General features: G+C 38.5%; 41 protein-coding genes and 1 rRNA gene (3 of these 42 running past the window's edge). 26 read left to right on the forward strand and 16 right to left on the reverse strand.

Annotated features, from left to right (window positions below; all coding sequences use genetic code 11):
• Positions 1-1,373, reverse strand: a 16S ribosomal RNA gene (locus DCS32_RS01205); it reaches 151 nt to the left of the window's first position.
• Between the two features lie 761 nt (positions 1,374-2,134).
• On the opposite strand from DCS32_RS01205, the gene thrS reads away from it, so the two are divergent.
• The 8 genes from thrS to DCS32_RS01245 all read left to right on the forward strand — a co-directional run bounded on the left by thrS (position 2,135) and on the right by DCS32_RS01245 (position 16,986).
• Positions 2,135-4,081, forward strand: a complete 1,947-nt coding sequence (gene thrS / locus DCS32_RS01210) for a threonine--tRNA ligase (protein ID WP_108876629.1) — start codon at positions 2,135-2,137, stop codon at positions 4,079-4,081.
• Positions 4,082-4,161: 80 nt separating this feature from the next.
• Positions 4,162-4,653: a translation initiation factor IF-3 gene (gene infC / locus DCS32_RS01215; RefSeq protein WP_108876630.1), complete on the forward strand. Its 492-nt coding sequence runs from the start codon at positions 4,162-4,164 to the stop codon at positions 4,651-4,653.
• 118 nt (positions 4,654-4,771) lie between these two features.
• On the forward strand, positions 4,772-4,969 hold the full coding sequence (gene rpmI / locus DCS32_RS01220; protein WP_013751600.1) for a 50S ribosomal protein L35: 198 nt from the start codon (positions 4,772-4,774) through the stop codon (positions 4,967-4,969).
• A 119-nt stretch (positions 4,970-5,088) separates the two neighbouring features.
• The gene (gene rplT, locus DCS32_RS01225) at positions 5,089-5,433 is read left to right on the forward strand and encodes a 50S ribosomal protein L20 (protein ID WP_013751599.1); all 345 of its coding nucleotides are present in this window, start codon (positions 5,089-5,091) and stop codon (positions 5,431-5,433) included.
• A gap of 235 nt (positions 5,434-5,668) precedes the next feature.
• Positions 5,669-14,179, forward strand: a complete 8,511-nt coding sequence (locus DCS32_RS01230) for a T9SS type B sorting domain-containing protein (RefSeq protein WP_108876631.1) — start codon at positions 5,669-5,671, stop codon at positions 14,177-14,179.
• 161 nt (positions 14,180-14,340) lie between these two features.
• Positions 14,341-15,024, forward strand: a complete 684-nt coding sequence (locus DCS32_RS01235) for a cell division ATP-binding protein FtsE (RefSeq protein WP_108876632.1) — start codon at positions 14,341-14,343, stop codon at positions 15,022-15,024.
• A gap of 158 nt (positions 15,025-15,182) precedes the next feature.
• On the forward strand, positions 15,183-16,061 hold the full coding sequence (locus DCS32_RS01240; RefSeq protein ID WP_108876633.1) for a glycosyltransferase family 2 protein: 879 nt from the start codon (positions 15,183-15,185) through the stop codon (positions 16,059-16,061).
• Positions 16,054-16,986 carry a glycosyltransferase family 2 protein gene (locus DCS32_RS01245; protein WP_108876634.1) on the forward strand — a complete coding sequence of 311 codons (933 nt, stop codon included), beginning with the start codon at positions 16,054-16,056 and terminating at the stop codon, positions 16,984-16,986. Before DCS32_RS01240 ends, DCS32_RS01245 begins: the two co-directional genes overlap by 8 nt.
• Here DCS32_RS01245 and DCS32_RS01250 read toward each other — a convergent pair.
• Both DCS32_RS01250 and DCS32_RS01255 read right to left on the reverse strand, forming a co-directional pair.
• Complete coding sequence (locus DCS32_RS01250) at positions 16,983-17,363, reverse strand: sugar 3,4-ketoisomerase (protein ID WP_108876635.1); 381 nt, start codon at positions 17,361-17,363, stop codon at positions 16,983-16,985. The two genes, DCS32_RS01245 and DCS32_RS01250, sit on opposite strands and share 4 nt — an antisense overlap.
• The gene (locus DCS32_RS01255; RefSeq protein WP_162533568.1) at positions 17,360-18,439 is read right to left on the reverse strand and encodes a glycosyltransferase; all 1,080 of its coding nucleotides are present in this window, start codon (positions 18,437-18,439) and stop codon (positions 17,360-17,362) included. Before DCS32_RS01255 ends, DCS32_RS01250 begins: the two co-directional genes overlap by 4 nt.
• A gap of 31 nt (positions 18,440-18,470) precedes the next feature.
• Here DCS32_RS01255 and DCS32_RS01260 point away from each other — a divergent pair, with 31 nt between their 5' ends.
• Positions 18,471-19,604: a glycosyltransferase gene (locus DCS32_RS01260; RefSeq protein WP_108876637.1), complete on the forward strand. Its 1,134-nt coding sequence runs from the start codon at positions 18,471-18,473 to the stop codon at positions 19,602-19,604.
• A 4-nt stretch (positions 19,605-19,608) separates the two neighbouring features.
• Here the strand turns inward: DCS32_RS01260 and DCS32_RS01265 are convergent, their stop codons facing one another.
• From DCS32_RS01265 to DCS32_RS01280, 4 genes are read right to left on the reverse strand one after another with little or no spacing between them, the layout of a single operon-like run.
• Positions 19,609-20,148: a DapH/DapD/GlmU-related protein gene (locus tag DCS32_RS01265; RefSeq protein WP_108876638.1), complete on the reverse strand. Its 540-nt coding sequence runs from the start codon at positions 20,146-20,148 to the stop codon at positions 19,609-19,611.
• A complete protein-coding gene (locus DCS32_RS01270; protein WP_108876639.1) occupies positions 20,141-21,430 on the reverse strand; it encodes an O-antigen translocase in 1,290 nt (429 codons plus the stop codon). The genes DCS32_RS01265 and DCS32_RS01270 overlap by 8 nt, the downstream gene beginning before the upstream one ends.
• On the reverse strand, positions 21,424-22,530 hold the full coding sequence (locus DCS32_RS01275; RefSeq protein WP_108876640.1) for a DegT/DnrJ/EryC1/StrS family aminotransferase: 1,107 nt from the start codon (positions 22,528-22,530) through the stop codon (positions 21,424-21,426). The genes DCS32_RS01270 and DCS32_RS01275 overlap by 7 nt, the downstream gene beginning before the upstream one ends.
• A complete protein-coding gene (locus DCS32_RS01280; protein WP_108876641.1) occupies positions 22,527-23,507 on the reverse strand; it encodes a GNAT family N-acetyltransferase in 981 nt (326 codons plus the stop codon). The genes DCS32_RS01275 and DCS32_RS01280 overlap by 4 nt, the downstream gene beginning before the upstream one ends.
• Before the next feature lie 137 nt (positions 23,508-23,644).
• On the opposite strand from DCS32_RS01280, the gene DCS32_RS01285 reads away from it, so the two are divergent.
• Positions 23,645-24,946 carry a hypothetical protein gene (locus DCS32_RS01285; RefSeq protein ID WP_108876642.1) on the forward strand — a complete coding sequence of 434 codons (1,302 nt, stop codon included), beginning with the start codon at positions 23,645-23,647 and terminating at the stop codon, positions 24,944-24,946.
• Entirely contained in the window at positions 24,936-26,081 is a 1,146-nt protein-coding gene (locus tag DCS32_RS01290) for a glycosyltransferase family 2 protein (RefSeq protein ID WP_108876643.1), read from the forward strand. Before DCS32_RS01285 ends, DCS32_RS01290 begins: the two co-directional genes overlap by 11 nt.
• 91 nt (positions 26,082-26,172) lie before the next feature.
• Here the strand turns inward: DCS32_RS01290 and typA are convergent, their stop codons facing one another.
• Positions 26,173-27,969, reverse strand: a complete 1,797-nt coding sequence (typA, locus tag DCS32_RS01295; protein ID WP_239057544.1) for a translational GTPase TypA — start codon at positions 27,967-27,969, stop codon at positions 26,173-26,175.
• 439 nt (positions 27,970-28,408) lie between these two features.
• Complete coding sequence (locus DCS32_RS01300) at positions 28,409-28,828, reverse strand: nucleoside-diphosphate kinase (protein ID WP_041295684.1); 420 nt, start codon at positions 28,826-28,828, stop codon at positions 28,409-28,411.
• Positions 28,829-29,060: 232 nt separating this feature from the next.
• Between DCS32_RS01300 and DCS32_RS01305 the strand changes: the two genes are divergently transcribed.
• From DCS32_RS01305 to DCS32_RS01315, 3 genes are read left to right on the forward strand one after another with little or no spacing between them, the layout of a single operon-like run.
• Positions 29,061-30,077, forward strand: a complete 1,017-nt coding sequence (locus DCS32_RS01305; protein WP_108876645.1) for a DHH family phosphoesterase — start codon at positions 29,061-29,063, stop codon at positions 30,075-30,077.
• Positions 30,074-30,625, forward strand: coding sequence for a gliding motility-associated peptidyl-prolyl isomerase GldI (gene gldI / locus DCS32_RS01310; protein ID WP_108876646.1), 552 nt, complete (start codon positions 30,074-30,076; stop codon positions 30,623-30,625). The genes DCS32_RS01305 and gldI overlap by 4 nt, the downstream gene beginning before the upstream one ends.
• Positions 30,626-30,639: 14 nt before the next feature.
• A complete protein-coding gene (locus DCS32_RS01315) occupies positions 30,640-31,812 on the forward strand; it encodes a peptidylprolyl isomerase (RefSeq protein ID WP_108876647.1) in 1,173 nt (390 codons plus the stop codon).
• Between the two features lie 87 nt (positions 31,813-31,899).
• Here the strand turns inward: DCS32_RS01315 and DCS32_RS01320 are convergent, their stop codons facing one another.
• Positions 31,900-33,363, reverse strand: coding sequence for an aminoacyl-histidine dipeptidase (locus DCS32_RS01320; protein WP_108876648.1), 1,464 nt, complete (start codon positions 33,361-33,363; stop codon positions 31,900-31,902).
• Positions 33,364-33,406: 43 nt separating this feature from the next.
• Entirely contained in the window at positions 33,407-34,129 is a 723-nt protein-coding gene (locus tag DCS32_RS01325) for a CDP-alcohol phosphatidyltransferase family protein (RefSeq protein ID WP_204161793.1), read from the reverse strand.
• Positions 34,130-34,252: 123 nt separating this feature from the next.
• Between DCS32_RS01325 and DCS32_RS01330 the strand changes: the two genes are divergently transcribed.
• On the forward strand, positions 34,253-35,320 hold the full coding sequence (locus tag DCS32_RS01330) for a PorV/PorQ family protein (protein WP_108876649.1): 1,068 nt from the start codon (positions 34,253-34,255) through the stop codon (positions 35,318-35,320).
• Positions 35,321-35,625: 305 nt separating this feature from the next.
• On the opposite strand, the gene DCS32_RS01335 is transcribed toward DCS32_RS01330, so the two are convergent.
• The gene (locus tag DCS32_RS01335; protein ID WP_108876650.1) at positions 35,626-42,771 is read right to left on the reverse strand and encodes a T9SS type B sorting domain-containing protein; all 7,146 of its coding nucleotides are present in this window, start codon (positions 42,769-42,771) and stop codon (positions 35,626-35,628) included.
• Between the two features lie 135 nt (positions 42,772-42,906).
• On the reverse strand, positions 42,907-43,731 hold the full coding sequence (folP, locus tag DCS32_RS01340; RefSeq protein WP_108876651.1) for a dihydropteroate synthase: 825 nt from the start codon (positions 43,729-43,731) through the stop codon (positions 42,907-42,909).
• A gap of 292 nt (positions 43,732-44,023) precedes the next feature.
• On the opposite strand from folP, the gene DCS32_RS01345 reads away from it, so the two are divergent.
• The 11 genes from DCS32_RS01345 (at position 44,024) to DCS32_RS01395 (ending at position 55,247) form a co-directional block, all read left to right on the forward strand.
• Positions 44,024-44,563, forward strand: coding sequence for a DUF1599 domain-containing protein (locus tag DCS32_RS01345; protein ID WP_108876652.1), 540 nt, complete (start codon positions 44,024-44,026; stop codon positions 44,561-44,563).
• A gap of 76 nt (positions 44,564-44,639) precedes the next feature.
• Positions 44,640-46,388, forward strand: a complete 1,749-nt coding sequence (locus DCS32_RS01350) for a BT_3928 family protein (RefSeq protein WP_108876653.1) — start codon at positions 44,640-44,642, stop codon at positions 46,386-46,388.
• Positions 46,385-47,461, forward strand: coding sequence for an ABC transporter permease (locus DCS32_RS01355; protein ID WP_108876654.1), 1,077 nt, complete (start codon positions 46,385-46,387; stop codon positions 47,459-47,461). The genes DCS32_RS01350 and DCS32_RS01355 overlap by 4 nt, the downstream gene beginning before the upstream one ends.
• Positions 47,462-47,702: 241 nt before the next feature.
• Entirely contained in the window at positions 47,703-48,455 is a 753-nt protein-coding gene (tpiA, locus tag DCS32_RS01360; protein ID WP_108876655.1) for a triose-phosphate isomerase, read from the forward strand.
• 102 nt (positions 48,456-48,557) lie between these two features.
• A complete protein-coding gene (locus tag DCS32_RS01365; RefSeq protein WP_108876656.1) occupies positions 48,558-49,079 on the forward strand; it encodes a hypothetical protein in 522 nt (173 codons plus the stop codon).
• Complete coding sequence (locus tag DCS32_RS01370; RefSeq protein ID WP_108876657.1) at positions 49,072-50,679, forward strand: S8 family peptidase; 1,608 nt, start codon at positions 49,072-49,074, stop codon at positions 50,677-50,679. The genes DCS32_RS01365 and DCS32_RS01370 overlap by 8 nt, the downstream gene beginning before the upstream one ends.
• The gene (gene prmA / locus DCS32_RS01375) at positions 50,676-51,536 is read left to right on the forward strand and encodes a 50S ribosomal protein L11 methyltransferase (RefSeq protein WP_108876658.1); all 861 of its coding nucleotides are present in this window, start codon (positions 50,676-50,678) and stop codon (positions 51,534-51,536) included. Before DCS32_RS01370 ends, prmA begins: the two co-directional genes overlap by 4 nt.
• 95 nt (positions 51,537-51,631) lie before the next feature.
• Positions 51,632-51,907, forward strand: coding sequence for an ATP-dependent Clp protease adaptor ClpS (locus DCS32_RS01380; RefSeq protein ID WP_013751571.1), 276 nt, complete (start codon positions 51,632-51,634; stop codon positions 51,905-51,907).
• Positions 51,908-52,000: 93 nt separating this feature from the next.
• A complete protein-coding gene (gene sucC / locus DCS32_RS01385) occupies positions 52,001-53,191 on the forward strand; it encodes an ADP-forming succinate--CoA ligase subunit beta (protein WP_108876659.1) in 1,191 nt (396 codons plus the stop codon).
• 423 nt (positions 53,192-53,614) lie between these two features.
• The gene (locus DCS32_RS01390; protein WP_108876660.1) at positions 53,615-53,950 is read left to right on the forward strand and encodes a hypothetical protein; all 336 of its coding nucleotides are present in this window, start codon (positions 53,615-53,617) and stop codon (positions 53,948-53,950) included.
• Between the two features lie 97 nt (positions 53,951-54,047).
• Positions 54,048-55,247 (forward strand): DUF4105 domain-containing protein, encoded by a 1,200-nt coding sequence (locus DCS32_RS01395; RefSeq protein WP_162533569.1) that lies wholly within the window; start codon positions 54,048-54,050, stop codon positions 55,245-55,247.
• Between the two features lie 2 nt (positions 55,248-55,249).
• On the opposite strand, the gene DCS32_RS01400 is transcribed toward DCS32_RS01395, so the two are convergent.
• The gene (locus DCS32_RS01400; RefSeq protein ID WP_108876662.1) at positions 55,250-56,644 is read right to left on the reverse strand and encodes a sugar transferase; all 1,395 of its coding nucleotides are present in this window, start codon (positions 56,642-56,644) and stop codon (positions 55,250-55,252) included.
• A gap of 36 nt (positions 56,645-56,680) precedes the next feature.
• A protein-coding gene (locus DCS32_RS01405; protein ID WP_108876663.1) for a glycosyltransferase family 4 protein crosses the window boundary here: on the reverse strand, positions 56,681-57,671 show its 3' portion. The gene runs 26 nt beyond the window's last position; the window shows 991 of its 1,017 coding nt (coding positions 27-1,017); the start codon falls outside the window, past its right edge; its stop codon occupies positions 56,681-56,683.
• A protein-coding gene (locus DCS32_RS01410) for an O-antigen ligase family protein (RefSeq protein ID WP_239057545.1) crosses the window boundary here: on the reverse strand, positions 57,651-57,671 show its final stretch. 1,341 nt of this gene lie beyond the right edge of the window; only the last 21 of its 1,362 coding nucleotides appear in the window; its start codon lies beyond the right edge, outside the window; the stop codon is at positions 57,651-57,653. The genes DCS32_RS01405 and DCS32_RS01410 overlap by 47 nt, the downstream gene beginning before the upstream one ends.

Genomic DNA, 57,671 nt, shown 5'->3' on the forward strand with positions numbered 1-57,671 from the left:
GAACGTATTCACCGGATCATGGCTGATATCCGATTACTAGCGATTCCAGCTTCATGGAGTCGAGTTGCAGACTCCAATCCGAACTGAGATAGGGTTTATAGATTCGCTCCTTATCGCTAAGTGGCTGCTCTCTGTCCCTACCATTGTAGCACGTGTGTGGCCCAGGACGTAAGGGCCGTGATGATTTGACGTCATCCCCACCTTCCTCACGGTTTGCACCGGCAGTCTGGCTAGAGTTCCCGACATTACTCGCTGGCAACTAACCACAGGGGTTGCGCTCGTTATAGGACTTAACCTGACACCTCACGGCACGAGCTGACGACAACCATGCAGCACCTTGTAAATTGTCCGAAGAAAAAACTATCTCTAGTCCTGTCAATCTACATTTAAGCCCTGGTAAGGTTCCTCGCGTATCATCGAATTAAACCACATGCTCCACCGCTTGTGCGGGCCCCCGTCAATTCCTTTGAGTTTCATTCTTGCGAACGTACTCCCCAGGTGGGATACTTATCACTTTCGCTTAGTCACTCAGTCCGAAGACCAAACAACTAGTATCCATCGTTTACGGCGTAGACTACCAGGGTATCTAATCCTGTTCGCTACCTACGCTTTCGTCCATCAGCGTCAATATATTGTTAGTGATCTGCCTTCGCAATCGGTATTCTATGTAATCTCTAAGCATTTCACCGCTACACTACATATTCTAACCACTTCACAATAATTCAAGACATACAGTATCAATGGCAATTCTATGGTTGAGCCACAGACTTTCACCACTGACTTATATGCCCGCCTACGGACCCTTTAAACCCAATGATTCCGGATAACGCTTGCACCCTCCGTATTACCGCGGCTGCTGGCACGGAGTTAGCCGGTGCTTATTCTTATGGTACCGTCATCAGTCTACACGTAGACCTTATTCTTCCCATATAAAAGTAGTTTACAACCCATAGGGCAGTCTTCCTACACGCGGCATGGCTGGATCAGAGTTGCCTCCATTGTCCAATATTCCTCACTGCTGCCTCCCGTAGGAGTCTGGTCCGTGTCTCAGTACCAGTGTGGGGGATCTCCCTCTCAGGACCCCTATCTATCGTAGTCTTGGTAAGCCGTTACCTTACCAACAAACTAATAGAACGCATAGTCATCTTATACCGCCGAAACTTTAATGTAAAAATGATGCCATTCAAACATACTATGGGGTATTAATCTTCGTTTCCAAAGGCTATCCCCCAGTATAAGGTAGATTCTATACGCGTTACGCACCCGTGCGCCGGTCGTCAGCAAGTAGCAAGCTACCTCTGTTACCCCTCGACTTGCATGTGTTAAGCCTGCCGCTAGCGTTCATCCTGAGCCAGGATCAAACTCTTCATCGTGTATTGTAAATAAATTTAACTCCTCACGACTCGAAATATCTGGTCAATAATAAACTTCTAGTTTTCAAATTCTTTGTAATAATACCCGAAGGTATTAATACGCGCTGTCAATTCAATAAATCAATGAACTTTCTCTACTACTATTAATAGTAGAAAACTCTTGTAAATGCTAAGGATTCGAACCCTAAATTAGAATAACTAATCTTCCAAAACATCTCAATAAATTACTTCTGAACTTCGCTAGATATGTTACTGTTTCTCTAAGCGGGTGCAAATATACAACTGTTTTTTAAACTCACAACTTAATCTTAAAAATAATTGAAAATTTAATTTTCAACCTCTAAAACCAAGCAACAGTCGCAATGAACATAACTCCCAAATAACCCCCATTTGTTAGCGGCTGCAAAACTACAACCTTTTTCCTAATCACAAACTATCTTTTGAAAATAATTTGAAGATATAAAAACTAACTTTTTGAAGACATTTAAAAGAACAACCGCTTGCTGTTAAGCGGGTGGCAAAGATACACCGAAGTTCTAATCTGACAAGAATAAATATCAAAATATTTAAAATTATCTCAAAATAGCTCCTCTAAAAGCATCCAAAAAATCCTAATTAAATGAAAACAAAGTAGTTATTGTATTTAAAATTTTCGCGAAAGCGCTACAATCTTTCTCCTTATTATATAGTCAAACAGAATGTAATATATATTGTGAACCTTCATTGAAGATACTATCTTTGCACCTTTAAACAATCGAACTATGATCAATATCACTTTGCCAGATGGCAATGTAAAACAGATGGACAACGGAGCTACTCCCATGGACGTCGCAAAGAGCATCAGTGAAGGACTGGCGCGTAATGTAATTTCGGCAAAATTTAACGGGCAAACGGTTGAAACCTCTACCCCACTTACCGAAGATGGTTCGATCACACTTTTTACCTGGAATGATGATGAAGGAAAGACAGCTTTTCGCCACTCTTCTTCTCACGTACTAGCTCAAGCAATTTTACAATTATACCCTGGAGCAAAACTTACTATAGGACCAGCTATCGAAAATGGCTTCTATTATGATGTTGACCTGGGTGACCAAACCATATCTGACAAAGATTTTAAGTCTATAGAAGACAAAATGCTTGAAATCGCTAGAGGTAAGCATGACTTTAGCCTACGCTCTGTAACTAAGCAAGAGGCTTTAGATAAATACAAAGCAGAAGGAAACGAGTTTAAGGTAGAACTTATAGAGAATCTAGAAGATGGAACAATCACATTTTGTGATCATGATGACTTTACAGATTTATGCCGTGGTGGCCACATTCCGAATACAGGAATCATCAAGGCTGTAAAAATAATGAGTGTTGCCGGAGCTTACTGGAGAGGTGATGAGAACAAACCACAACTTACTCGTGTTTATGGAACATCGTTCCCAAAACAAAAAGACCTTAAGGAATACTTAGAATTAATAGAAGAAGCAAAAAAACGCGATCACAGAAAATTAGGTAAAGAGCTTGAACTTTTTACTTTTTCTCAACGCGTGGGTCAAGGTCTGCCATTATGGTTACCTAAAGGAGCTGCACTACGTGAGCGTCTTGAAAACTTTCTCAAAGCAGCACAGAAAAAGCAAGGCTATGAGATGGTGGTGTCTCCACATATAGGACAAAAGGAACTTTATGAAACATCTGGTCACTATGAAAAATACGGTGCAGATAGCTTCCAACCTATACTTACACCTAATGAAGGAGAAGAGTTCTTACTTAAACCTATGAACTGCCCTCATCACTGTGAGATTTATAATAGCCGCCCTTGGAGTTACAAGGAGCTACCTAAACGTTTTGCAGAATTTGGGACTGTATACCGCTATGAGCAATCTGGCGAACTTCACGGACTAACACGTGTACGTGGTTTTACTCAAGATGACGCGCATATATTCTGTACACCAGATCAACTGGATGAAGAGTTTATGAAAGTAATAGACTTAGTGCTTTATGTTTTTGGATCTCTAGGTTTTGAAAACTTTACAGCGCAAGTTTCTCTACGTGATCCAGAAAAGCCAGAAAAATATATAGGAGCAGATGAAAACTGGGTGAAAGCAGAAAACGCTATCCTTAATGCTGCCAAAGCTAAAGGACTCAACTACGTTGTTGAAACTGGTGAAGCAGCTTTTTACGGACCAAAACTTGACTTTATGGTTAAGGATGCTCTTGGTCGTAGCTGGCAACTAGGTACCATACAAGTGGATTACAACTTGCCAGAACGTTTTGAATTACAGTACAAAGGCAGTGATAATGAGATGCATCGCCCTGTGATGATACATCGTGCACCCTTTGGAAGTATGGAACGTTTTATCGCAATTTTACTAGAGCACACGGGAGGAAACTTCCCACTTTGGTTAATGCCACAGCAAGCTACTATTTTGACATTGAGTGAGAAATACGAGAAATATGCTCAGAATGTTTTAACTTTGCTTGAAAATCACGAAATTCGCGCTCTTATAGATAACCGCAGTGAGACTATGGGTAAGAAAATACGGGAAGCAGAGATGCAAAAACTTCCGTTTATGATTATCATAGGAGAGCAAGAAGAGAATGATGGCACAATATCTGTAAGAAGACATGGTGGTGAGGATTTAGGTAGTATGACTATGGACGCTTTCGCGAAAATGGTAAATGCCGAGATAGCATCCACAATAAAAACATTTGAAGTTTAATTTAAAATAGAAACGCCATAGCAATACGTAGAAAAAGATCGAGAGGTCCTGCTAGGATCATTAAGGAAGACCAACACAAAATCAACCAAAAGATTCGTGCCAAAGAAGTACGACTCGTGGGAGAGAACGTGGAAGTAGGGATTTACCCTATCCAAAAAGCACAAGCACTAGCCGCAGAATTAGAGCTAGATCTTGTAGAGATATCACCTAATGCCGCACCGCCAGTTTGTAAAATTATAGACTATAAAAAGTTTGTATATGAGCAAAAGAAGCGTGAGAAGGTAATGAAGGCAAAAGCCTCAAAAGTGATTATCAAAGAAATACGTTTTGGTCCGCAGACAGACGATCACGATTACGAATTTAAAAAGAAGCATGCTGAAAAGTTCCTTAAAGAAGGAGCTAAACTTAAAGCTTATGTATTCTTTAAAGGTCGTTCTATCATCTATAAGGATCAAGGAGAAATACTACTTCTAAGGCTAGCGCAAGAGCTAGAAGAACTAGGAAAAGTAGAACAACTCCCGAGACTAGAAGGAAAGCGTATGACAATGTTCATCGCTCCTAAGAAAAAATAAGCTTGCCCGCAAGCATAAGTTGTTAGTCTATAGCAGCTAGACATAAAACCCTCCTACTCTTTTGAGTCAGGAGGGTTTAGTAAGAAAATAAGTGAGATAATTTAAAAAATAGGAACAGATGCCTAAAATGAAAACAAAATCCAGTGCTAAGAAGCGTTTCAAGCTTACCGGAACTGGTAAAATCAAAAGAAAGCACGCTTTTAAGAGTCACATTTTGACTAAAAAATCTAAAAAGCGTAAGCTTGCGTTAACGCATGATGGCCTTGTGCACGATGCAGATACGAGTAATGTTAAATTGATGCTTAATCTTAAGTAATCCGTTTAACCGGTTAAAACAAATATTTTTAAACCCTGGAGTATGGCCTTCTCTCCGCTTAAGAGAGAGAACAAAAGAGTATACAGCGTGTACCGCCTGCTACAAAAACACATTAAATTATGCCTAGATCAGTAAATTCAGTTGCTAAAAGAGCCCGTAGAAAAAAGGTGATGAAGCAAGCCAAAGGTTACTTTGGAAGACGTAAAAACGTTTGGACAGTAGCAAAAAATGCAGTAGACAAAGCAATGTCTTATGCATATAGAGACCGTCGTCAGAATAAAAGAAACTTTCGTTCATTATGGATTACTCGTATTAATGCGGGTGCTCGTATGCACGGTATGTCTTATTCTCAGTTTATGGGGAAAGTAAAAGCAAATGGAATCGAGCTTAACCGTAAGGTGCTTGCAGATCTTGCTATGAACCACCCAGAAGCGTTTGAAGCAGTAATCAATAAAGTAAAGTAAGGCGCGAGCCTCATTTAATAATACATCTCACTTATTAAAAAGTCCTGCTCTTTGAGCAGGACTTTTTGTTTTAAAAAACTTCTATAAAATTCACTAATAATACTGAGTAATCCCGTTTTCGCGAAAGCGTACAATAAAACTATACATCATTAATCATAATTTAAAGTCTTGTAAAGAGTCACTTAGCAAATTATATCATTATTTTTAAAGGCTTCACAGCATCCAACTGAAGGCTATGCAGATTAAAAATTACGCGTTACTTGTATTATTTCTATTTTCTTTTATATCACTTAGTGCTCAACTAGGCAGTACTCATTATATACCACCTCTACATTCTCGGGTGGGTGTTTCTAATGCAACCATCTATTTATCTACTCCAAATGGTGATGCAACTACTCCAATTAACGTAACCATATCTAGTGGTGATGGGACACTTCTATCAACCCATCAAATATGGAGTGGAGCTACAGCTTTTTACGAAATAAATGTATTTAACAATTCTCCGATACTCGTTGATAATACCGAACTCAACACCGCTATACAAGGAAAGGGGATCATCATAGAAGCAGATGATCTGATATATTCGAGTCTTAGAACCTTTGTGACAAATCACGCTGGGTATTTGACAGCCAAAGGAGAAGATGCACTAGGGCAACGTTTTAGATTAGGAAGTGCACGTCTACTCGAAACAAATGGTTCTCATAGTTTTTTTACTAGTGTAATGGCTACTGAAGATAATACGACCATCTCCTTCTCAGATTATGATACTGCCAATATGATTTTTGAAAATGGTTTAAATCCTTCTACTGTTCTTAATGCAGGAGAGACTTTTGTAGTATCTGGCTATAGTGGAACGATAGCAAATAGTGAAGGTTTTATAGGTGCGCTATTAGAATCTGATAAGCCTATTATAGTAAACTCTGGAAACTTAAATGGAAATTTCTATCAAGGTCAATATGCAAATCTGTTTTCAGATATGTTAATTGATCAAATTGTGGATGAAAGTTCTACAGGTTTTGAATACATGCTTATACGAGGAGGTGGTAATGATAGTTCTGAAGTTCCATTAATAATAGCAAATCAAGACAATACTGATATTTATGTAAATGGGAATCTTGTAGGGACTATAGCTAATGCCGGAGACTTTATTTATTTAGATAACCCTAGTTATTACCTTCCTGATACAAATGTGCAGCATAGAAATATGTATGTTACAACAAATGATCCCAGTAAGACAATTTATGTTTACCAGATGCTAGCAGGGAGATCAGGTACTAATGATGATCCTCTTGCTGGAAACGGTAATAATTTTCCTAGTGCGACGCCAGGAATGAATTTCATCCCACCTTTAAGTTGTTTTTTTCAAAACACTGTTGATTTAATTCCAGCTGTGCGGGAAATATATCCTGGTAATTTTGAAAACTTTACAGGAGACATTTTAATTACTTCTAGAGTAGGAAATACAGTCACTGTAAATGGTAATACACTAGACATCTCTACCGCGCTAGCTAATCCCGGAACGCCAGACTGGGAAACATATTACGTAAGTGGTCTCAATGGAGATGCACAAATTATTGCAGATGGTCCTATTGCAGCAGGTTTGTTTGGCGGATTTCAATCTGCAGGATTTGCTGGATATTATTCAGGATTCTCAGTAACCCCAGAAGATACTACTACTGATATTTGTACTCAAGCAGGACCTATTGATTTACTTGAACGTTTCAATGGTAACCCACCACCTGGCGGAGTATGGACACCTCCATTAGATAGTAGTACAAATATTTTTGATCCAATAACAGATCCTGTTTCAAATCCTTCCCTTATTTATAATTACAGTGCTATTGGAGATTGCGACCCAATAGATATTGATATTACAATTACTCTTATTGATAATCCATCATTAGACCCTATAGATGATATTGATGCTTGCGAGTCATACATTCTTACTGACCCTTCTACCCTTTCGGGAAATTTTCTCAACGCACCTCAATACTTTAGCGGACTACAATCAGATATGACAACAACAGTTATAGATTGGACTGTACCTATAACAACTACTACGACCATTTTTGTTTATGATGAGAATTTTGGAGATCCAGATTTATGCCCAGAAGAATTTAGCTTTACAGTCACCATAAGTGACGAAGCTGTTGCAAATCTTGTACCTACAATAAGAATTTGTGATGATATTACAAATGATGGAATTGCAATATTTGATTTAGAGACTCTTACTGAAACAACTATTCTAGGCACACAAAACGAAACAAGCTTTAGCATCACTTGGCACACAACTGAACAGCAAGCTATAGATAACGTATTATCTTTTTCTAATCCTTCAGCTTTTGAGACTTCTAGTACAACAGTATATGCAAGAATTGAAAATAACTTTAGTAACTCGTGTTTTGACACAATCGCAATACCTCTATTTGTAGATGCTCAACCTACGGCTAATGCTGTTCCCACTCAAAATATTTGTGATGACCTATCTGATGATGGAGTTGAGATTATTGACTTAACAGATTTATCTTCTATAGTACTCGTTAGCCAAGATGCTTCAGTATTCAATATTGACTACTACCCTACTAATGCTGATGCTACTGCCGAAGTTAATATCATTGCTAATCCAACGGCTTTTAGTGTAAATGGAACAGATACTATAACGGCTAGAATCTATAATTCAGATAATAACTTATGCGCTCAGTTTACAGATATTACTGTGAATATCATCCCTCAAGCTACTGCTGTACATCCAGGAGATTACACTATCTGTGATAATTCGATTGATGGAAGTGACACCAATGGCTTTGTAAATTTTGATTTTCTTACTTTAAATTCAGTAATTCTGGACGGCCAAAACCCCTCCGTATTTAATGTAAGCTACCACGCTAACCTAAATGATGCAACATCAAATTCAAATCCCTTGCCGTCTACATTTTACAATACAGATGCTGGCGGACAAAGTATAACTGCACGGGTTTCAAATAATCAGAATGATTCTTGTTTTGCTATGACCACTTTTGATATTGTAGTAGCGCCACTTCCGGTAATCACGACACCAGTCTTACTTAGTCAATGTGATACTGACACAGACGGATTTGCTCTATTTAACTTGACCGAAGCTGAATCACTTCTAAGTCCTAATTGGCAAAATGAAACCTTTACTTACTTTGACTCTGGTAATAATCCAATATCATTCCCTACGAGCTATACAAATCAAACCGTAAATAATGAGTCTATATTTGTAACCGTTACTACTTCAAATGGCTGTATTCGTCAGGGACAAATTAATCTTGAGGTTGACACCTCTGAGATACCTGATACGTTTCTATTAGAATATTTTGAATGCGACACGGACAATGATGGTGAAGCAATTTTTGATTTTTCGGACGCGACGGCACAAATTCTAGCGCTTTTTCCTGTAGGGCAAATGCTTACTGTCAGTTATTATGAAACACAGCAAGAAGCAGAGACTGAAATTAATTCACTTAATAGTATCATAAATTCTTATACTAATAACCTAAATCTCACTGATAATAATGGTAACCAAAATATTTGGGTACGCGTAGATGGTGACACTGCAAATGACTGTCGCGGTCTAGGCATACATATACAACTCACAGTCACTCCCAACCCAACATTCCTACCTACAATCAGTAATATTGAAACCTGTTCTGCTGTAGCAAATGCAGCTTCTTTTGATTTAACGCAGAATACAGCAGAGATAACTGCTGGAGATACAGATCTAGAAGTTACATTTTATGAGAGCATAGCGGCTTACTCGGCAACACCTCCTGTGGCGATTGGAAATCCTACTTCTTTTTCAAATAGTAGTAACCCGCAGACTATTTTCTATAGTCTAAGAAGCATAAGCAGCACGTGTACGACCTTTGATACTGCAATGAATTTTGAGATTATTGTGAATCAAAATCCTGTGGCTATTACGCCATTAGAACTTCAAGTGTGTGATGATGACGGTGTAGCAGATGGATTTACCACGGTTGATCTTTCTCAAAAAGATGCCGAAATTACCAGTGGTTTTAATGCAAATCTCACGGTAACCTATCACTTGGACGCTGCTGGCGCTGCTACTGGTGATGCAAGTATTCCAGATAGCACGATGTTTACCACCACAAGCAATCCTCAGATTGTAGAAGTCCGCGTAACTGATAATACAACAGCTTGTTTTTCAACGACGAGTATGAGTATCCGTAGTTTCCCAGTGCCTGTGGCTGTCACTCCAGCCGACTATGAGGCTTGTGATGATGATAATGATGGTGTGTTTGACTTTTTTGTACTCTCTTCTAGAGATGCTGAAATCACTGGTGGAGACCCTAGTTTGAGTGTTGCTTATTACCTCACTCAGGCAGATGCAGATAATGCGCCTGTAGGTCAAGAACTGGACGCAGCAATGTATATCAATAACGATCCTTTTGAGCAAATAGTTTTTGCTCGTGTATTTAATGCGATAGGTTGTTATGACACGACACCACTTACCCTGAGAGTACTTAATACTCCGATGCCTAATGAAAATGCAACTCCTTTTACGCTTTGTGATGATAATAGCGACGGACTACAGATTTTTGATTTAAGTACCCAAGTAGTAAATATTTTAGGAAGTTTAGACCCTGCTACCCACAGTGTAGAGTGGTTTTCTTCTCTCGCTTCCGCGGAAAATGGAACGCCTGCCATCGCAGCTTCTACCGCTTACACCAGCAACACGGCGACTGTTTTTGCAGTAGTAACAGATACGGCGCAACCAACGACCACGGCTACTTTTTGTAGTAATATAGCGACCCTTTCCCTTATTGTGAATCCGCTTCCTACTCCAGTGCAACCTGCCGAGTATGAGCTTTGTGATGATCTAGAGAGCGGTAGTGATACCGATGAGTTTGCAAGTTTTGATTTGCGTAGCCGTGATGATGAGATTACTGGCGGTAATGATGACTGGGCAGTGAGCTATCACCTTACCCAAGGCGATGCTGATGCAGGTGTGCCAGCACTTCCTGATGTATATCAAAACACGGTAATGGCTAACCAAACCATCTTTGCTAGAGTTGAGAATATTGTAACTAGTTGTTTTGAAACTATCACGCTCACCCTAGTAGTAAACCCATTACCATCACCTACCACGATTACAGCGGTAGAAGAATGTGATACCATGGCAAATGATGGTGATACAGATAATGATGGAGATGCAGTATTTGATCTTACAGGCCAAGTAACTACAGATATTATTAATGGAGAGACTTTTATGTCACTCACTTTTCACGAAACACTCGCTTCCGCGGAACTGGGAAGTCCATCGATAGCAACACCGGCGGCTTATGAAACAGCATCTAGAACAATATATGTACGAGCAACCGATACGGACCCGGCAACAGCAACCCAGTGTTACCGTGTCATCGAACTAGTACTTACCGTACAACCAGCACCTGTACTTCCTACAGTAATCCCAGATTTAACTTCTTGCGATGATAATGTAGATGGACAAGCGCTTTTTGATCTTACTCAAAATGATCCAATTGTTCTAGGAACACAAACCACTGCTGATGTTACCCTCACATATCATGAAACGCTGGCTAGCGCAGAGGCGATGGTAGGAAGCGCAAGTGATATGCCAGTTGCAGATCCGCTGAACTATTTAGCAAGTGCACCAACCACGCCAATCTGGGTGCGTCTAGAAAATACAACTACAGGATGTACGGTCGTTGGTACTTTCAATTTAAACATAGCGATGATTCCAGCAATCACACCTCCTGGTGTTTTTGAAGAGTGTGATAGCGCAGGAGCACTGGTAGGCACCGATAGTGATGGGATTACAAGTTTTGATTTAACGAGCCTTGATAGCTTAATCACTGGAGGAGACACCACTTTAAGTGTTAGCTATTATGAATCACAAGCCGACTTAGATGCTGGAGCAACTAATGCGATAATGACCCCAACAGCCTATATAAATACAGGCATGAGTCCGCAGACTATTTTTATTTTAGTTACAAGTGATCAGGCAGGAATGTGTGGTGCTCAAACTACGGTAGACCTTCAGGTGAATCCGCTGCCAGTCATTGGAGAGCCATTACCAGCAGCAATTGCTTGTGATGAAGATAATGATGGCTTTGGAGCTTTTGACTTGCAGCAATATAATGACGACTTACTAGCAACAGTAACGGATATAGACTTACGTTTTTATGAAACACTAGATAATGCAACGGCAGATACAGGAGCAGGTCAGATAGATATTACGGTTCCTTATAATAACATTTCAGGGATGACTTCGCTGTATGTAGTTGCACAAGATACGGATGCTACCACAGCCACAAGTTGTACGAAGATTTATGAGTTTGAGCTTATTGTATTTCCTATTCCTGAGCTTCCAGCAACACTAGCAACTCTTGCAGCGTGTGATGATAATAATGATTTAATGGAGGTTATTGACCTTACTCAAAATGAGGCTGCGATTATAGGAACGCAAGATCCAGCAACCCTTGTTATTACTTACCATAATACACAAGCAGATGCCGATTTAGGAATCAATGCGATTGTAAATCCAACCGCTTATTCAGCAACGCAGATAACACCTCTTGAGATTATCTGGATACGTTTGCAAGTAAGTGACGGCTCTCCAAATATATGTGCTGCCATTGGCTCTTTTGAGATATCGGTAGAGACACCACCTACGGCAAACCCGAATGGTGATGAGCTAGACCTGATGATTTGTGATGATGATACAGATACTTTTACCGTATTTGACTTAAGCGTAAACCAAGCCAGTCTCACTGGTGGTGATCCGCTGCTTACGGTAGTGTATTATGAAAGTATTGCTGCATTAAACGCAGGAACTCCTATTACAGATCCTTCGGCGTACACAAATGTTTTAAATCCTCAAACCATCCAGGCAGTAGTATCAAGCCCAGCAGGGTGTAGTGATGGAACGACCTTTAATATTGAAGTATTACCACTGCCAACGCCAAATACCAATCCAGATGCGCTAGAAGTGTGTGATACGACCACAGATATTGATACCGATGGTGACGGAGTGATTGATGCAGATTCAGGTTCGGCAACAGATGGTTTTGAAATCTTTGATTTAACACCTGCTATCGCGCAGATTGCGGGAGCAGAACCGGTGAATATAACGGTGTATACAGAACTCGCTTTCGCGGAAGCGAACCCAGAAGACACCACGCTAGCCATTGCAGATGTGACTGCGTTTATCAATACCGTGACTGGCAACCAAACATTATACGCAAGAGTAGAACGTGATGTGCCAGGAGACAGCGACTTGGATAGCGACGGAAATCTATGTTTTGTAGTCGTTCCTTTTGAAGTAGTGGTAAATCCGCTACCGATCTTAGCTGAAGCTGGACCGGTAGATTATACCTTCTGTGAAGAATTTGATGGTGATGACTCGATGGGAAGTGTAGATCTTACGACCCTCGCAGATTTGGCTGGATTACTTGCTGCGCCGCAGGTAACCAGTGATTTTATTATCACTTACCATGAACTAGAGGTGCAAGCGGCAGCAAATGCAGCAGCCCTTAGCTCGCCATACACGGTGGCAGATAATCAAGAATTATTTGTGCGTATAGAAAATGCGATCACGGGATGCGTGAATTTTACCAGCATCATCTTTACGGTAGAGTCACGCCCAGAGGTATTTCCAGCTGATAATATCGTGCAATGTGCAGACGATTTTGGAGTAAATATCGCGCCAGAGCAGAGCACAGCAACTTTTGATCTTACTCAGCAAAACGCTGTCATCACTGGAAACGTAGCCGCAACTTCCGTGAGTTATTACACCAGCCTTGCAGATGCCCAGGCGATGACAAATGCGATTGCTACGCCTAGTGCTTTTGAAAACACCATAAATCCGCAGGTGATTTATGCTAGAGCGGTAAACACTGCAAGTGGCTGTGAGAGTAGCACGGTAGTAGATTTTGAGATATTTGTACAACCGTTACCATACACCAATTTAACTAATGAAGGCGGACAGATTTGTGTAGATGAGATTACAGGCGAAGCGCTTAATCCATTTACCATTGATGGTACGGTGGAGAGTCCGCAGATTGGGGTTACTTATAGTTATGCTTGGACACGTGATGGTGCATTAGTATCCTTAAACCCTGAGGTGACCATCGATGCTGCAGGGACGTATCAAGTGATGATTACCGCTACTTATGGAGATGGTACAAGCTGCGACTATGTAGCAGAAGCGGTGTATAGCGCAGAGAGTGCTCCCGTTTTTGAAGCGGTCGTTGTAGAATCTTCTTTTAATAATAGCGGATTATACACAGTAGAAGTCATTAATATTACTGGAGCAGATGCAGCTTCAATATATGAGTTTGCGATAGATGACGGACCTTTCCAGAGCAGTACAACTTTTACAGGAGTAACACCGGGAACACACACTGTTTTTGGAAGACTGGCGAGTGGTAACTGTAGTATTTCAGAAGTAGAGATAGGGATAATTGACTACCCACGATTCTTTACACCAAACGCAGATGGTTTCCACGACACATGGAATATTATAGGACTGGGAGTGGCACCAAACTTAAATGCAAAGATCTTCATCTTTGATAGATACGGAAAACTATTAAAACAAATCAGCCCAGTAGGTGCTGGATGGGACGGTACATTTAATGGACAACCTATGCCATCAAGTGATTACTGGTTCCGCGTAGAGTTTACAGAAGTAGATGAGGAAGGAACACAAAGAACCGTAAACGGACACTTTACGTTGAAGAGATAAGGAAAGCATACATTGATTACAGAAGCCCTCAGTATGTGTTACTGGGGGCTTTTTTGTTGTTTTCGCGAAAGCGAGATTGCACAACTTATTATAAAACTTTTGAAGTAGCTTTAAAACACTTTCATCGAAATTCCGTTACTTTGAGTGTAATAATAAAATTTATGTCTACACCCGTTCTTGAACTCTCACACGCTGCTATATATCAGCGAGAAAATTTAATTTTATCTGAAGTTAATGTTACCATTGAACCAGGTGACTTTGTGTATCTTATAGGTAAAACGGGTTCTGGAAAAAGTAGTTTCATGAAAACGCTTTATGGTGATTTACCGCTCACAGAGGGAAAAGGGAATATTGTAGGGTTTGATCTCAATGGACTTAAGGAAAAGAATATCCCATTTTTACGCCGTAAGCTAGGTGTTGTTTTTCAGGATTTTAAATTATTAAATGACCGAACCGTTATCGAGAATTTAAAATTTGTTTTAAAAGCAACTGGATGGAAGGATAAGGCTGCTATGACAAGTAAAATAGATTCGGTTCTTGATAAAGTGGGGATGAAAAGCAAAGGATTTAAGTTCCCTTATCAGCTTTCTGGTGGAGAACAACAACGTATTGCTATTGCACGCGCTTTACTCAATGATCCCGAGCTTATCCTTGCAGATGAACCTACTGGAAATCTTGACCCGCAAACCAGTGTTGAAGTCATGGAAGTGCTTCAAGAGATTAATAAGAATGGGAACACTATACTAATGGCAACTCACGATTATGCGCTCTTATTAAAATACCCATCTAAAACACTGAAGTGCGATGGTAATAAGGTTTTTGAGGTTGTACAGAAAACAGTTTAAAATCTTTTCTGAGCATATATATTATCCAATTCATCAATAAATTGGTGTTTGATTGATAATGAAGTCTTCCTCATATAAATTAATGAGTGAGACTTCATATAGATTTTGGCTAGTAAAATGCCTAAAACTTCTATTTAGCGTATATTGACATTACTTTAATGCTTTCTATACTTATCCCTACATATAATACTGATATCACAGATCTTGTCCAGTCTATCTGTGAGCAAGCACATCGTGCGAGGATTACTTTTGAATTGATTTTCTGTGAAGATGCATCTTATTTACAAACAGAAAAAAACGTACAACTTCTAGGAAACACTAACGTAAAACGGCTAATAAACGCTACCAATTTAGGTAGAACTGCCACCCGTTCTAAACTTGCCGATAATGCAACATATAGTTGGCTACTATTTCTAGATGCAGATGTTGCACTACCTTCAATAAATTTTATTGAAAATTATGTTTCTCATCTCAAATTATCACATGATATTATTCATGGTGGAGTTTCATATTTAAAAAATGGCAACCATAACTCCGCGCTAAGACATAGATACGGTTTACAAAGAGAAGCACAATTAGCTAAAGTAAGGTTAAAAAAACCTTACTATATCATTTCTCAAAATATACTTGTAAAAAAGGAAATTTTTTTAAAGCTAAATACAATTGAATCAAATAGGTATGGTCTTGATAATATATTCTCCTATCAAATTTTTAAACAAGGGTATGATGTCCAACACATAGATAACCCAGTAATACATCAAGGTTTAGAAAAGAACGATGTGTTTTTAAAAAAGTCTTCACAAGCGATAGAAACTCTTATTTATTATGAAGAGAATGGTCTAATGGCTCAAGACTTCACACGTTTACAAAAAAGCTACCTTACTCTTAAAAAATACAGAGGAGTACTTATTTTTAGGGTTACCATAGGTAAAGGTATCAAGTACATTGAAAAAAACTTAATGAGCAAGAAGCCATCTCTATTGCTTTTTGACTTGTACAGACTACATCATTATATAACTCTTAAAGAAAATGCCTAAGTTCTCGGTAGTCATATCGGTTTATAATAAGGAGGACTTTATACAGAAGACTGTAGAAAGTGTCTTAAACCAATCGGTGCAAGATTTTGAGATTATTATAGTTAATGATGGTTCAACTGATGATAGTGCTAACATCATCAAAAATATTGATCAAGCAGCCATAAATTATATCGAATTACCTCAAAATGTAGGTGCTAGTGCAGCTAGAAATATAGGTATTAAATCTGCCAAAGGATCCTTTATTGCGCTTCTGGATGGAGATGATGTTTGGGAAAACTATTATCTAGCCGAGATTGTAAGTCTCATGCATATGTTTCCTCATCATTACGTTTTCGCGACAGCGGTATTCAAAGAATATATAGGAAAAACTACAGCAAGTAACTATAGTTTTGATAATCCAAATGAAGACACTTTTCTAGATCTAAACTACTTTGAGAGTAGCTATAAAAACTCGCTATTAACGAGTAGTTCTGCAGTGATACATAAGTCCGTTTTTCATGATATTGGGTCTTATGATGAGTCCATAAAAAGCGGACAAGACACAGATCTATGGATTAGAATAGGAATTAAATATCGAGTAGCTTTCAGTACTAAGCCCGCTGTAACTTATATCTATGCGCCACAAAGTCTTTATAAAAGTATAAGCAGTGTTACACATAGACCTGATTATCTCAATTATCTTAATGAAGAAGAAGAGCTTGAGAGCTTAAAGAAATTTATAGATCTCAATAGATATTCCTTAATACTGAGGGCTAGGTTATGGAATGAGCCGCAAAGAGCGACCGTATATCTTGATAATCTTGACCTAAATAGTCTTAATAGTAGACAGCGGTTTCTAATTAATTTACCTCCGAGCGTTTTGAAAATAGCGTTTAAATCCCAAGAACTATTAGCACAAGCGGGGATTAATCTATCTGCTTTCTAGCCAATAAAATCTTTATAATCGCGGATGTAATCTTGCTCATCATATTCATGAGAAGCGAGTACGAGACAAACAGAACCAGATGAGAAATTTTCTAGTTCTCGCCATATACTCACATCAATTAACAAGCCTTCACTCGGATTGTTAAGCATAACCCGTTCTTTAGTCGTTCCATTATCGAGCACCACTTCAAAGCTACCGCTTACTGCAATGAGCAATTCTACACATTCTTTATGTGCATGACCGCCGCGATAGGCGCCACTAGGTACATCGTGTAAATAATAAACTCGCTTGATATCATGTGGAAACACACCATTTTCTATAACCGCAAGGTTGCCTCGCGGGTCTGTTATTCTAGGGATTTCTATAATTTTTTTCATAAGGAATTTATCAGTGTATTCCAGTCATTACTAATCTGTTCTTGTGACAAGTGTGCTACACTGTCTTTGGCATTTGATTTACAATGTGCTAAAAGTTCGCCATCAAGAACAAACATACGTATAGCATTAGATAATGCCACTATATCATAATTAGGAACTAATAATCCATTATGACCGTGTTGTACTATTTCATTAGGTCCAGACTCGCAATCTACACTTATCACTGGAGTTCCTAGTGATAATGACTCTACAAGCACCATTGGGAAACCTTCATAATGACTAGTTAAGAGCGTAAATAATGCATTTTTCACGATGGAGGACGGTTGTCTTTGATGACCTACAAAGTAGATTTTATTGCTAACGTTTAGTTTTTTGGCCAGGATAACTAGTTTTTCATTATCCTGACCGTCTCCCATTATTACGAGAGGTGTTTTTAAGTTCGCTTTCGCGAAAGCGGAAATCATCAAACTAAAATTCTTAACATCATCTACGAGTCTCCCATAACCAAGAATATAGGTACTGGGCAATGTACTAGAAGTTTCTGCTACTGAAAATTGAGGAATAGCATTGTAAATGTGGTTTGTGTTTCTGAAGCCATAAGTCTCTGTGATCTTATCACAAATGCGTTTTGAAACTCCTATAAAATTGGAGTTGTTGTAAAGTCTCTTTGCTATAGATATGGGCTTAGGGAAATAGGTTTCTAAACGGGCGCTACGCACCATAAATGCGACTTTAAGGTTACGATAGATGTATTGCGTATAGCAAATCTCTTTAAGTAGAGAGGGTCTAGATCTATTGTCTATAATTAAATCAAAATTGTGCTGGATTAAATACGCTCTTAATCTCTTCAAATGACCCCATCTAGCGGTTAAAGAATCATCAGTAAATTTATAACTCCCTAAATTAAAAAGTGTTCCTGTGTATGGGACTTCAATGTCTTCTCTTAAGGTGACGATATGCACCGTGTGCCCTAATCCAGACAACATAGTCGATAAAATCCCCAGCGATCGCTCTGCGCCACCACCTGCCAAAGAGATGGTAACTAACGCAATTTTTTTATGAGTATCTTTAGGCAACGGAAGAAATTTTGAATACCAAATATAGTCAATGCGCATCTTACTTGTAGGCGAATACAGCCGACTTCACAATTCGCTCAAAGAAGGACTCCTACAGTTAGGTCACGAAGTAACGATTGTGGGAAGTGGCGATGGATTTAAAAACTATCCTGTAGATATTAAACTTGAAAGAGGCTACACTAGCGGATGGAGAAAAAAGCTTAAACTTATTATTCTTAAAGCAGTTAGTATTGATATTTCTGAAATCGCTTTACGAAAATCATTCAACACTTTAAAACCACAACTTTCTGGTTATGATGTGGTACAGCTCATTAATGAGTCTAGTTTCAACACCACACCGTCATTAGAACTAGAAATAGCTCAGTATTTAAAAAATCACAATAAGAAAGTATTTCTCCTCTCTTGTGGTGCAGATTATCCAAGTATCACACATGCATTTACAGAGGAGCTTCCATACACTATAGTAACACCGTTTCAAGAAGAAAAGATAGATAAGAAATCTTTTGCCCCTGTGCTTAAGTATCTCGAGCTTGGTTATAAGGAACTACATAAAGAATTATATGAGCTTATAGATGGCGTGATTGCTACAGATCTTGACTATCATATACCGCTCAAAGGTCATGATGCATATGTAGGTTTAATTCCTAATCCCATAAACACAGATACCATTAAAAGCTTATCTCAGGAGAATACAAATCCTATTGTAATCTTTCATGGTATAAATCGCGCAAACTATTTTAAGAAAGGAAATGATATTTTTGAAAATGCGCTTGCAATAATTAAAGAGAAATATGCTTCAAAAGTTACTATAATTACCACCGAAAGCTTACCCTATAAAACCTATATTAAAAAGTATAATAGCGCACATATTATTCTAGATCAAGTATATTCACATGATCAAGGCTATAATGCTCTTGAAGCTATGGCACAAGGTAAAGTAGTGTTTACTGGCGCTGGCATTCACTTTAAGGAGCATTACAATCTTTCAGAAACTGTGGCCGTAGATGCTACGCCAGATGTAGATCAAATAGTGCGCAGTTTAAAGAAACTCATTGAAAATCCAGAAACCATTGAGGAGATAGGAAGGAACGCTCGATTATTTATTGAGACTCATCATCATTATAAGAAAGTCGCACAAACTTACATTGATACTTGGAATAATTAATTCTTTAAGAAAAGCTAGAAAACGTTGTTCCCGCAGCTACATTTCCTGTAACCTTACTTCCTGCCGCAATCACGGCATTATCTCCTATAGTTACACCTTTCCAGATACTCACATTATTTCCTATAAAAACATTCTCACCTATAGTCACAGCTGCGCTAGATCCTGTAACTAACCTGCGTTTTTCGGGATTAAGACTATGAAAATTACAATTATAAATACTACAATTTAAACCTATGGTTGTTCTGTCTCCTATAGTAATAGAAGACTCATTTGCGATCGCACAAAAGTTATTATTAATAGCAACGTCTTTCCCAAAGATGATCTCACTGTCCACTTTCCTTGCTTCTATATACGCATAGGTATTATAAAATAATGGCGAATTGATAACACCTATATGTACGCTTTCGCGAAAGCATACTTTTCCTTTACCATTAATTTGCGCTGGTTGATGAAGTACCGCTTTGCCATCGATACTTTTTTGAGATGAAAGCATTTTATACTTCCAGATTCTAAAAGATTGTAATATGTTACTGAGTCTACTCACTTGCTGCTATTGTTTTACCAAATAATGGTTTCCGAAAGATAAACAGTAATACCAATAAATGTATAAAATAACTAAAGCAATGTCCCATAGACGCTCCCTCATATCCAAATTCTCGCACCAAGTAAATCCCGGAACAATAGATAACTACTAGTGATATTATCTCTGTTATTAAAAATAGCTTTAGATTGTTTGTTGCAATAATTTGATATCCTATCACGATGGAAGCTACCTTAAAAAAATCACCTAAGAGCTGCCATTTAAAAAGATGCGTCATGGGGATAAAATCTTCGGTAAAAATGAGTCCTACAATAAAATCACGTAGTAGATATATTACCACAAGTCCTACTCCAAAGAGTGGAAGAACGGTTTTATAAAACCCAAATATCTCCTTTCTAAAGGATGCGTCTGTAGTTGCCTTTGCGAGTTGAGGAAGTATATATAATGTCATAAGTGTGGCGACGAACTTCACATAATAACTAGATATTCTTGTCATTGCATCCCAGTAACCAGCACCATCACCTATCTCTTTACGTATGGCAATGTATACGAGCGGCAGCACAATCATAGAGAACAAAGCCATAAGTGTGTACGATCCTAGCTTTCGTAGCGCTGCTGTATCAAAGTTTGACCATAAAATACTTCTCAATACATCACCTTGCTTTCCCAGTGCAATTAAGGTAATCACAAGTATCACTGCTGGACTTATAACTAGTGCAAATAGTGCACCTTGCACACCGTAGTATACAATACTTAACACCGCTATAGCAAGACCTAAAAGATTAGAAAATATTTGAATGTTAACCACCTTCTTATAAGCCGACTGCCCATTAATAATAGCAAGTAAAATACCGTTGAGTGTTATAAACGGTAAGGCTATTGCCAGCAGCTTAAATACGTACATGTACTCTGTCCCTTCTCCAAAAACCTGTGTATTAAAATAAGCAGCGCCTATATATAACACCAACGATACAATTAAAGTCGCAACGAGACTCACAATAACAGCAGTGGACAATAAATTTGATAATGGATGACTCTTCTCATCACCGGTAGCTACGTACTTGACAATACCGTTAGACAAACCTAGATTTCCTGCAGCTTGAGCCGAAGTCATAAAATTGCGCAGATAACCTAGTAATGCCATGCCACGCTCTCCTAGATAAATAGCAATAAGTTTTGAAGTTATAAGCCCTCCTAAAATTTGGAGAACTACACTCACAGCATTTATTGAGCCTATCTTTAAAAGTGTATTGTCACCTATACTAGCGCGTATTTTACTTAGCATCTAAAGTTGTTTAGCGCTGTTATAATATCCTCAACATCTTCCTCTGATAATGCGGGTGATAATGGAATACTGAGCACCTCTTTATGCAATTGCTCACAAACGGGAAATGATTGCATATTGTACTCGCTAAGTCCCTCTTGCTTATGAGGAGGAACTGGATAATGAATATTAGTCCCTATTCCTTGATTTTTTAAGTATGCCTGTAATTGATCTCGATAAACACTTCGTATCACAAACAAGTGCCACACATGATTTTCCTCTTTATCTAATTGAGGTAGTAAAATATGTTTATTATCAATCTTGCTGAGATATTGGATTGCAATCTCACGACGTTTTTGATTTTGTATATCTAAGTCTCTTAATTTTATTCTCAAGAATGCTGCCTGTATCTCATCAAGTCTAGAATTAACTCCTGCATATTCGGCTACATAGCGTTCTTTAAAGCCATAATTTCGATATTTTTTTACCACCTGAGCAAGCGATTCATTATCTGTGGTAATTGCTCCAGCATCTCCTAACGCTCCTAGATTTTTAGTAGGGTAAAAACTGTGTGCACTCGCATCTGCTAGTGATCCGCTGCGATTTCCATTAACATCCTTCGCTCCGTGTGATTGTGCGCAATCTGTAATTACGAGTAGGTTGTACGCTTTCGCGAAAGCGTTAATCCTTTCCATATCCGTAAGTTCCCCATACAAGTGCGTAGGTAAAACTACTTTCGTTTTAGGAGTAATTTTATGTTCTAGATCTTCAAAATCGAAATTTAATGTAAGTAACGAAGCTTCTACTAATACTGGAATCAAACCAGCCTGCTTGATAGCGATAATCGTAGCGATATACGTATTACTTGCAACTAAAACTTCGTCTCCTTCCTGAAGTTGTTCTAAGATTTTATAGCCTTCAAAAATGAGTCGTAAAGCATCGAGACCATTTGCTGTACCTACACAATGTGTAGTTCCACAATACTGAGCATATTCTGCTTCAAAGAGTTGCACCTCTTCTCCTAGTACATACCATCCTTTCGCTAAAAAGGAATCGAACTTGTTTTTAAACTCCTGTTCAAAGGGAGCATTTATTTTTTTAAGATCTAAAAATGGAATCATACCAGTACGTTATTTAAATAGATATGATTTGCAGTGTCTATTTTAAAGCTTCGATGCACAAAAGTACGTGCGCCAAAACATTCTTTCCAATAAGTAAGTCCTTTATTGAGTTGTTTTCCTGCATTCTCATTTGAGGTTCCAAAATCAAAATATCTCTTGTTTTTAAATGTAACTTTTATAAGATGATTAAAAAGAAAGTCTAATGTACCTAAAGTTTGCTTTTCACTATTTGCCGAGATATACTGGACATGTGCTGTTGTATTTGTCTCAAATATTGTAGCTCCTCCTATAATATTTCCATCGTGATATACATTAAACTGTCTAATATTATTCGGGAACGCTTTCTTTAATAAGGTTATCTCTTCTATAGAGTGTGTAGGTTCCGCATTATGTTGCTCTTTAAGGTTAGGAATTAATATAACATCCCAGAAATCTTCAAGATAATCTTCTTCTTTAATAAGTAAATCGTGTTTTTGAGCTTTTTTCACTCCCTCAAGTCTATTGGATTGAATCTGTACGTTACTTCTATAATCAATGACAGAGGCGCTATCTACTCTATAACATTCTGCTTGCGTTAAGTGCAAGAGGTATTCTACTTCCTCACTAGGTAGTTGTGTATAGAAGCTAGGAGGTTGTTTTATGTCTAATATGGTAATTTCTTTACTTTCCAGATACTTGAGGAGTTCTTTAAAAAGTTCTAATGTGTCTGCCGTTTTTAGCTTTCGCGAAAGCAACAAACCACCATAAGTGAGGCCTTGGTGACTATACAATTGATTTCCTTTACTATTTGCGGGTAAAACAGCTACTACTTTTTCATTTTTATAGATCATTACAGAATGATCTACAAAACGATCTGAATGATAATCCATAAAAGATCGATTATGAAGAAACGTAGCATTCTTTGCCGTAGTGATAAAATCGTTCCACTGGACGGTGTCCTTTTGTTGAAACTTATGGATGGTATAAGATGATTTCAAATACTGGGAGTTGCTCTGTTAGTACTGTAAAATACGAACATAATTATATATAATCGTTCTTTTGATTGATGTGAATTATACTACAAGTACTTTGAACAGAATATCTATTTTAGCCAAATAAATTAAAATTACTGTTGATGCAGATTATGAGGTCTTTAAAAAGTAATAAAAGTTATACCATAGCAATTATTTTGATTGCTATATTAGTTCTTGTTACTGCTCTTTTACGACCCGTTCATATATTCCCTGACTCTGAAGGCTACATAACGGCTGCAATTTATAGAACTCCAGTATATCCATTATTTCTTAAAATTCTTAACTTATTATTTGGGAGCTACGAAGACATTGCTCTAATTGCATCACAAACCCTTATGGGCATAAGTGCAGCATTATTCATGATTACTAAACTTAGAAAATGGACTTCACTGTCAGTTTATTGGCTTGTGCTCCTTTTCGGAATGGTGCTATACCCATATATTGCTGAAAGAGGAATAGGCAACAATATCTTAAGTGAGGCAATATCTTATCCTCTTTATCTAATTACAATTACATTCTTTTTCAATGCATTTTTGAATAACGTATCAAAGCCATTGACCAAAGCCTTTATTGTACTCTTTGTACTGCTATTAACGCGGACGCAGTTTGTCTTTCTTGTCCCAATTGGAATACTTATTTGCTTGAATCTTTATTATCGAAATAGGACTTCTAAAAAACCACTAATCTTAGCGCTAGCATTTTTGATATTACCTTTTCTCACAAATTTGGCAGATAAAACATATCATTATGTACAACATAACCATTTTGTAAGTACTCCTTGGACAGGTATACATTTATTTACTCCTGCAATTTTTACTGCCGAAGAAGGAGATAATTTACTTTATGAGGATCCTCAAGAAAAAGATTATTTTGAGACAATGTTTGCCATTCTTAAAGAAGAAGGACTCAATGTCAATCATAAAAAAAATCCCAATGAACCAGATATTGATATCTACGAGGAACATTATAGTAAGATTGCAAATGCAACTTTATTTTATAAGGGACTAGAGGTAGTAAGTGATGGAGAGCTTACTGACGAAAACTTTATCCTCGTTGACCAGCTAACAACATCGATGACAGCAACTCTTACTTGGGATAATAAAGTAGATTGGACTAAATTATATATTATGAATTTTATTAATGGCTTTGGTTCCATTAGTATGTTTGTTTTATTTGTAATTCTATTTTTAATAAGCCTCACAGATTTCATTAAAGAGCCTGCGATTCTCAATAAAACTGTGTTATTCTTTACTATTTGCACAATGGCAAATATGGCAGTAGTCTCCATAGCAATGCACACTATACAGCGATTTACATTTTACAATGATTGGGTTCTATTTCTAATTGTTTTTCTCACAATAGATATGATAACTACCAAAAAAAATCTTACTAATGAAAATTGAACTTTCGATAGTGATGCCTTGTCTCAATGAGGCCGAAACGCTTGCTATTTGTATTCAGAAGGCAAATGAGTTTTTGGTAAATCAATCTATACAGGGTGAGGTTATCATAAGTGATAATGGCAGTACAGATGGCTCGCAGGACATAGCAAAAAAGCATGGAGCAATTGTAGTAAACGCACTTCATAAAGGATATGGAAGCGCATTAAAGGAAGGAATACAGGCAGCTCGAGGAGTTTACATCATCATGGGAGATGCCGATGATAGTTACGATTTTTCAAATCTCATGCCTTATGTTAATGAATTACGTAAAGGAAACGACTTGGTAATGGGTAATCGCTTTAAAGGCGGAATCAAAAAAGGAGCAATGCCCTTCTTACATAAATATCTAGGTAATCCTGTACTATCATTTATAGGGCGATTATTTTTTAAATCTAACATTGGCGATTTTCATTGTGGCTTAAGAGGTTTTAGTAAAAATGCTTTCCAGAGAATGGAGTTACAAACTACAGGTATGGAGTTTGCCTCAGAGATGATTGTAAAAGCAAGTTTAAAAGGGATGAAAATTGTAGAAGTTTCTACCATCTTACATCCTGACGGTCGTACACGACCACCACATCTCAATACTTGGCAAGATGGATGGAGACACCTGCGCTTCTTACTGCTATACAGCCCTAGCTGGTTATTTATGATTCCAGGAATCTTACTTATGACTGTTGGATTTATACTATCTACTATTCTCGTTACTGGACCCATACATTTAGGTGATATTACACTAGGGGTTCACACGCTACTATATAGTAGCGCCACTTTTCTTGTCGGTTTTCAACTCACACTATTTTACGGCTTGACTAAAATTTATACAGTAGAAAATGATTTACTACCTAAATCAAAAAAATATGATCAGCTCTTTAAAGTGCTTACTTTAGAAAAAGGCTTGATTGTAGGCTTTACGCTTATTTTAATAGCCATCATAGCAACTGTGTATGCTTATCAGAATTGGCAAGCTGTAAACTTTGGAGATATTACGGGTGTAAGCACTTTACGCATAGTAATTCCTGCTATTACAATATTGTTACTTGGTGTACAGACCATTCTTTTTAGCTTCTTTTTTAGCATACTAGGCCTTAGAAAGTAATAGTTGTTAGGTTTAGCTTTCGCGAAAGCGCATAAAAAAACCTACTCAGTACGAGTAGGTTTTTTCTATAGTATTCTTATTTCTAAGATTCTTAAGCTATTTTAAAACGCTTACGATCTACCTCTTTAAGGTGAATCTTACGTAATCTCAAGTGATTAGGAGTAACCTCTACATACTCATCTTTCTGAATATATTCTAGTGCCTCTTCTAATGAAAACTTGATAGCAGGAACAATCTTTGCTTTATCATCTGCACCAGATGAACGTACGTTAGATTGCTTCTTAGCTTTTGTGATGTTGATGTTCATGTCATCTTGACGAGAGTTCTCACCAATTACTTGACCTTCATATATATCTTCACCTGGAGATACGAAGAATTTACCTCTATCCTGTAACTTATCGATAGAGTAAGGTATCGCTGTTCCATTCTCCATAGATACTAGAGATCCAGATATACGTCCAGGAATATCTCCTTTAAAAGGCTGGTATTCTTTAAAGCGGTGAGCCATGATTGCTTCTCCTGCAGTTGCAGTAAGTAGTTGATTACGTAACCCTATAATACCACGTGATGGGATTAAGAATTCAATAATCATACGCTCTCCTTTTGCCTCCATAGAAAGCATTTCACCTTTACGCATTGTTACAAACTCGACAGCGCGACCAGATACATTTTCTGGAAGGTCAATAGTAAGCTCTTCTATAGGCTCACATTTTACTCCGTCTATTTCTTTTATAATTACTTGCGGCTGCCCGATTTGTAATTCATATCCTTCACGGCGCATTGTTTCAATTAGTACAGAGAGGTGCATTACTCCACGTCCGTATACTAAGAATTTATCTGCACTGTCTGTATCATTAACACGAAGTGCAAGGTTCTTTTCAAGCTCTTTAGTTAAACGATCTTTAATGTGACGTGATGTTACAAACTTTCCATCTTTTCCAAAGAAAGGTGAATCGTTAATTGAGAAAAGCATACTCATTGTAGGCTCATCAATATCGATAGTTGCAAGACCTTCTGGATTTTCAAAATCTGCAATAGTATCGCCTATTTCAAATCCTTCTAATCCTACAATTGCACAAATATCACCAGCTTGAACGCTTGGTACTTTTAAACGACCTAAACCGTCAAAAGTGTGTAATTCTTTAATACGTGTTTTCTTGATAGTTCCATCACGCTTTACAAGAGATACTTGCATACCTTCTGTAAGCTCACCACGGTTAAGGCGTCCTATTGCGATACGACCTGTAAATGAAGAGAAATCTAAAGATGTAATTAACATCTGCGTGTTTCCTTCTTTAACCTCAGGTACTGGAATATTTTCCATTATCATTTCTAATAATGGCTCGATAGAATCTGTTGGCTTCTCCCAATCGTCACTCATCCAGTTGTTCTTTGCACTACCATAAACAGTAGGAAAGTCTAATTGCCACTCTTCTGCACCTAGTTCGAACATGAGGTCAAAAACCTTTTCATGTACGATATCTGGAGTACAATTTTCTTTATCTACTTTATTTACTACAACAAGAGGCTTTAATCCAAGATCAAGCGCTTTTTGTAGTACAAAACGCGTTTGTGGCATAGGCCCTTCAAATGCATCTACAAGAAGACAAACACCATCTGCCATGTTCAGTACACGCTCTACTTCACCACCAAAATCGGCGTGACCAGGAGTATCGATAATGTTAATTTTCGTTCCCTTGTACATTACAGAAACATTCTTAGAGGTAATTGTAATCCCGCGCTCACGCTCAAGATCGTTGTTATCTAAAATAAGTTCTCCTTTAGATTCGTTTTCTCTAAAAAGCTCACAGTGATACATAATTTTGTCTACCAGGGTTGTCTTACCGTGGTCTACGTGGGCGATAATCGCGATATTCCTTACGTCCATAATGGGTTGTATTAATGCCGTGTTTTTGGCGGTGCAAAAGTAAGTATTTTTAATTAAAATATTTACTATTACTATATTATATGTGCTTTCTCCTTTTAAAATGAATTAAAAAGCACTCAATTTCTTGAAATAAAACAGCTTAGTTAATATAAGATGCTACTATTTGGAGCGATTGAGTTATAGTTTTATATGGGCGTTACCCTTCGGGTCAGGCTATGCGTTTTTACTCCTCCTCATTAAGAAACCTCGCTATCATCTCACATAAAAGTGAGATGGCTAGGTGATCTCAATTCGTGTGGGGTAGCCACTACTATCCTTAACGCAACAATAGCTGTAAATAAAAATGCTTCTTCTATGTTGTATAGAAGAAGCATTTTAAATAAATCCTAGTGTGTAAAAACACATGTAAGATATGTATATATGTTTATTGCGCTAGCAATTAAAACATCTCACGTCCAGAAAAATGGAAAGCACCTTCAATAGCTGCATTCTCATCACTATCAGAACCGTGTACTGCATTTTCTCCCATAGAAGTTGCATATAAAGCACGTATAGTACCTTCTGCAGCATCTGCTGGGTTTGTTGCTCCTATAAGCGTACGGAAGTCTGCTACTGCATTTTCTTTTTCAAGAACTGCTGCAACGATTGGTCCGCGTGTCATAAATTCTACAAGCTCTCCAAAGAATGGACGCTCGTTGTGTACTGCATAAAATGTCTCAGCGTCTGCTTTCGTCATTTGAGTAAGTTTCATTGCTACAATACGGAAACCGCTAGCAGTAATTTTTTCTAAGATTGCTCCGATGTGTCCGTTTTCAACGCCATCAGGCTTAATCATTGTAAAAGTTCTGTTTGTCATAATTCTTTAATTTCTGCAATGGCGGTATTATCTCCCTACCTTCACTTAGTTTTTAGATGCCCACGTGTTGAGCTTTTAAAATTTTCGCGAAAGCGTAAAAACTCTTTCTTGAAATCGCGTGCAAAAATACTGCTTTTTAATGTTAACACCATATTAAGTTTTCATCTACTTGAAAAGCTAAATATTTAATCACAAGCAGAAATAGAGCACAGCAGAAATTGTATATTCGCAAACTATGAATATCTCTCAAATCACAACAACAAAAGAGTTACTTAAAGACTCAAAAAACATAGCTGTAATTCCTCATAAGAATCCTGATGGAGATGCTATGGGAAGTACACTAGCACTTGTTGCATATTTAAATGCAAAAGGTCATAAAGCAGTTGTAGTGGCGCCTAATGAGTATCCACATTTTTTAAAGTGGCTGCCGGGTCATGACGATGTACTTTTTTACACATCTAATACAACTAATGCAAGGGATGCAATAAAAACAGCAGATCTTGTATTCACCTTAGACTTCAATCATTTTTCTAGAGTAGGAGACCTAGAAGAGGCGCTTGATAATGTCAAAGCTCCATTTATCATGATAGACCACCACCAGCAACCTGCAGATTATGCTGCGGTTACTTATAGTGATACTACCATGAGCAGCACTTGTGAGATGGTATATCACTTTATAAAAGCGCTAGGTGATGAGCAACTAATTACTGCAGATATGGCTAGCTGTCTATATACTGGTATCATGACAGATACTGGATCTTTTAGATTCTCATCTACTACTGCTACTACTCACGAGGTTATTGCTGCTCTCATCAAAAAAGGAGCAAATAACGACCAGATACATCAGAATATTTATGATACTAATAGTGAGTCAAGATTACAACTCCTAGGTGTTGCTCTTAATAATCTTGTGGTCTTAAGGGAATATAGAACTGCTTTTATTACTATGACGCAGAAAGAACTAGATGACCATAATTTTCAAAAAGGGGATACAGAAGGTTTTGTAAATTATTGTCTTTCGCTAGAGGGCATTATATTTGCTGTGATATTTATAGAACATAAAGCAGATAGTATTATAAAAATGTCGCTTAGATCTAAAGGGGAGTTCTCTGTAAATGAATTTGCTAGAGCTCATTATAATGGTGGAGGACATACCAATGCCGCTGGTGGAAGAAGCGAGATAGCACTTGCAGAAACTATTGCTAACTTTAAAGAGTTATTGCCTTCATACAAAGACCAATTATCATCATGAGAAATATAATATTTCTGTTTTCTATATTCCTTATTGTTTCATGCTCTGAGACAGTTGCTCGCAGACCAGTTTCTCAAAAAACAGGATCTTACGTAAAGACAGAAACTATCTCTCGTAACAAAGAGCTTATTGCCCAAGATGAAGCAGCTATTAAAAAATTTATAGCTAGTGATACTTTAAACATCTATAACCCTTCACCTAATGGTTTCTGGTATTCTTATATTGCAAAAGATACATTAGGTAAGCAAGCACCTCAAGTGGGTGATCTTGTTTTGTTTAATTACAACCTAGCAACAATCACCGGTAAAGAACTTGTTACGCAAGAAGAACTGGGTAATACGGTTACTCAAATAGATCAAAGTAATCCAGATATTATAACGGGAATAAGAGAAGGACTTAAATTAATGAAAGAAGGAGAAACAATGACGTTTCTATTTCCTAGTTATAAAGCTTACGGCTATTACGGTTTTGAAGATAGAATACCTAGCAATACACCAGTGCGCAGTACCGTTACTTTACTAGAAATAAAAGACCAATCAAACGAATAAATAAATCACAAACAATGAAGAAAACAAGTATGTTATTAGTTGCAGTAATTTTATCACTCTTTTCATGTAATGATAAATATCCAGATCTAGGAGATGGATTATATGCAGAAATCATCACAGATAAAGGAACCATGGTTGCCGAGCTTTTTTACAATGACGCCCCTGCAACGGTTGCAAATTTTGTTGCGCTAGCAGAAGGTACACACCCTCTAGCAGATAGCACGTATGCTGGTAAGCCGTTCTACAATGGATTGACTTTCCATAGAATCATAAAGGACTTTATGATTCAAGGTGGTGATCCTACAGGTACAGGTTCTGGTGATCCTGGCTACAAGTTCTTTGATGAACTTACGCCTGAGCGTAGACATGACTCTGCAGGAGTTCTTTCTATGGCAAACTCTGGATATGCGACTAACGGAAGTCAGTTCTTTATTACACATAAAGCGACACCACACCTTGATGGTTATGACTCAAACGGTAATCTTAAAAACTGTGATAACCCTAGAGTAAGCTGTCATACAGTATGGGGTAAAGTAGTTACCGGATTAGAAGTTGTAGATGCTATTACAGAGGTAGAACTTGAAGATCCACGTGCTGGAAAACCAAAAACGCCAGTAATTATCCAGCAAGTAAATATCATCAGAAAAGGAAGTGAAGTAAAGAATTACAATGCTGGTGAGACGTTTACAAATGAACTAGCGGCCTTTGAAGAAAACAAAGCAAAAGAAGCTGCCGAAAAAGCAAAGCAATTTGCTGGAAAGAAAGCTGAGCTTGATGCAAAGAGAGAAGGAATAGAAGAACTTCCTAGCGGATTAGGAATTTACTTTGATCAAAAAGGAAAAGGAATAAAGCCTAATACGGGTCAAAAAGTAAGAGTAGAATATGCTGGTTTCTTTACAACGGGAGAGTTATTTGATACAAGTAGCGAAGAAGTAGCTGCTGCAAATAACAAACTAGACGACCGTAAGAAAGCTGCTGGACAATATAAACTTCTTGAAACAGTATATAGCCCAGAAGCTAGACTTATTGCTGGATTTAAAGAAGGATTACAATTAATGTCTATAGGTGATAAAGCAACACTATTTATCCCTTACCACTTAGGATACGGAGCACAAGGTTACCCTGGTGCAATACCGCCTAAGGCAGATCTTGTATTTGAAATTGAACTTGTAGAGATTGTAAAGTAATACAAACATTACAGCCTATTAAAAAAGCTAGCCATCGTAGATGGCTAGCTTTTTTTTTATCTTATACTTTCAAGAAGTAATCAGCTGTTAAGCTACTGGTATATCTTTTAATATTTCTATTACAAAATCCCAGTACTTTTGAGCACTAGAGATGCTTGCTCTTTCATCTGGAGAATGCGCTCCCTTAATAGTAGGTCCAAAGGAAATCATATCCATCTCAGGATAATTCTGACCTAAGATACCACATTCAAGTCCTGCGTGACAAGCCGCTACATGTGGATTCTCATTATTGATCTCTTTATATTTTGCTTCTAGCACCTTTAAGATAGGACTCGCCATGTTAGGAGCCCATCCTGGATAATCACCAGAAAGTACTACGTCAAAGTTTGCAAGTTCAAACGTAGCTGTAATAGCATTTGCGAGATCATCCTTTGTGCTATCTACAGATGAGCGTGTAAGACAACCTATTTTTATAGATCCATCTTTTACAATCACTCTAGCTATATTATTAGAAGTTTCCACTAGATTTTCTATCTCTGGGCTCATTCTATACACCCCATTATGAGCAGCACTTATCGCTTTAATAAGCTCTTGTTGAGCTTCCATGTTCATTACATTATCAGGGAGATCTGTTTTCTCTGCGGTAATACTAAGGTTTTCTTCTAGCGAATTGTACTCTACTTGAATAGCACTTGCCACATCCTGAAAATCTGCTTCAAAAGCTGCCAGTTGATTCTCATCTACTGCAATGATAGCTACGCTTTCTCTTGGGATTGCATTTCTCAAGCTACCACCATCAATGCTTGAAATACGTATATCAAAATTTTCTGATGCACTGCGCAATAAGCGGTTCATCATTTTATTTGCATTACCAAGTCCCTTAATGATATCCATTCCAGAGTGACCTCCATTAAGTCCATTTACACTAACTTTATAAGCTACAAGACCATCATCTATTCCTTCTTCTGGGTAATTGCGAGTAGCTGTGATATCTACACCACCTGCACAACCTACACCTATCTCGTCATCTTCTTCTGTATCTAGATTAAGTAAGATGTCACCTTTAAGAATTCCTCCTTTAAGACCCATCGCCCCAGTCATCCCAGTTTCTTCATCTATAGTAAATAAAGCTTCTATAGCTGGATGCTCTATGGTAGTACTTTCAAGTACTGCCATTATTGTCGCCACTCCAAGACCGTTATCTGCTCCTAGTGTCGTTCCTTTTGCACGTACCCAGTCACCATCTACATACATCTCGATACCCTGATTGTCAAAATCAAACTCGGTGTCATTATTTTTCTGATGTACCATGTCAAGATGCGACTGCATCACAATCATTTTCTTGTTCTCATGACCAGCAGTGGCAGGTTTTCTTATGATTACATTACCTACTTCGTCTTCTATCGTTTCTAAACCTAAGTTTTTACCAAAGTCTTTCATAAACGCAATGACGCGCTCCTCCTTTTTTGAAGGACGAGGCACAGCATTAAGATCTGCAAATTTATTCCAGAGCGCCTTTGGGGCTAGATTTCTTATTTCTTGATTATCCATTTTCTATGTTTTACACAAAGATAATGGCTACATATCTGAAAGACTACGCTTGCTCTTTAAAAACAATAGAAAGAAGGATGTACAGAATGATGATGATAGGTATTCCTAAAAACTGGAAAAACACAAGCAGTAATACGCTTGCAAGTAAAAAGAGGTAACGCACTTTATTTCCTGCAAAAGACCAGTTTTTAAATTTTAAAGCAAATAATGGAAGTTCTGCATTGAGCATAAAACAACTTAATGCGGTAAGTACTATAAGGACGTATGGATTTTCTAATAACGCTTTCGCGAAAGCGTACTCTTCAAACATTAATATAAGAGGTAAGCTTAGTATAAACAAGGTATTTGCAGGAGTTGGAAGTCCTATAAACGAGTTAGTCTGGCGGTCATCTACATTAAACTTTGCAAGTCTATATGCCGAAGCCATCGTTATTGCAAAACCTATGTAACCCAAGTGAAAGTGCTGCTCTTCTAATGCCGCTCCCCAAGGAATACCGCTAGCATCTTCTAGCAGTTGATACATAACTACTCCTGGCACAACGCCACTAGTAACCATATCTGCAAGGGAATCTAATTGTAATCCCACCTCACTTGAAGCATTAAGAATTCGTGCAAAAAAGCCGTCAAAAAAATCAAAGAAAATACCAAGAGCTACAAATATCGCGGCAAGCTCTAGACGATCATTTACAGCAAAAACTACCGCAACACAACCGCTTAACAGATTACCCATTGTGATTGCATTAGGAACGTAACTCTTTATAGACATTGTTTAATTTTTAGTAAAAGTATGGAAGAATTTTCGACTAATATAGGCTTGTGCAATATCTAGCTCGTTTTATTGTTTACAATGTGTACTAAAAGTGGGATATTTGCCCCATAAATCCTGCTATTGAAAAAATCACTATCTATACTATTTCTACTCATTTCAGTTACTGCTGTGTCACAAACGGTACGTAAATATTCGAATGAATTTTTAAATATTGGTGTAGATGCTGCCGCTCTTGGTATGAGTAATGCCGTTGTTGCAGGTACAAGTGATGTAAATGCAGGCTATTGGAATCCTGCAGGTTTAGTCAATCTAGAAGATAATCAGATCTCATTAATGCACGCCTCCTATTTTGCAAATATTGCAAATTATGATTACATCGCTTTTGCAAAACCTCTTGATGATAGAAGCGCCATTGGTATTTCTGTAATACGTTTTGGCGTTGATGATATTTTAAATACTACCCAACTCATTGACGATCAAGGAAATATAGATTACAATCGTATCAGTCTATTTTCTACAGCAGATTATGCTTTTACGGTCTCGTATGCAAGAGCATTACCGCTAGATGGTTTGAATCTAGGTGTGAATGCAAAAGTGGTACGTCGTGTGATAGGTGATTTTGCAAACAGCTGGGGTTTTGGCCTTGATGTAGGGTTACAGTGGAAAAAAGGAGACTGGGATTTTGGAGTTATGGCTCGTGACATCACCACTACAGTAAACGCGTGGAGTATTGACGAAGATGAGTTTGCTACCATAAGCGATGCCGTCGAAGGTCAAAATCAAGATTTACCAGAAAGTACAGAAATCACCATCCCTAAACTTCAAGTAGGATTCGGTCGCCAGTGGATTTTTCATTACGATTACTCCTTACGTGCAGAGCTAGATATGAATTTTAGATTTGCTCAAACTAATGATATAATATCATCGTCTGCCGTAAGTGCAACACCTGCCTTAGGGCTTGAGTTTGGCTATGCAGAACTTGTTTATGTGAGAGCTGGCGTTGGTAATTTCCAAGAATTAACTGCTCTTGATGACTCCACGTCCATAGGTTTTCAACCTAATATAGGTGTAGGATTCAAGTACAAAGGGATCCATGTGGATTATGCACTTACAGATATAGGTGACCAAAGCGCTGCTATTTATTCTAACGTGTTTTCTGTAAAGTTAGATTGGGAGCTTTTTAGATAGCTTTTTCCTCTCCCTCAGGGCGTGCCCCTATCCTTCTTCCATTTCATTCTTGAAGTCTAGTGACCGGGCTATACGTTCATACGCTTCGTGATGCTCCGCTATCGCTACACAACACTGCAGGGTAACCACTACTATCCCTCACGCAAAAAAAAATAGACGGTATCCAAGAATTACATAGAGCTAAAGCTTGTTTAAACGCTAAGATTGCTTAGCAGATAACTGATTATTTCTATCCTAAATATCAATAGACAAAAAAGCCCCCAGTAACACATACTGAGGGCTTCTGTAATCAATGTATGCTTTCCTTATCTCTTCAACGTGAAGTGTCCGTTTACGGTTCTTTGTGTTCCTAGCCCGTCTACTTCTGTAAACTCTACGCGAAACCAGTAATCACTTGATGGCATAGGTTGTCCATTAAAAGTGCCGTCCCATCCAGCACCTACTGGGCTGATTTGCTTTAAGAGTTTTCCGTATCTATCAAAGATGAAAATCTTTGCATTTAAGTTTGGTGCCACTCCCAGTCCTATAATATTCCATGTGTCGTGGAAACCATCTGCGTTTGGTGTAAAGAATCTTGGGTAGTCAATTATCCCTATCTCTACTTCTGATACGCTACAGTTACCACTGGCCAGTCTCCCAAAAACAGTGTGTGTTCCTGGAGTTACTCCTGTAAAGGTAGTACTGCTCTGGAAAGGTCCATCATCTATGGCAAACTCATATATTGAAGCTGCATCTGCTCCAGTAATATTAATGACTTCTACTGTGTATAATCCGCTATTATTAAAAGAAGATTCTACTACGACCGCTTCAAAAACAGGTGCGCTCTCTGCGCTATACACCGCTTCTGCTACATAATCGCAGCTTGTACCATCTCCATAAGTAGCGGTAATCATCACTTGATAGGTGCCTGCTGCATCAATGGTCACCTCAGGATTTAGTGACACCAACGCGCCATCACGTGTCCAAGCATAACTATAAGTCACCCCAATCTGCGGACTCTCCACCGTACCATCAACGGTAAATGGATTAAGCGCTTCGCCTGTAATCTCATCTACACAAATCTGTCCGCCTTCATTAGTTAAATTGGTGTATGGTAACGGTTGTACAAATATCTCAAAATCTACTACCGTGCTACTCTCACAGCCACTTGCAGTGTTTACCGCTCTAGCATAAATCACCTGCGGATTCGTTGTGTTTTCAAAAGCACTAGGAGTTGTAATCGCATTTGTCATCGCCTGCGCATCTGCAAGGCTAGTATAATAACTTACGGAAGTAGCGGCTACGTTTCCAGTGATAACAGCGTTTTGCTGAGTAAGATCAAAAGTTGCCGTACTCTGCTCTGGTGCGATATTTACTCCAAAATCGTCTGCACATTGCACAATATTATCCGCTGGGAATACCTCTGGGCGTGACTCTACCGTAAAGATGATGCTGGTAAAATTCACGCATCCCGTGGTCGCATTTTCTATACGCACAAATAATTCTTGATTATCTGCCACCGTGTATGGCGAGCTAAGCGCTGCTGCATTTGCTGCCGCTTGCACCTCTAGTTCATGGTAAGTGATAATAAAATCACTGGTTACCTGCGGCGCAGCAAGTAATCCAGCCAAATCTGCGAGGGTCGTAAGATCTACACTTCCCATCGAGTCATCACCATCAAATTCTTCACAGAAGGTATAATCTACCGGTCCAGCTTCAGCTAAGATCGGTAGCGGATTTACCACTACTTCAAAAGGAACGACTACAAAACATAGATTTCCGTCGCTATCGAAGTCACTGTTTCCTGGCACATCACGTTCTACTCTTGCGTATAATGTTTGGTTGCCAGTCACCGTATTGATAAACGCGGTCACATCTGCAATAGCGAGCGTGGTGTCTTCTGGGTTCGCTTCCGCGAAAGCGAGCTCTGTATACACCGTTACATTCACCGGTTCTGCTCCCGCAATCTGCGCGATAGCAGCTGTTAAATCAAATACTTCAAAACCATCTGTTGCCGAACCTGAACCTGCATCAATCACTCCGTCACCATCAGTGTCAATATCTGTGGTAGTATCACACACTTCTAGCGCATTTGGATTGGTATTTGGCGTTGGCAGTGGTAATACTTCAATATTAAAGGTCGTTCCATCACTACATCCTGCTGGGCTTGATACTACTGCCTGGATGGTCTGAGGATTTAAAACATTTGTGTACGCCGAAGGATCTGTAATAGGAGTTCCTGCGTTTAATGCAGCAATACTTTCATAATACGTCACCGTAAGCAGCGGATCACCACCAGTGAGACTCGCTTGGTTTACAGTTAAATCAAACACCGTAAAGGTGTCTGTATCATCATCACAAATCATGAGATCTAGATCGTCACCATTCGGGTTTGCCGTAGGTGGTGTCTCTACCGATATCTCAAAGGAACCGATGGCTGCACATATATTTGGAGAGCCGTCACTTACTTGCAAGCGTACCCAGATAATCTCAAGAGGTGTTATCTGTGTTGCTGTATAAGCGGTAGGGTTTACAATCGCATTGATTCCTAAATCAGCATCTGCTTGTGTATTATGGTAAGTAATGACAAGGGTTGCTGGATCTTGCGTTCCTATAATCGCAGCCTCATTTTGGGTAAGGTCAATAACCTCCATTAAATCATTGTTATCATCACAAGCAGCAAGGGTTGCTAACGTTGCTGGAAGCTCAGGAATAGGGAATACAATAAGTTCAAACTCATAGATCTTCGTACAACTTGTAGCTGTGGTAGCATCCGTATCTTGTGCAACTACATACAGCGAAGTCATCCCTGAAATGTTATTATAAGGAACCGTAATATCTATCTGACCTGCTCCTGTATCTGCCGTTGCATTATCTAAAGTCTCATAAAAACGTAAGTCTATATTTGTTACTGTTGCTAGTAAGTCGTCATTATACTGCTGCAAGTCAAAAGCTCCAAAGCCATCATTATCTTCATCACAAGCAACTGCTGCTGGTAAAGGCTCTCCAATTACTGGCAGCGGATTCACCTGAAGGTCTACCGTAGTTTGAGCACCACACATTCCTGCTTGATCACTCGTGACTAAGATAAAAATAGTCTGCGGACTTAATCCACTATTCACATAAGCTGTTGGAGTGGTAATAGCACTTGCTAAACCAGCATCTAAGTCTGCTTGTGATTCATAATAGCTAACACTTAAAGTGATATCTCCTCCAGTGATTAAAGTATCAAGGCTCGTTAAATCAAAACTTGTAATCCCATCAGTATCGGTGCCTACCAGTGCTCCTTCGCTATCACACTCCTCAAAAACTCCAGGAGGTGTGATTGCTGGAATCATCGCTATATTTAGATTGAAAGTGCCAACGACCGTACATCCTGTAGTTGTATTTTCTAGACGCACCCAGATTGGCGTGGTTGGTGCACTTGCTAAGTAATTCAGCGGATCTGCAACTGGCATATCACTTGCGCTTCCTACCATCGCTTCTACGCTAGCCAGGGTTTCATGATACGTTAAAGTAACATCAGCAGTAGTTTGTGTTCCTAGAACAATTGCATCATTTTGAGTAAGATTAAAAAGCGCTTGCCCATCTTCATTATCATCACAAGAAGTTAAATCTGGGATTACTGCAGGTAACACAGGTGCTGGTTGTACGATAAGTGCTAGTTCGATGACACGGTAACACTGAGTAGCTGTTGCCGGGTCCGTATCGGTTGCTCGTACATATATTATTCTAGATGCTGTTTCATAAGCCGCCGGTGTTGCTATCGATGGACTTCCCAGTTCCGCGGAAGCGAGTGTCTCATGAAAAGTGAGTGACATAAACGTCTCTCCATTAATAATATCTGTAGTTACTTGACCTGTTAAATCAAATACCGCATCTCCATCATTATCTGTATCACCATCGTTTGCCATGGTATCACATTCTTCTACCGCTGCAATGGTGGTAGGTGATGGTAATGGGTTTACTACTAGGGTGAGCGTGATAGTTTCAAAACAACTAGTTACGATATTCTCTACTCTAGCAAAGATGGTTTGGTTAGCCATTACAGTGTTTTGATATACATCTGGAAGTGCTGGCGCACCTGCATCGGCATCGCCTTGGGTAAGGTGATAACTCACTGCCCAGTCATCATTACCGCCAGTAATCTCATCATCACGGCTACGCAAATCAAAACTTGCAAACTCATCGGTATCACTACCGCTCTCTAGATCATCACAAAGCTCATACTCGGCAGGTTGCACTGGAGTAGGAAGCGGATTTACAACAAGAGAAAGTGGCGCTATATTACTACAAAAAGTAACCGTGGTCGTTGGTTGTGCCGTATCTGTTACCACTGCAAAAACGGTTGCCGTGTTGCTGGTGTACGCGGTAGGAGCTGCGATAGCAGGCGTTCCATTTTCCGCGGAAGCGAGAGAAGAAAACCACTCCACGCTGTGAGTTGCAGGGTCTAAACTTCCTAAAATATTTACTACCTGTGTACTTAAATCAAAAATCTGTAGTCCGTCGCTATTATCATCACAAATCGTAAAAGGAGTTGGGTTTTCATTAGGCATCGGAGTATTAAGTACTCTTAAGGTAAATGGTGTTGTGTCATAACAACCTATCGCATTAAATACACGAGCAAAAACTATTTGCTCAAAAGGGTCGTTGTTGATATACATTGCTGCGTCGAGTTCTTGACCTACAGGCGCATTATCTGCATCTGCTTGGGTGAGATAGTAAGCAACACTTAAACTAGTGTCGCCACCAGTAATTTCGGTATCTCTAGAAGAGAGTACAAAAAAGTCAAACACACCATCATTATCATCATCACAAGCCTCATAGTCGGCTGGAGTGACAGCCACAGGCACTGGGAAGCTACGAATGCTCATACTCGTCGTTGAAAAGCAACCTGTTGTATTATCAGTTACGCGTACTTCTACAATCTGAGGATTGCTTGTGGTAGTAAACATCGTGCTATCTGGAATACTTGCATCGCCAGTAATAGCGCCAGCAGCATCCAAGTGATAGGTCACTGTAAGATTTGCATTAAAACCACTGGTGATTTCGGCGTCTTTTTGAGAAAGATCAACCGTTGTAAATCCATCTACTACACCGTCATCATCACACACTTGAAGTTCTGATGGCGTAATAGCCACAGGATTCTGATTTACGATAATCTCAAAATTCATTGCAGTATCAAAGGTCGTACACGTGCTGCTCGTACTTCTTAAGCTATAAAAAATAGTCTGCGGGTTACTACTATTTGAAAAAGATGCAGGACTTGCAATCGCCACAGGAGGCGTAGCCGTATAAGCTGCAATGCTCTCATAAAAAGTAACTTCTAAATCTGCGTCTCCACCAGTGATCTCCGCTACATGCTGCGTTAAATCAAAAGTAGCAGCATTGACTACAGCAGAACAAGTTTCAATACTACTGATGCTTGGTAGGAATGTTGGATTGGGGTTTACTGTGAGTCTCACATGCTCACCAAGACCTACACATCCATTATCTGTATCTGCCTCTACACGAACCCAAATATCTTGAACACCACCAGCATTAGTAAATAAAGGATTGTTGCTATAAGCAGCAATATCGATAATAGGATTAATCTCAGATAAGGCTTCTTGTTCTGTCTCGTAATAAGCCACAGATACTACTTGTGGTGAGAAAAATGTTTCTATCGTAGCGGTAGCTCCAGAGAAATCAAATACAGCAATACCATCACTATCGGTATCACACTCAATCTCATCTACAAAGAGTGTTCCTGTTGGAATTTGAGAAGCACTCACAATCACGTTAATAACGCCTTCTCGTGAACATCCATCTAGATTTGTAACTGTTACAGCAATAGCTTCTGTAAAAGGAGAACCACTATTAACATAAGCCGTTGGATCAGTTATAGGTGAACCAGAAGCGTCTACATAAGTAAACGTCTCGTTAGCCGAATTTGTACTCAACTCGCTCTGTGACTGCGTTAAGTTTAAAGTTGTAACACCATTTGTATCATCATCACACTGACGTAAAATTACTGGTGTGGTAAGGACTGGAAGGGCATTTACTCTAAGATTAACAGGTGTTATTGAGAAACAACCAGTAAATGCAGTGTTTTCAACTCTTGCAAAAATAGTATCATTATTAGGGCTCGACGTATTTGTATATGCTGCAGGAAGTGGATTTGCATTACTAGATGCTTCCGGTCCGTTTACATGATAACTCACTTCAAACTGCACTGGATCTAAGCCATTTAAAACTTCGTCATCTAATGTAGAAAGATTGAAGGTAGCCACCCCATTGGTATCATCGCCATCTATATTATCATCACAAATCTCATAGGTAGCCGGCATTGTTGCAACAGGCAATGCAACAACCTCAATATTAAATGAGCTAGTACTTGAACACGTAGGCAAGCCATTGTTTTCTACACGAATAAAAATCTCATCACTTACAGAATTGTATGTTGTCGTGCCCGCTAAAGCTCCCGCTCCTGTATCTGCGTCTGCTTGACTCAAATGGAAAGAAACAGAAAACGCTGTCGCACTCTGTCCATTTAAAACATCTGGAATTTGAGCGTCTAGATTAAAACTTGCAAAACCATCTGCATCTGTATCACACTCAAAAATATCATCTGGTGCTGTTGCTGCTGGTACTGTAAAAAATGTAACAACGACCTCGTCTGTTCCTGTGTCTCCAGCAGTATCTGTGATTGTTACTTGATACTCACCACTAGTAGTCACATCAAGCATCGCTGTAGTAACTTGAGCCCCACCACCATCTAAAACAGGCATAAAACCTGCTCCAGTATCTACAGCCCATGCATAACCAGCTGCTTCTGCACTCGTAGCATCTAGTGTTACTGTTGTTCCTTCACAAGCATCTTGATCTGCTCCTAGTGAAGCATTTACTATAGAACAATCTGTGCTCCCGGCACCTGCTGGATCTGAGGTATTAGTCTGCTCAATAAAAATCTCTGCTTGTTGACCAGAAAAGTTGGTCACCATAAAAACGTAAATATCACCCTCTTGTGCATTCGAAATTACTGGAGTCTCTATAGCTGATGCAGAAAAACTGCAATCTTCAATATTTGCCGCAGTTAACTGATTGAATACATCAGTGTCAGGAAAAGGTCCCCAAATAATAAAATCCACATCAAGGCCTGTCCCTGTTGGAGTTCCGTCATCATCTATTGCTGTATTCTGGGTGATTTGAAATTCTAAATCCCCTGCTTGATCAATTTGCAAGAAATACCAAGTAGGAAAAGGTTGACTACCTAAACAACCATAATTGGGACCTGCCTGTCCTGACGTAGTACAGTTTGAATCTGTACTACCTGCAAAACAAGCGTCAAATGGTGTCGCAAAAACAGGGTCATTGGTACAAAATGGAACTGCATCTTGAAACGTCGAACCTCCTGCGGATGTCTGCGCAAAAAGCGACGTATTTATAAAAGAAAAAGCTATTAGAATTAAAGCTAAACGTAGGATTCTCATTATAGAATTATTTAAGGAGTGAAAAATAGCGTTTTTTTGCTAAAATCCTGTTAACAGAGACTCGTTTTGTTAAGAACTATTGACAATAAAAATCCCAATTAGCAATGTCAATACCAGCAAAATAAAGAAGCTTAACTACAAGGAACATGCTTGACAAAGAGTTACCACTTCCATAGCCTCTTTTACGTCATGAACTCTTAATATATGAGCGCCTTTATTAATCGCGATTGTATTTAATACCGTGGTCCCATTAAGTGCCTTATCTGGTGATGTTTCAAGGGTCTTATAAATCATAGATTTGCGGGAAACTCCTGCAAGAATAGGGAGGCCTAACTGTTTAAAGATTGCCAACTTATTAAGTAACTCAAAACTATGGCTAGCTGTTTTTGCAAATCCAAATCCTGGATCTACAATAACGTCATTTATCTTATGAGACCTTGCCGCAGCAACGCGCTCACTAAAGTAATGCAGCACCTCTTTCGTTATATTCTCATAGACCGCAAGTTCCTTCATAGTCTGAGGAGTGCCTCGCATATGCATCATTATATAAGGAACACCCAGCTCCCCTACTGTGGACATCATTTCTTGATCTAACTGCCCAGCACTTATATCATTAATTATAGCTGCTCCTGCTGCTATTGCTTTTCTTGCTACGCTTGCGCGAAAGGTGTCTACAGAGATTATAATCTCAGGAAATAATGTAATCAGTTGTTCTATCACTGGAATCAATCTTAGCTCCTCCTCCTCTACCGAAATATCAACAGCTCCTGGTCGAGAACTGTAAGCTCCTACGTCAATAAATGTGGCGCCATCATCAAGCATTGTTCTTACTTGATCAATAGCAGCTTCCATATTTTTATACCTACCACCATCATAAAAACTATCTGGAGTAAGGTTTAGTATTCCCATCACCTTGGGCTTTGAGAGATCTATTAGCGTTCCTTTACAGTTTATTTTCATGGATGATTATTTATAAATACTTGGCTTTTATTCATTGATAGTTTGACTTCTTTAGCAGCTACTTTTAATCACACACCACCCCTACTCCATAGCCCCGATTGTAGTGAAAATCCCACAGCTGGCTGGTGCAACCGCCGCGAGGAATTGCAACAGAAAGCGGGATACTGCTTCAAAAATACACCATAAACGCTGTGCTTCAAAAGGATAATAGGGAGCATTATTTTCTAAGGCGCATCTCATTTCTTATATTGAAGATTTTAACCGAAATTTACCAAAAATCAAACAACACAGCATGCCTGACACTTCTGCCCAATATGATGCGGTAATCACACAATGTAGAGACCTTTTTATTAAAAAAATGAAAGACTATGGGAGTGCATGGCGCATATTGAGGCTTCCTTCTCTCACCGATCAAATTTTTATAAAAGCACAGCGCATACGCGGTTTACAGCAAAACGATGTGCAAAAAGTGGATGAAGGGCAGCAATCTGAATTTATAGGGATCATAAATTACTGTGCAATGGCGCTGGTGAATCTTGAGCGCGGCGTGGTAGAGCAACCAGACATGCAACTTGAGGAGGCCACTCGCGCCTACGATGAGAAAATAAAAATCACAAAACAGTTAATGATGGATAAAAATCACGACTATGGAGAAGCATGGCGTGATATGCGAGTGAGCAGTCTTACAGATTTGATTCTCCAGAAATTATTACGTGTGAAGCAAATAGAAGATAACAAGGGAAAAACGCTGGTTTCTGAAGGTATTGATGCAAACTATCAAGACATGATTAATTATGCTGTTTTTGCAATGATTCACTTAGGTGAAGCATAAGAATTAGTATTTATGAATAAAAGTTACGCTTTCGCGAAAACGTAACTAATACACCTCCAGTACTACTGGATTATATATGAAACTACTTACACACATAGCTCGCTTTATTGTAGGAGCACTTTTTATCTTTAGCGGATTTATAAAGCTTAACGATCCTCTCGGGTTTTCTTATAAGCTACAAGAATATTTTAGCGCAGAGGTATTAGGTCTTGAATTCTTATCACCTTACGCCCTACTAATTTCCATCATACTTGTGGTGGTTGAAGTGTTATTAGGAATTGCCTTGCTGGTAGGTTACCGTAAAAAAATCACGCTGTGGCTACTGTTTGCAATGATTGCATTTTTTACATTTCTCACCTTCTACTCGGCTTATTTTAATAAGGTGACAGATTGTGGATGTTTTGGTGATGCCATTCCGTTAGTACCGTGGGAGTCTTTTGCAAAGGATGTGATTTTATTAGTTCTTATCGTTTTCTTGATGTTTAATCAGAAATATATACGTCCCCTTTTCGGAAAACTGGTTAATACCTCAATTGTCTTTGTATCATTTTTAGCATGTATGTTCTTTGGTATGCATGTACTCGAGCACCTGCCATGGTTAGATTTTAGAGCTTACAAAGTAGGCTCAAACATAGCTGAAGGAATGAAAATTCCGGAAGGCGCACCAGAAGCTACGTTTGAATACCAATGGAAATTTAATATTGATGGTAAAGAAGAAGTAATTACCACAGAAGGTGGCTACCCACAGGTAGACGGAGAGTTTGTCTCATACGAGGTCGTACAGACAGCCGAAGGCTATGAGCCACCTGTACATGATTTTACAATAGAACGCGGAGAAGAAAACTATACTACAGAATTTCTAGAGAAAGAAAATCTAGTTGTAATCGTTGCTTATAATCTGACTAATACGGAGCGAGAAGGTTACTATAATATAAGAACTATTGCAGAAGATGCTATTAGGAAAGGATATAACGTCATAGGTCTAAGTTCCTCGTCGCAAGATGTGACAGATGAGTTTGTACAAGATTTCAAACTTCCTTTTAAATTCTACTTTACAGATGAAACGGTTTTAAAAACTATTGTGCGCGCAAATCCTGGGATTGTGAGTCTTCACAAAGGAACTATTTTACAAAAGCTTCATTATAATGACGCGCAAGACTTGCGCTTACAAACTTTAGAAAACAGTAAGCCAAACCTTGATTTTACTCTTAAATATGAGCTAGACAGTATCGCCATTCTAGATCAAAAGTACAGAAGGATGATGTACTTGCAAGATGGAGAAGAAAAGAATACCGAAGCTAAAAAGCTAGGCGTAGCTCCAGAGGAATTTCAAAATTTTATCTGGAAGCAACAAGAATTACTAGATAGTATTAATCTTGAGCGTATAGAATATACCATAAAAACGAAAGGATATCCAGGGAAGAGTATCGTGGGCGAACCTACAAATACTGCTGCTTGGTATGTAATCCAGCATAATCCCGATAAAATCCCAACCTACATAGATACCATCAAAAAAGCTGGAAAAGATGGAGAATTACCATACACGCTGGTTGCTATGATGGAAGACCGCTTACTTATGGGTAATGGTGAACCTCAAATTTACGGTACCCAAGGAGCAACATATCCAAACATGGCCAATTTTATATGGCCTATAGCAGATCCGCAAGATGTAAATGAAAGACGTGCTGCAGCTGGGTTTCCTCAAACTATTGAGCAATATGGAAAAGACCTCTTTGGGCAAGACTTTGAATACAAAGAAATAACTCTGGACGAAGCGCTTGCTGCAAAACAGCAAATGCTCCAAGGTAATGCTGCATCAAATTGATAAAATACCTATTATATAAATTAGGTTATGCGCTGCTCACATTGTGGGGAGTAGTCACCGTCATTTTTTTCTTATTTACGGTACTTCCTGGAGATCCTGCTCGTATGATGCTAGATCAAAATGAAGATCCAGAACAGCTAGCAAAAGTGCGTGCAAAATATGGATTTGACAAACCTATAAGTACGCAGTACGCGTACTACTTAAACGACCTTTCTTTACTTTCTCTACACGCTAATGATGAGCAAAACTACACCTCTCTTGCTTCTGGCAAGTACAGCGCAACTCCATTATTTAAAGTAGGCAATAGCATGCTCGCTATTAAATACCCATACCTTAGAGAGAGCTTTCAAAAGACAGGAAAACCCGTTACACAAGTAATTGCCGAAACGTTACCCAACACGATTGTTCTTGCTGTAAGCGCTATTGTGATTGCCATATGTATTGGTGTTTTTTTAGGTATTATTTCTGCTCAAATGCGTGACACTTGGGTTGACAAAACCATACAGATTGTAAGTACATTAGGAATGAGTGTTCCTAGTTTTTTTAGCGCTATTCTCTTTGCTTGGCTCTTTGGTTATGCCCTTCATAAATACACCAATCTCAATATGACAGGTAGCTTGTATGAGATGGATGATTTTGGTGAGCATGTGCACATCCAGTGGAAAAATTTGATTTTACCAGCACTTGTTTTAGGTATACGTCCGCTTGCCGTTGTAATTCAATTAATGCGCAACTCGCTTCTTGAGGTTTACAATCAAGAATATATAAGAACTGCAAAAGCTAAGGGGCTCACCACCTACCAGATTATAAAAAATCACGCACTTAAAAATGCATTAAATCCTGTGGTAACTGCAGTGTCTGGATGGTTTGCTTCTATGCTCGCAGGCGCCGTGTTTGTAGAATATATTTTCGGGTGGAATGGCTTAGGTAAAGAAATAGTAGATGCGCTCAACACACTCGATTTACCTATTATCATGGGTGCGGTGCTTATAATCGCTACACTCTTTGTAATCATTAATATTCTTGTAGATTTTATCTACGGCTGGCTAGATCCAAAAATTAGGCTACGATAAATTGCATAGTTCTTACGAAAACGTAATCGTGAAAACTGGGTTAAATCAGAACTAAACCTCTTTTTCTCTTAGTATATTTGATTTTTAAGGAATTCGCTTTCGCGAAAGCGAAACACAAAAAAGTAAAACACATACGCCTTTTCAAAACCATATGTAATGCTACACTGGTTTATATAATTGGGGCTTCTGGAATTAACTACTAACGAGATCTCTTTGTATTAAGAGATAAAAACGAACTATAATGAGAAAAAACATCGTCGCTGGAAACTGGAAAATGAATAATGACCTAGGTGCTACAGCAACCTTAATCACTGCACTCAAACAAAAGAAGAATGAAGGAAATGCAGAGGTTATTATTGCTCCTACATTTGTAAATCTTTACAATGCTTTTGATAGTCTTTCTGACACTAACATCACTGTTGCTGCGCAAAACATGCATCAAGCAGAGAGTGGTGCTTTTACTGGAGAGATTTCGGCGGGTATGCTCAAAGGGATTGGTGTAGACACTGTGATTTTAGGACATAGTGAACGCCGTGCTTATTTTCACGAAAGTGATGAATTACTAGCTCAAAAAGTAGACAGCGCTCTTAAAAATGACATGAGAATTATATTCTGTTTTGGTGAAGAACTAGAAGACCGTAAGGCTGGAAAAGAAGAAAATGTGGTGGGTAGCCAACTCAAAAATGCATTATTTCACTTAGATGCTAGCGCGTGGTCAAATATTGTTCTTGCTTATGAGCCTGTATGGGCAATAGGAACTGGAGAAACAGCATCACCAGAGCAAGCACAAGACATGCACGCCTTCATAAGAAAAACTGTTGCCGAAAAATATAATAGTGACGTAGCAGAAAATGTATCAATCCTTTACGGAGGATCTGTAAAGCCTGCTAATGCTAAAGAAATTTTTGGGAAACCAGATGTAGATGGTGGACTCATAGGTGGAGCTGCACTTAAAGCAGATGACTTTTTTGATATTGTAAATGCATTTGCATAGTCTCAAATAATTTAAGAATTGACAATGCGCTTCCATCTCTGGAAGCGCATTTTTATTTTATATCAATTGGTATTAGTACATTAGAGCTTAATCTTTTATCACATGAAATTCTTTTTTACATTGCTAGTCCTACTCCTCACCATCTGTAGTTGCACCTCACAACAAGCAGTTACCACAAGCACTCAAGAAGATGGCACACTCGTACTTCTCAAAAACGCTCAAGAAGCCAAGTCTATTTATATTACAACAGATGGCAATATGGGTATAGGTAAAAAAGAGCCAAAGGTTAGGCTTGAGGTAAATGGCCAGGTACATGCAAGGTCAGTAAAAGTGGATATAAAAGAATGGGCAGATACCGTTTTTGAAGATGGGTATATTTTATCACGCTTACGCGAAATTGAAACCTACATTCAGAAAAATGGGCATTTACCTGAAATTCCGTCTGCGGTAGAAGTTGAAGAAAAAGGTATTGAACTAGGCGCCATGAATGCACTACTTCTTAAAAAAATTGAAGAGCTCACCTTACACCTCATTGAGAAAGAAAAACAAATTGACCAACTAATCGAAGACGTACACGCTCTCAAAGAAACTATCGCTCCATCTGACACTCAGAATAATGGCTAAACTCATTATTTTCTCTCTCCTACTCTACTCTTGCTTACTTCAAGCGCAAGAAGACCGCTTTTACCTACGCACAACATCTGAAAAAGTGGAGATACCTGTAAGTACAAAGGACTCCATTGTGACCTACTTAGGTAATGATGCAAGACTTAAAGAATTATTTGCTGAGCATAGAGTCAAGATATTTAGAAAAGAATTTAAGTACGCGCAACGAGATAAACTCAAACGCACATACTTTATTATTGCAGAGAGTAAAACGTTTAAAGAAGAGTTAATGAATCTAGCGCCAGATCTTTTTGAGTTTGCAGAGAACATCTCAAATGAATCGCTACAAATTTATGAACCCAATGATTACGGCATTACGAGCACTACTGGTAAAAACCTAGGCGCACAAGCAGTTTTAGACTATTATGATTTCCTCGGTGTACCACAGGCTTGGCATTACACCACAGGTTCTCCAGAAGTAATTATTGGAATATCTGACGGTTACATAGATCCAGAAGATCCTGAGTTTGCAGGCAAAACTACCATGTTCAAAAAAAGTAGTCTATCCAAAGGACACGGATTTACAATCGCTGCCATCGCTGCAGCTCGTGGTGATAATGGATATGGCGCGGCGGGAGTTTGCTATGACTGCAACGTATACACTACCACCTATGGTAACTTTAAAGAGCTAGGTCAACTACTAGAACTATCAAGAGCAGGCGCAAAAGTGATTAATTGCAGCTGGGGATCGCGCACCTATTATGAGACTGCGCAAGAAGCGATTAATGAGATGAGCGACTTAGGTACCGTAATTGTTTCTGTACCGCATAATGCAGCTTATAGCGTCACAAATGGAGAACAACTTAGATATCCAGGCGCTTACAAACATGTAATATCTGTAGGAAGTGTACAGCATAAAAATGATGAAATCGCAGATGGACTTCTCATTGAAGAGAAAAACGGGAAGCATTATGCAGAGAAGCAGCAATATCACTTATCGCGTACCGGCGGCTTTAAAAACAATGATCCAAATGATGAATATACCCTATACCTAAGCTCTACCAATAATCTAGATAGTACCGTAGACATTGTAGCTCCAGGCAATGATATTTTCCAATATTATAATTATAAGGAGAATGGTGAAGTATTTCATAATCCGTTTCAAGCGACATCTCCTGCCGCGCCACTTGTCACTGGCACTATAGGACTTATGTTTTCACTCAATCCATCACTCTCAGTAGACGAAGTGAATAGTATTATAAAATTAAGCGCGACTAATATTGATCATATAAAAGCAAACGCGCCACTCAAAGGATTATGGGGAGCAGGATCATTACACACAGGCAGGGCTGTAAAGATGACTCATGATATGCTACAACCTAATACTTATATGATGATTGAAAATCAGCGATTTGCTCGGTGGAATTTTAAAATTAATGCCGCGCATAAAATTATGATTAAGAATCAGCAATTTATAGAGGACGCTAGAGTAGATTTTACTGCAAAAGATGAGATTCTCATCAATGCAGAAACCGTACTTTTGCCTGGAAAAAACGGATCAATTATGCTTACTATTGATTCTAATGCATCTTATAACTTAGAAACTACAAAAGAATGACACCCATTTACTTAGGATATACCTTTACTATCGAGCCACGTGACCCTGCAACAGAAATTATCATTGCAGAGCTAGGCTACGCTGGTTTTGAAAGCTTTACAGAAACTACAAGTGGTGTGATTGCTTACATCCAGAAGGAAGAAGCATTTCCTAGTGGTGAAGTCGATTTTGCTGTGCTACTTTCTGATATCCAGATTTTAAACTCAGATGAGTTTAAAATCACCTATACGGCCGAAGAAATTGAGCAAGTAAACTGGAATGAGGAGTGGGAGAAAAACTTTGAACCAATTGAGGTAGATGGAAAATGTGCCGTACGCGCACCCTTCCATGAGAAAACTAATGTTGAGTTTGATATTGTTATTGAGCCAAAGATGTCATTTGGAACTGGTCATCACGAGACTACGCACATGATGATCAAGCACTTACTCAAACTAGATGTCGCTAGCAAAAAGACGCTTGACATGGGATGTGGTACTGGCGTTCTCGCTATTCTTGCCGAAATGAGAGGTGCACAACCTATAGATGCGATAGACATTGATAACTGGTGTTACCTTAATACTATTGAAAATGTAGAACGCAACAACTGTAAGCACATTACGACCTATGAAGGTGAAGCTTCTTTGTTATCAGATAAAAATTACGAATTCATTATCGCAAACATAAACCGTAACATTCTTTTACAAGATATCAGCGTGTATGCGAGTTGTCTTTCTGAGGATGGAATACTGCTTTTAAGTGGCTTCTATACAGAAGACATTCCGTTAATTTCAGAAAAGTGTAATGAGCACGGACTCTACTTTGTAAGTAATTATGAGCGTAATAACTGGGTGGCTTGTAAGTTTGAAAAAAGAGGATAATTTCAAACTGTTGATGATAAATAATTGTTAGAATCACGCTTTCGCGAAAGCGTAATCTCTAAAATTTGTAAATTTGCATCATAAATCTCAATGCTATGAGTAATCAAGAAAAATATCAAGAAGACGTAGACGTACTAACAGAAGAAACTCCATCACACGAGATTATTCTGTATAATGATGAAGTAAATACTTTTGACCACGTGATAAATACGCTTATTTATGCATGTGATCACGAGGAGAATCAAGCACATCAATGTGCGCTACTAGTACATTACAAAGGAAAATGCTCTGTAAAGTCTGGTGAGTATAAAGATCTAGAGCCTCGATGCTCAAAACTTTTACAAGCAGGACTAAGTGCAGAAATTGTATAAAATCAATACTTATAATTAATCACAATAATGATTGCGCTCTCGTGGCGCATTTGTTATTTTTGCGAGGCAAATTAAGCATCTTAAACGAAGATTATGAATCTACACGAATATCAAGGAAAAGAGATATTAAATAGTTTTGGCGTACGTATCCAGCGCGGTTATGTAGCACAGACTCCGGATGAGGCTGTTGCAGCTGCCGAAAGACTTACTGAGGAAACTGGTACTGGATGGCACGTTATTAAAGCGCAAGTTCACGCAGGTGGTCGTGGTAAAGGTGGTGGTGTAAAACTAGCAAAGAGCCTAGATGAAGTAAGATCTATTGCAGATCAGATCATCGGGATGGATCTTGTTACTCCACAAACAAGTGCAGAAGGTAAAAGAGTTCACCAAGTACTAGTTGCAGAAGATGTATACTACCCAGGTGACAGCGAGCCAGAAGAATATTATATGTCGGTACTACTTAACCGTGGTACTGGTCGCAATATGATTATGTATTCTACAGAAGGTGGAATGGATATTGAAACAGTAGCAGAGGAAACTCCGCACTTAATTTTTCATGAGGAAATTGATCCTGCAACAGGATTACTTCCTTTCCAAGCACGTAAAATTGCTTTTAACTTAGGATTAAGTGGTGCTGCTTTTAAAGACATGACAAAATTTGTTGCTGCTCTTTATAAAGCATACACAGATTCTGATAGTTCACTTTTTGAGATCAACCCTGTTCTTAAAACAAGTGACGATAAAATTATGGCAGTAGATGCAAAGGTATCCCTAGATGATAACGCATTATACCGTCGTAAAGATTATGCAGCAATGCGTGACAAGCGTGAAGAAAACCAAGTAGAGGTTGAGGCTGGTGAAAAAGGACTTAACTATGTAGACCTAGACGGTAACGTAGGGTGTATGGTAAACGGTGCTGGACTTGCAATGGCAACAATGGACCTTATCAAGCAATCTGGTGGTGAGCCTGCAAACTTCCTTGATGTAGGAGGTACTGCAGATGCTGAACGTGTAGAAGCTGCTTTCCAATTAATACTTAAGGATCCAGCTGTAAAGGCAATCTTAGTAAACATTTTTGGAGGTATTGTACGTTGTGACCGTGTGGCACAAGGTATCATTGATGCATACAAAAACATGGGAACTATCAATGTGCCTATCATTGTACGTCTACAAGGAACTAACGCAGATATCGCAAAGAAATTAATAGATGATTCTGGACTTGATGTTCAATCTGCTATTGAATTCCAAGAAGCTGCAGATAAAGTACAGGCTGTACTAGCTTAATACTTGTAATACATAGATGCTACTTGTAGCATCCTTCAAATCCCACTTTATTTAAAGTGGGATTTTTTTTGTTTTATAATCACCACTGACTATTATAATCTACCGCTAGCCATCAATCGAATACAGTATTTTCTTAACATTGACTACTCTATACTTTCTTTAAGGATTCTAAGGTTATTATAATAAAATATCACTCCATATTTCACGTAATGCTTACTGTTGTTATCAATACATTATGAAGTTGATAATCACGCTTTCGCGAAAGCGTTACCGGAACAAACCCCCTACGTTAACAACTCATAACCAGCATTAAACAACAGTTAAGCTTAAACAACTCCTATAGAAAAACGAGAAATAAGTCGTCTATTTGCACTGTAATAATTCATCAAAAACCTCGAAAACATCGAGACAAAAAAGTAAATTATGAAAACATTAAACGTATTATTGGTAGCCGCTTTACTTGCAGTAAACACTGCCTTTGCAACAGGAACAGAACCAACATCAGACAACAAAGAAAAAACAGTTACAGAGCAAGTAGCTGTACTTTTGAACAAGCCAGAATTTGAAGTTACTAAGGAGCTTGTTGCTCAAGTAACATTAATGGTAAACAACAAACATGAAGTTGTTGTATTAAGCGTAGATACTGACGAGGAGTATGTAGCAGAGTTTATCAAGTCACGTCTTAACTATGAAAAGCTAAGTACAAGAACCATAGGAGAGCAATTTACATTACCAGTACGCATCGTCCCAGGAGCTTAAGGAGCTTCATCTATTATGCAAAGCTGAGCGTCGCTCGGCTTTTTTTATGCCCTATATTGATTGTGAGATTTTTATACCTCCACTATCTTTACAAGGTATGAAAAACCTAATTCTCTTAGCTTTTCTGTGCTTCTCTACGCTGGGATTTACACAGAATACATTCATTAGTCTATCTGATGAGGCATCTATCAATCTAATCACCATAGGCCCTGGAGCTGTACTCAATGACGCTTTTGGTCACAATGCAATTCACGTACGTGATTATAAGAAAGGGTTAGATATCGTATTTAACTACGGCAAGTTTAACTTTAAAACTCCTAACTTCTATCTAAAGTTTGCGAGAGGTAAACTTTTATATGAAGTAGGTGTAGATAAGTATGACGACTTTGAATATAGTTATAAGCTCCAGCAAAGATGGATTGAGTCTCAAGAGCTGCAACTCACTCAAGATCAGAAGCAAGATATTTTTGAGTTTTTAGTAAATAATGCTAAAGAAGAAAACAAATATTACAAATATGATTTCTTCTACGATAATTGCTCTACAAGACCATTTGAGATCATCAAAGATGAAGCTAATGTAACAATGAGCTATGATCATCAAGAAGCTGGCATGACACACCGTGATCTCATACACGAATACGTGTCATGGAACACTTGGGGAAGTATGGGAATTGATATCGCACTAGGGTCTGTAATTGATAGAACTGCTACCCCAGAAGAGTATTTGTTTTTACCACATGAGCTTATGTATGCTTTTCAAGAAGCTACTATACAAACACCTTCGGGAACACTACCACTCGTAAAAGAAACTAAAACCGTATTCTCACCGCAAATCAAACATCGCTATAGTACTAATTTCTTACTAAGTCCATTGTTTATACTTGGACTTCTAGCAGGGCTTATCATTTACAAAACCTACAAAGATCATAAGAATGAAAACCCACTAGGCTGGCTAGACACGAGTATTTTACTAATCACAGGGCTTATAGGAGTAGTAGTCTTTTTATTATGGTTTGGTACAGATCACAATGCCACTGCGTGGAATTACAATTTACTATGGGCCTTCCCATTTCATATACTAGCAGCATTTGCAGTAAAAAAAGCACAACCTCCACAATGGGTTTATCCTTATATGAAGTTGGCTGTAATTATGATGTCACTTCTATTCTTTCACTGGATTATAGGAGTCCAGCGATTTGCATTGTCTCTTTTACCGCTCCTTATAGCAGTTACGATACGCTATGTATTTATACTTAGAAGAATTAAACTTACGAGAACAAATGGTAATGAGGAGTAGTATTACTGCCCTCTGAAGTTGATGACCGTACTTATCGTTTTAAGTACTATACTCAAATCCATAAATAGATTACGGTGCTTAATATAATATAAGTCATACTGTAGTTTTTCTAGCGAGCCTTCTTCGGAGCTGGCATAGCCACCCATAACTTGCGCCCACCCTGTAAGTCCTGGCTTTATAATATGGCGTGTCTCATAAAAAGGTATCTCTTGAGAGAGTTCCTTTACAAATACTGGGCGTTCTGGCCTAGGACCTATCACACTCATTTCCCCTAGAAAGACATTTATAAATTGCGGAATTTCATCTAGTCTACTCTTCCTTAAAAATTTACCGAATGTTGTAATACGCGTATCATTTTTAGAAGACCATGCTGCTCCATCTTTCTCAGCATTTACAATCATTGTGCGCAGCTTTATAATCTTAAAAGTCTGACCACCTCTACCTATTCGTATTTGTGTATAAAACAGCGGACCACGATTACCTATTAAGTTTCCTAAAAAGACAATAGGTAATATAACAACTAAGAATATAATCCCGAATACAGACATGAGCACATCAAAAACGCGATGAATAAACCTATAAAATTTATTTTGATTGCTACGACTAAATGGAAAGTAACGGTAAAAATCTTTATCTACGTATTCTACAGGAACACGCTGCGTGATATCCTCATAAACCTGCATATACTCCCGAATGGGAAATCCTATTTTCAAGAGTGTTATGAGTTGGTTGTAAAGCTCAAGCGAAACGCCGTCCTCATAAGTACTAGCGACTATAATCTCTGAGATACCATTTTCTGAGATGGTTTCTTGAAGATCTTTAATAGGAAATCGCTTTGCCTCTGTTGAGATTACATCTGCAATAGACATGGGCTCAGTATTTATATAACCTGCAATTTTATAATTAGGATCTGCTCCTTCTAGGTTCTTAATAATCTTATGAATATTAAAAGAATCTCCTACTACAATTGCTTTCTTGTAAAATCTTGGTGCTGAAATAAGAGACACGTACAACCACCTCCATAAAGAAATCCCAATAATCATTGCAAGAAAAAAGTAAACAATCTGAAGCCTGTTTTCTGGTAGAATGGGTGTGTAAAAAGGAGTTAACAAGTAGAATAATACGGTAACTGCTACGGTAAGAATCACATTCTTAAGCATGGTTTGAAACTTCACCGTCTTTGGTAAAAAATAAAGTTCAAACACCGTCCCAAAAATAGACAGATACCCCACAAGCACGACGATTGCCGTTACGTTTTCCTTTCTGATTTTTACATAATCAAATTCTAAGAATAGTTCTGTAAGATATAGTGCTCCAAGGACAGATAAGATATCAAATATGCGCAGTAATACTTTACGCTCTGAGACATCAAAATGGATACTAGGTAAGAGGGACATTCGAGGTTGGTTGAGTACCGTAAATATATCACAAATTTAGCAGAGCACTTTATGCCATTGCTCTTTTACCACGATCCAATCAAAGGTTTCTACTTTTTGACGAGCATTCAATACTATTTTCTTTGTGCTAGCTGTATTCTCAAGCAACTCACTTAGCTTTTCTGAAAAAGCAGCAACATCCTCTGGAGCTGATAATAGACCATCTACAGTGTCCTGAATAAGATATGGCATTCCGCCTACATTTGTAGATACTACTGGTAGTCCAAGTGCCATAGCCTCCATCACACTTACAGGAGTATTGTCAAAATTTGTCGTACTTATAAAAACATCATGATCTTGCGCTAGGGATGTCCAAGCTTCTTTGGATAATCTACCCGTAAAATGTAAAGGGAGATTATGCTTCCTTACATAGGCCTCGCAAAGGGCTAAACTCCCATCCTTATCTGGCCCAACCATCGTTAATGTAGCTTCAGGATACTGTTGATATAATTTTTCAAGCACTTGAATCGCCATCAACGGATTATAAATTTCGGCAAACGATCGAACCCATAATAAGTTGGGTTGAAATACTGTTCGCTCTTTAAATGGATACTTCTCTAATTCAATGGTGTTAGGAATGTAAGTGATATTTGAGAATCCCGCTTTCGCGAAAGCGTTATATAAATACCCACTAGGAACCACGTTCACCGCTGCTTTGGTAAAGAGTTTCTTACATGTCTTTTTGTTGTTAATTAAACGTTCTGGCAAATTACCCCCATGTAAAATTGGGATATACGGAATACTGTAGGTTCTACATAAACTAGCAATGATGACAGCAAACCAAAAATTTGAGGTACTATACGTATCTATGAGAACAGTGTCTATACTTTTGCGAGAACGTAATAATGCACGCATCATACCGAACATGCGAAGTAACTTATTTGATATTGTTGACGTTACCTCAACATCATAGCCTTCCTGCCTCAGCAATAAACTAAGGGTCTCAATAGTGGTGACCGTCTTCCCTTTATTGGATAACGCGTTGCCT

It is taken from the genome of Dokdonia sp. Dokd-P16, from assembly GCF_003095655.1.
GTDB lineage: Bacteria > Bacteroidota > Bacteroidia > Flavobacteriales > Flavobacteriaceae > Dokdonia.

Bases quoted from the DNA above. Each gene is read 5' to 3' on its own strand.
- thrS (WP_108876629.1), top strand. From the start codon at position 2,135: ATGATCAATATCACTTTGCCAGATGGCAATGTAAAACAGATGGACAAC.
- rpmI (WP_013751600.1), top strand. From the start codon at position 4,772: ATGCCTAAAATGAAAACAAAATCCAGTGCTAAGAAGCGTTTCAAGCTT.
- rplT (WP_013751599.1), top strand. From the start codon at position 5,089: ATGCCTAGATCAGTAAATTCAGTTGCTAAAAGAGCCCGTAGAAAAAAG.
- DCS32_RS01230 (WP_108876631.1), top strand. From the start codon at position 5,669: ATGCAGATTAAAAATTACGCGTTACTTGTATTATTTCTATTTTCTTTT.
- DCS32_RS01235 (WP_108876632.1), top strand. From the start codon at position 14,341: ATGTCTACACCCGTTCTTGAACTCTCACACGCTGCTATATATCAGCGA.
- DCS32_RS01240 (WP_108876633.1), top strand. From the start codon at position 15,183: ATGCTTTCTATACTTATCCCTACATATAATACTGATATCACAGATCTT.
- DCS32_RS01245 (WP_108876634.1), top strand. From the start codon at position 16,054: ATGCCTAAGTTCTCGGTAGTCATATCGGTTTATAATAAGGAGGACTTT.
- DCS32_RS01250 (WP_108876635.1), bottom strand. From the start codon at position 17,363: ATGAAAAAAATTATAGAAATCCCTAGAATAACAGACCCGCGAGGCAAC.
- DCS32_RS01260 (WP_108876637.1), top strand. From the start codon at position 18,471: ATGCGCATCTTACTTGTAGGCGAATACAGCCGACTTCACAATTCGCTC.
- DCS32_RS01270 (WP_108876639.1), bottom strand. From the start codon at position 21,430: ATGCTAAGTAAAATACGCGCTAGTATAGGTGACAATACACTTTTAAAG.
- DCS32_RS01275 (WP_108876640.1), bottom strand. From the start codon at position 22,530: ATGATTCCATTTTTAGATCTTAAAAAAATAAATGCTCCCTTTGAACAG.
- DCS32_RS01285 (WP_108876642.1), top strand. From the start codon at position 23,645: ATGCAGATTATGAGGTCTTTAAAAAGTAATAAAAGTTATACCATAGCA.
- DCS32_RS01290 (WP_108876643.1), top strand. From the start codon at position 24,936: ATGAAAATTGAACTTTCGATAGTGATGCCTTGTCTCAATGAGGCCGAA.
- typA (WP_239057544.1), bottom strand. From the start codon at position 27,969: ATGGACGTAAGGAATATCGCGATTATCGCCCACGTAGACCACGGTAAG.
- DCS32_RS01305 (WP_108876645.1), top strand. From the start codon at position 29,061: ATGAATATCTCTCAAATCACAACAACAAAAGAGTTACTTAAAGACTCA.
- gldI (WP_108876646.1), top strand. From the start codon at position 30,074: ATGAGAAATATAATATTTCTGTTTTCTATATTCCTTATTGTTTCATGC.
- DCS32_RS01315 (WP_108876647.1), top strand. From the start codon at position 30,640: ATGAAGAAAACAAGTATGTTATTAGTTGCAGTAATTTTATCACTCTTT.
- DCS32_RS01320 (WP_108876648.1), bottom strand. From the start codon at position 33,363: ATGGATAATCAAGAAATAAGAAATCTAGCCCCAAAGGCGCTCTGGAAT.
- DCS32_RS01325 (WP_204161793.1), bottom strand. From the start codon at position 34,129: ATGTCTATAAAGAGTTACGTTCCTAATGCAATCACAATGGGTAATCTG.
- DCS32_RS01335 (WP_108876650.1), bottom strand. From the start codon at position 42,771: ATGAGAATCCTACGTTTAGCTTTAATTCTAATAGCTTTTTCTTTTATA.
- folP (WP_108876651.1), bottom strand. From the start codon at position 43,731: ATGAAAATAAACTGTAAAGGAACGCTAATAGATCTCTCAAAGCCCAAG.
- DCS32_RS01345 (WP_108876652.1), top strand. From the start codon at position 44,024: ATGCCTGACACTTCTGCCCAATATGATGCGGTAATCACACAATGTAGA.
- DCS32_RS01350 (WP_108876653.1), top strand. From the start codon at position 44,640: ATGAAACTACTTACACACATAGCTCGCTTTATTGTAGGAGCACTTTTT.
- tpiA (WP_108876655.1), top strand. From the start codon at position 47,703: ATGAGAAAAAACATCGTCGCTGGAAACTGGAAAATGAATAATGACCTA.
- DCS32_RS01365 (WP_108876656.1), top strand. From the start codon at position 48,558: ATGAAATTCTTTTTTACATTGCTAGTCCTACTCCTCACCATCTGTAGT.
- DCS32_RS01370 (WP_108876657.1), top strand. From the start codon at position 49,072: ATGGCTAAACTCATTATTTTCTCTCTCCTACTCTACTCTTGCTTACTT.
- prmA (WP_108876658.1), top strand. From the start codon at position 50,676: ATGACACCCATTTACTTAGGATATACCTTTACTATCGAGCCACGTGAC.
- DCS32_RS01380 (WP_013751571.1), top strand. From the start codon at position 51,632: ATGAGTAATCAAGAAAAATATCAAGAAGACGTAGACGTACTAACAGAA.
- sucC (WP_108876659.1), top strand. From the start codon at position 52,001: ATGAATCTACACGAATATCAAGGAAAAGAGATATTAAATAGTTTTGGC.
- DCS32_RS01390 (WP_108876660.1), top strand. From the start codon at position 53,615: ATGAAAACATTAAACGTATTATTGGTAGCCGCTTTACTTGCAGTAAAC.
- DCS32_RS01395 (WP_162533569.1), top strand. From the start codon at position 54,048: ATGAAAAACCTAATTCTCTTAGCTTTTCTGTGCTTCTCTACGCTGGGA.
- DCS32_RS01400 (WP_108876662.1), bottom strand. From the start codon at position 56,644: ATGTCCCTCTTACCTAGTATCCATTTTGATGTCTCAGAGCGTAAAGTA.